Genomic DNA, 46,170 nt, shown 5'->3' with positions numbered 1-46,170 from the left:
CGGCCGGGTCGATCTCACCATGCAGCCGCCATGCACGCTTGCGACGGCTCCGCTGGTGACGGTCTCGCGTTCGGAGTCGGGATTCGAGAAGATCACGCAGGCGGCCACCGTGACGCTCTCGTGGGACGTATCGCTCGCAGCGGGCGAGCGGGCCGAGCGCGCGATCAGTCTTTGTTGTGCGACAGCCAGATCATCAGGCCGACCTCATGCGGATGCGCCAGCAGCTCGTGGAACGGGTACATCCTGATCCGGTAGGTGACCAGCCCGCAGTGCTCGGGGCGCAGATCCAACGTGAAGCGATGCTCGCCCGCATCGAGCGGTCCGGCCTCGACGAATTGATACGAGTGGTCGCCGAACAGGCACTCGATGCGCACGTCCTGCGGCGCGAGGCCGTTGAGGTTGACGGCCGTCTCGATGCGCGCATGGCTGCCGAACGAGACGCGGCGCGGCGGCTCGTCGAGCAAGCGCATCCCGACGCCATCCCACTTCGCACGCACGTTGGCCTTCCATGCGGCTAGCTGCACGGCCGCCGCCCCGCCGGCAGCGGTGAGCTTGCGCCCGTGCTCGGCCGCGCGCTGATAGAACTTCTCCGTGTACTCGGCGACCATGCGCGACGCGGAAAAGCGCGGCAGCAGCGTGCGCATCGAGCGCTTGGACTTCTCGACCCAGCGTTTGGAATAGCCGAGCGCGTGCCGCTCGTAGTACAGCGGCAGCACTTCGTGTTCGATGATGTCGTACAGATTGGCGGCCTCCTCGCGATCGCGCCGCTCTATGTCGGCATTGACCGGGTACGGCCGGATGCCCCAGCCGTTATGCCCGTCGTAGCCTTCGCCCCACCAGCCATCGAGCACGCTCAAGTTGAGCACCGCGTTGATGCCGGCCTTTTGTCCGGACGTGCCGCTGGCTTCCAGCGGATAGCGCGGCGTGTTGAGCCAGACGTCGACCCCTGACACCATGTGGCGCGCCAGACTGAGATCGTAGCCTTCGACCAAGAGAATGCGGCCGTCGAACTGCGGCTCGCGCGAGGCTTCGTACAGTTTGCGGATCATGTCTTGGCCGGGCATATCCGCGGGATGCGCCTTGCCGGCGAAGATGAAGACGACGGGCCGCTCCGGGTCGTTGACGATGCGCGCGAAGCGTTCGGGATCGGTGAGCAGCAGCGTCGCGCGCTTGTACGTCGCGAAGCGGCGTGCGAAACCGACGAGCAGCACGTTCGGGTCGTCAGGATTGAGCAGCCGCAGCGTGCGCTCGATCTGCGTCTCGAACACGCCGTTGCGGCGGAACTGCGTGGTCAAGCGGTTGCGCAGCTCGGTGATGAGGTTCGCCTTGATCTGCTGGCGCACGCTCCAGAAGAGCTGGTCGGGGATGGTGTCGAGGCGATACCAGAATTCGGGATCCTTTTGCGCCCCGCGCCATTCGGCGCCGAGCGTCGTGTCGAACAGATTGACCCACTCGCGCGCAAGGAACGTGCCGACGTGCACGCCGTTGGTGACGTACGATAACGGGCTCTCATCGGGTGGCAGCTGCGGCCACATCGAGGCGAGCAGCTGGGCGGACACGTCGCGATGGATCCGGCTCACGCCGTTGTCGTAGCGCGACCCGCGTATCGCCAGCGCGGTCTGGTTGAAACCGCCTGGATCGCCCGGCTTGAGGCCCAACGCCGAGATGTCCTTGAGGCCGAGACCCATCTCTTTTGCGATGTCACCCAGATAGTGGTCGATCATCTCGATGCTGAAGACGTCATGCCCGGCCGGGACCGGGGTGTGCGTCGTGAAGACCGTCGCAGATGCCACCGCCTCGAGCGCGCTCGGCAGGTCGAGGCCGGAGGTGACGAATTCGCGGCAGCGTTCGAGCACCGAGAACGCGGCGTGGCCTTCGTTGATGTGCCAGACGGTTGGCTCAAGCCCGAGCGCGCGCAATGCGCGCACGCCGCCGATGCCCAACACGATCTCCTGTTTGATGCGCGTGTCTATGTCGCCGCCGTACAATTGATACGTGATGCGCCGATCGGCCTCCGCGTTCTCGGGCACGTCGCTGTCGAGCAGGATGAGCCGCACGCGCCCTGCTTCCGCGAGCCACGGCCGCAGCACGACCTCGCGCTGGCCGATGTTGACGCGCACGCGGATCTCTTCGCCGTCCGCGTCGCGCGGCAGCGAGACCGGAAGATCGGCGACGTCGGACGGCATGTAGGTGGCGTGCTGATTGCCGTCGCCGTCGATCGTCTGCTGGAAGTAGCCCTGGCGATAGAGCAGGCCGACCGCGACGAACGGCAGCCCCATGTCGCTGGCGGCCTTGCACTGGTCGGCCGCGAGGATGCCCAGGCCGCCCGAGTATATCTGGAAGCTTTCGTGAAACCCGAACTCCGCCGAGAAATACGCCACGAGATCGCTAGCACCCAGCGTCGCACCGTCGGCGCGCGGCGTCTCGCGCAAGTACGTGTCGAAACGAGAGACCGCGCGGTCGTATGAGTCGAGGTAGACCGGATCCTCAGCCGCCTGCTGCAGGCGGCGCTCCTCGACGCGGCGCAGAAAGACTTTGGGATTATGACCGACCGCTTCCCACAGCTGCGTGTTCAGCCGTGCGAAGAGCGAGCGCGTCGTCCGGTCCCAGCTGAAACGCAGGTTGTGCGCCAGCTCGCCAAGGCGTTCCAGCCGCTCCGGGATCTTTGGCTGGATCTCGATCGTGAACTCAGTAGCGGCCATGACCGACCTTCGAAAGCGCATCGCCTCGGACGCGCGGGCGGGCGTGATGAGCACGTTCTTTTGAACGCGCGCGCGCGCGCCCTTCGCGCCGCGTCCTTAATGAAGGGGGGTCCATGGAGCGGCTTCACATCGCAAGCGGCTCGCCGTGGGAGGGTCGCGTCGGCTACGCCCGGGCCGTACGGGCGGGCGCCCACGTGTTTGTGTCCGGTACCACCGGCACCGATGAGACCGGGTCGGTGGTCGCGTCCGACCCATACGCGCAGGCGAAAGCGGCGCTTGCTCGCATCGCGCACGCGCTGCACGAGGCCGGCGTCCGGCCGGAGGACGTCGTGCGAACACGCATCTACGTCACAGATATCGCAGCGCAATGGGAAGCGGTCGGCCGGGCGCACGCGGAGATGTTCGCCGGCGTTCGGCCCGCGTGCACGATGGTCGAGGTGAGGCGGCTGATCGCACCCGATGTGCTCGTGGAGATAGAGGCCGACGCCATCGTCGGGGGGGCATGAATGTCCCGCCGGGCCGCTGAAGTAGCCGCCCGTGAGGACCGCGACTCTGTGGCTGACCGCCCTCTCTATCGTGCTGGGCTTCATCACCGCGTACGCAGCATTGCATGGCGCCGGTGATGTGCTGGTCTACGTCCTGCTGTTCATGTTCGGCGGGCTTCTGGGCTACATCGGCCCGGACGCGCCATGGCGCTGGGCGCTGGTGCTGGGTATCTGGGTGCCCATCGCGGAGATCGTGTACCGCATGTCGCTGCCCTTCGGCGCGCCGTCTGCCGGGCAACTGTTGCAGCCGTTGATCGCGCTTGTGCCGCCGTTTCTCGGCGTGTACTCCGGCGCGATCCTGCACCGCTGGCTGCCGCCGCCTCCGCCGCCGGAGCTCGAATGAACGCCGATCTATCGAGGTTCAAATTCGTCCGGCCGGTCACAGTCGTCTTCCGCGACATCGACGGCCTTCGGCACGTCAATCACGCCGCATATCTGACCTATTGCGAGACCGCGCGCAACGAGTATTGGATGCGGGTGTGCGAGCTCTCCGGCGTCGAGGATTTCGATTTCGTGCTCGCAGAGCTGACCGTGCGCTATCATGCCGCGGCCAAGCTCGGGGATGAGCTGCTCGTCGGCTGCCGCGTCACCGACCTGCGCCGCTCGTCATTCCTGATGGAGCTGCAGATCGTGGACGCGAACTCGCACGCGCTCGTGGCCGAGGTCAATTCCGTCCAGGTGATGTACGATTTCGCAGCCGAGCGCTCGATCCCGATCTCGGACCTGCGCCGAGCGCAGGTCGAGGCGTTCGAAGGCAAGACGCTGACGACCGCTCCCAAACGCGCCACCAAGACCTGATGTAATTTCGCACTGATGTAGTCGCGCGCTCTTGAGCGCGGGCGCGCCTACACCCGCAGATTGACGCCCTTCTTGACCATCAAGTACGCGACGACGAACGCGATCACCGCAAGCGTGGTGACGACCGCTGCGTCGATCCATGGCGCGATATCCGACTGCCCGATGTAGCCGAAGCGCAAGCCGTCGACCATGTAGAGCATCGGGTTGAACAACGACACATGCTGCACGAGGGGCGGCAAGACGTGAATGCTGGAGAACACGCCGCCGACGTACGTCAGCGGCGTGATGAAGAAGGTCGTGACGATGGCCAGATTGTCGAACGTCTTGGCCAGCAGCGCGCCGATCATGCCGACCGACGAGAAGAGGAGCGCGGTGAAGAACATGAAGTACGCGAGCGCGAGACCGTTGCGCGGCTCGAGGTGCACGACGAGCAGCCCGATCAGCATGATCAGCCCGCCGATGACCACGCCGCGCAAGATGCTGCCGGTCAGATAGCCGAGCAGCAGCTCGAGATCCGACAGCGGCGCGATGAGCAGCTCCTGGATCGAGAGCTGAAAACGCTGTTGGAACAGCGAGGATGCCGCCTCGTCATAGCTCGACGAGATGACGTTGAGCATGACCAGGCCGGGCAGCAAGAACTGGACGTACGGCACGCCGCCCATCTGGCGCATCGACGAACTTAAGCCCACGCCGAAGATGAACAAGAAGAGCAGCGTCGTGATGATCGGCGGCCAGACGACTTGGTTGATGGTCATCATCGTGCGCTTGAACTCGCGCCGCACCAGCGTCGCGAAGCCGATCCAATTGCTCATGCCTCGGCGCCCTTGCCCACCAGTTCCAAGAACACGTCTTGCAGCGACCCGCGGCCGTGTTTGGCGATCAACGTGTCCTTGTCGGCGAGCGCCGCCAGCTTTCCGCGGTTGATGATGCCGATGCGCGAGCACAGCATCTCGACCTCTTCGAGGTAGTGCGAGGTCAAGAAGATCGTCATGCCGCCCGCGTTGATGCGCCGCAAGAACTCCCACAGCTCGATGCGCAGTTCGACGTCGAGTCCGGCGGTGGGCTCGTCGAGGATCAGCAGGCGCGGCTCGTGCACCAGCGCCCGCGCCAGCGCGAGGCGCCGTTTGAATCCGCCCGAGAGCTGCAGGTACGTCGACGTGCGGCGGTCGCTCAGCTCGAACTGCGCCATGAGCTCCTCGGCGCGCGGTTTCGCCCGCGACGGCGGGATGCCGTAGTAGCCGGCTTGATAGATGAGGATCTCTTCGACCGTCAGATAACGGTCGAAGTTGAACTCCTGCGGCGAGAGGCCGATGTACGAGCGCGCCGCGCGGAACTGCTTGACGGCGTCGGCGCCGAAGACGCTGATCGATCCGGATTGGAACGTCGCCAATCCGACGATCGCGTTGATGGTCGTCGTCTTGCCGGCGCCGTTGGGCCCGAGGAACCCGAAGAACTCGCCCGGCGCGACGTCGAACGAAAGGTCGTCGACGGCGACGACCGCGCCATAGCGCTTGACCAGGTTGCGAACGCAAACGGCGCCGCTGGTGGCGCCGTCGGATGGAGCGGTCGAATTCATTCGACCGAACTCAATAATAGAACCCCATTTGGAGTTTGACTTCGTCGCTGGCCATGGTGCGCGGATCCCACGGCGGCGAGAACGTCAGATCGACGTCGCATTCGGAGACGCCTGGGATCGCCATCACCGCTTGGTGCACCGCATTGACGAACATCGGACCCACTGGGCAGGCGGGCGTGGTGAGCGTCATCGTGACTTTCACCTTCGATCCGTCGACCGCGACGCCGTAGAGCAATCCGAGGCTCACCATGTCGAGGCCGATCTCGGGATCGACGACGCTGCGCAGCGCCTCGCGCACGACCTCTTCGGTGACGGGGTATTCAGCGGTCTCAGTCGCCGGAGCGGCCGAATTCACGGCAGGCGTTGGAGCGGTCGAATTCATTCGACCGTCCGCCGCTGCCGCAGTGGTCTCTTCGTCAGTCATGGGCTTAGGTGTTTAGGGGCGGGGAAGGCATGGTCCTGCGCGAAGCGCACGCGCGATGATGACCAAGACCCTGACGCTGGGCCACTCGCCCGACTCTGACGACGCATTTATGTTCTACGCTCTGGCCGCCGGCAAAGTCGGCGACGGCGCGCTCGCGTACGAGCATATCCTCAAAGATATCCAGACGCTCAATGAGTGGGCGCGCGAGGGCAAGCTCGACACGACGGCGATCTCGGTCCACGCCTACGCGTATGTCGCCGACAAGTACGCGATCCTCAATCATGGAGCGTCGATGGGCGAGCGCGACTACGGCCCGATGGTCGTCGCACGCGAGCAGATCGGGCTCGACGAGTTGCGCGGCGCGACCATCGCTGTCCCCGGGCTCATGACCAGCGCCTACCTCGCGCTGCGGCTTTGTGTCGGCGACTTCACGCCTGTCGTCATGCCGTTCGACCAGATCATGGAAGCCGTCGCCGCCGGAGATGCGCGCTACGGCCTGCTCATCCACGAGGGCCAGCTCACCCACGAGCAGCACGGTTTGCGCTCGATCGTCAACCTCGGCACGTGGTGGTTCGAGCAGACCGGCTTGCCGCTGCCGCTCGGGGTCAACACGATCAAGCGCTCGCTGCCGGACGACGTGAAAAAGCGCGCGTCGCGCGAGCTCAAAGCGAGCATCGAATACGGGCTGGCGCATCGAGACGAAGCGCTGGCCTGGGCGCTGCGTTACGCGCGCGGCATGGAGGCCAAGACGGCCGACACGTTCGTCGGCATGTACGTCAACCGGCGCACGGTCGATCTGGGCGAGGACGGCCGGGCAAGCATCAGGCTGTTCTTGGAACGCGGCGCGCAGGCCGGCGTGATCCCGGCTGTTGCGGATGTCGACTTCGTCGCGTAGCGCCGTGCCTCCGTATGACGTGATCATCGTCGGAGGCGGGGCGGCCGGACTCAATGCGGGGCTCGTGCTCGGGCGCGCCCGCCGCGACGTGCTGATCCTCGACGCAGGCAAACCTCGCAATGCGGTCGCCGAGCGGATGCACGGCTTCTTGTCGCGCGATGGCACGCCGCCGGCAAAGCTGCTCGATCTCGCCCGCGCCGAACTCAAACACTATCCGAACGTGAAGCTCGTCACGGCGACGGTCAAGCGCGCGAAGCGCACGGCCCACGGATTCGTGGTCACGGCGGAATCCCGCGAGCAGTTCGCCGGCAGGCGCCTGCTGCTCGCCAACGGGCTTCGGGATAGACTGCCCAGCATCAAGAATCTCGACAAGCTGTGGGGTAAGAGCGTCTTCGTCTGCCCGTTCTGCGACGGCTGGGAATTCCGCGATCGCAAGATCGCGGTGTACGGCAATGCGAAGGCGGCGGTCGGCCTCGCACAAGAGCTCTACGGTTGGAGCAAACACCTCACCGTGTGCACCGAGGACGGATCGCTGACCGTGAGTCCGAAACAGCGCCGTTGGCTCGAGGCGACGCACTGCCGGCTCATCAAGGGGCCGATCAGGCGGCTCGTCGGCAACGACAAGGGCGCGCTCAAAGAGCTCGAATTCGAAGACCGCAGGCGCATCGAGTGCGACGCGCTGTTCCTCTCTGCTCCGCTGCGCCAGAGCTGCGGGATCGCGAAGTCGCTCGGATGCAAAGCCGGTTGGTGGGGTTCCATCGTCGTCGATGACAAGGGCCGGACCAATATCCGCGGCTGCTACGCGGCCGGCGACGCGGTCACAAACGTGCATCAGGTGATCCTCGCGGCGTCGAGCGGCGTGCGCGCCGCGATGGCGATCTGCAGCGAGCTGCTCAGCGAAGAAGCAGATGCCCTCGCACGGACCACGCGTCGTGCTTCGTAGTATGGTTCGCTATCTCATTATCGGGCTTTCGCTTCTCGCGCTCCTTGCGAGCGTTTCGGCGGCAGCGACGACGCCGGCTCCGTCCGCTTCACCTGCGGCAGCAGGGAGTCCATCGGCGCCAAGCGCCGAAGCGACCGACCCGTACATCTGGCTCGAAGACGTGCACGGCGCCAAGGCGATGGCGTGGGTGGAGGCCGAGAACGCGAAGACGCTCGGCGTGCTCGAGAAGGATCCGCGTTTCGCCGAGTTTTACGCAAACGCGCTGAAGATCGCAGAAGCGAAGGATCGCATCCCGGCGCCGGAATTCATCCAGAGCCAGATTTTCAATTATTGGCAGGATAATAATCACGTGCGCGGGATCTGGCGGCGCACGACGCTCGCCGACTATTCCAAGACCTCGCCCGCGTGGGATACGGTCCTCGATCTCGATGCACTGGCAAAGTCCGAGAACGCCAATTGGGTGTGGCACGGCGCCGATTGCTACTGGCCTCAGGAACGGCGTTGTCTCCTCCACCTGTCCGACGGCGGCGAAGACGCGGACACCATCCGCGAATTCGATCTGACGAACGAGCAGTTCCCAGCCGGCGGTTTCGTCCTGCCGCGCGGCAAGCAAGACGTCGCCTGGGAAGACGGCGACACGCTGCTGGCAGCACGCGAATGGAACCCGGGCGAGATGACGACCTCCGGTTATCCATACGTCGTCAAGCGCCTCAAGCGGGGGCAGCCGCTCGCCGGCGCGACCGAAGTCTTCCGCGGAATGCCAAGCGACGTCGGCGTCTCACCGTTCGCGCTGCACGACGGCCAGGGACACCGTGCGGTGATGATCGTCCGCAATACGACATTTTTCACCAGCGAGTACTATCTGGTCACATCTGCCGGCACTCGCAAGTTAGAGGTCCCGCCCAAAGCGGACGTCAGCGCGATGATCGCGGGGCGCCTGCTCTTGCGTCTGCGGCAGGACTGGGCCGTGAACGGCACCGCGTTCATACAAGGCTCTCTCGTTTCACTCGATCTGGCCGCGGTGACGGCCGACCCTGAACACCTCGTGCCCACGCTCGTCTATGCCCCCGGCCCTCGCGAATCGCTCGACGGCGTCGACGATACGCGCGCACATCTGATCATCACCACGCTGGACAACGTGAGAGGTCGCGCCTACGTGTACACGCCGCTCGCGAACGGCGGCTGGTCGAAGCGGCAGCTGGCGCTTGCCGACAACTCCGCGATCTCGCTGGCAGCCGCCGATCAGCACGACGAGAACGCCTTCTTGTACGTGACGAGCTTCCTCACGCCCACGTCGCTGTGGCTCACCGACGCCGGCAGCGGATCGCTTGCCATGACAAAAGCGTCGCCGGCGAGATTCGACGCATCCGGCGACGTCGTCGAGCAGCACGAAGCGACGTCCGAAGACGGCACGCAGATCCCCTACTTCATCGTCCATCCAAAGCAGATGAAGCTCGACGGCTCGAATCCGACGATCCTGTACGCGTACGGTGGATTCCAGATCTCCGAGACCCCGGCGTACTCGGGGCTTCTCGGCAAGCTGTGGCTGGAGCGCGGCGGCGTCTACGTGCTGGCCAACATCCGCGGGGGCGGCGAATTCGGTCCGGCGTGGCACGATGCAGGTCTGACGGTGCACCGCCAACGCATCTACGATGATTTTGCAGCGGTCGCGCAAGACCTGATCGCGAGAAAGATCACCAGTCCTCGCCGGCTCGGCATCCAGGGCGGTTCGAACGGCGGCTTGCTGATGGGCGTCGAATTCACGCAGCATCCGGAATTGTGGAATGCCGTCGACATCCAGGTGCCGCTGCTCGACATGCTGCGCTACGAGCAGATCGCAGCCGGCGCTTCGTGGGTCGCCGAGTACGGCAGCGTCTCAAACCCGGAGCAGCGCGCGTTCCTGGCCTCGATCTCCCCGTACAACAATATCAAGCCCGGAGTCGCCTACCCGCAGCCGCTGATCTGGACGACGACCAAAGATGATCGCGTGGGCCCGCAGCACGCGCGCAAATTTGCGGCCAAGCTCCAGGCGATGGGCATCCCGTATTACTTCTATGAAGTGACCGAAGGCGGCCACGGCGCCGGCGCCAACCTCAACGAGCGAGCCCACACGACCGCGCTGGAGATGATCTACTTCACGCGCAAGCTCATGGACGACTGACGCTCCGTCTGTAATACAGCGTGCGTTTGCTCTCCGCGCTCAGACGTTTCTCAAGCGCGCGCTGATGTTCGGCGGACATCGGCGCGAACGCGCGTGCCGCACGCGCTGCTGCATGCACCTGCGCAACGTCGTCGCAGCCGATGATGGCGACCGATATCGGCGCCGACAGCGCGTAGTCGATCAGCGCCTCCACCGGCGGATCCTCCTTCATCCCCAAAAGCAAGCCCCGGCCGAGCACCTTCATCCCGATGATGCCCATGCCGCGCGCCGCCGCCTCCGGGATCACGACCGATGCGAACGAATCCACCGTCGCCTCGCACGGGTTGACCGGTAGCATCACCGTGTCGAACGCGAAGCGTTGGATCGCCGCGAGCATGACCTGTGGGTCGTAATGCCCGGTGATGCCGATGAAACGCGCCTTGCCCTCGCGCTTGGCACGCGCGAACGCGGCATACGTGCCGCGCTCGCCATCGAGCAGGTCGAGGTCCTCCTCGGTGCGTACGTCGTGCAACTGCCACAGATCCAGATGATCGGTGCGCATGTTCGCCAGCGTCTGATCGAGCGATTCGAGCGCGCCGGCGAACGAACGGTCGTGGGCTTTCGAACATAAGAAGATGTGGTCGCGAGCAGCTCCCAGTGCCGCGCCATAGTACTGCTCGCTTCCGGCGTACGCGCGAGCGCAATCGAAATACGTGACGCCTTCGTCAAGCGCGGCTTCGATGACGTCGCGAGCCTGCTCGTCGCGCGCGAACGAGCGCAATACGCCCTCGCCGCCGAGCCCCAGCGCGGTCACGAATTCGCCGGTCCGGCCGAGCGGCCGAACGGGCAGCGTTTCGCCGTCCATGCCGGCGCGTTCGCGCCTGCGCCGGTCGCCGCCTCGGCGATGAGGATACGATAAAGGAAGCAACTGGATGCGCGTCCGACGCAACGCTCGGGTTGCACGGGGCGTTATACTGGCGTATGATGTTTGGGATGTCGAACAGGATCATCGTTCGTTTCGCGAGCGGCCTCGTGGCCTTTGGGCTGGCGGCTGCTGTCGTCGGGTTGGCCGGCACGGCGGGGCCCGCCTGGCAGGCCGCTTTGCGGCCCAGCGGGGCGCTGTCTGTCGCCCTCGCCGCAGATACGAACTTCAACATCACCGGCGTCGTCCAGGGCGTATCGTACGATCAGAACGTGATCGAAGTGCTGGCAGCAGGCGTCAAGCAATCGATCCACGTGACGCCGACCACCTCCATCGCCAAGCACGGCGAGACGGGCAGCATTTCCGACATCCGCCCCGGCGCACACGTCGTCGTCACCGGCGTGGTGCAAAACGGTCAGCACGTCGCGGTCACGATAGAGATCAAGTAGTCACGGCCAATCGCGCGGCGCGAACCGCGCCGCCGAATTCACGCCATCCTCGCCGATCTCCAGCAACACCGCGCCCAATGTCAGTGCGCCTCGAGCCAGCTCGAAATGATGCGGCTCCCTGAACTCGCGCATCTCGCGTACGAAGAACTCCGGGGCGATGCCCTGCACGCCGCCCAGCGGCCCCACCATCCCGACCTCGGCCACGAATATGCTACCGCGCGCAAGCGTGTGCAGCAGCGACGTCGGCTCGTGCGTGTGCGTGCCGAGGACCGCGGCGACCCTGCCGTCGACCGCGTGCGCGAAGGTCTGTTTCTCGGTCACCGAGTCTGAATGGAAGTCCACGAGCACGCGAGCGTGCCCAAGCGCGAGCCCTTCGAACGCGGCAAGCGGATTCGACACGGTGTAGCGCTCTCCGGCCGCGGATTCTCCTATGAGATTGATGATCGTCAGCGGTTGCGAGCCGGCTGTGAACTCCACCACGCCGTGCCCCGGCAACGCGCCGACGACGTTATGCGGACGCAGCACGCGCGCTGAATCGAGCACGCTTTCGCGATCCGGCGCATCCCACGAGTGATTGCCGCCGGTGATCACGTCGACGCCTGCCTCGAGCAAAGCTTCGACTGCCTGCGCGCTCATGCCGAAGCCGGTCCTGGGGTCGGAAGGGCGGCTGACGACGGCGTTTTCGGCGTTGGCGACGACGGCGTCGATCGCGTGCTCGCGCCGCCAGCCTGGGATGCGCTCGCTCAGCGCGGCGACCGCGCGTGGCCCCACGATATCGCCGAAGAACAGAAGTCGCATGCCCTGTCGTTCGGGAACGCGGCCGCCAAGGACTGCTCCGGCGCTCGGATTAAGACCATGGGCTCGGAGGGACATATGTCAGAGACGTTCGTGGCTGCGGCGGTACGCAGCCCAATCGGCAAGTTCGGCGGCGCGCTCAAGGACGTGTCGCCGGTGGATCTCGGCGCACACGCTATGAAGGCCGTGCTTGACAAAGCGGGCGTGCGCGGCGACGACCTCGATCTATTCATCTTCGGCAACGTGCTGCGCGCCGGCTTCGGCCAATTGGTCCCCCGCCAAGCCGCTATCAAAGCGGGCATTCCCGACACGATTGACGGCTACGCGGTGGACATGGTCTGCGCGTCCGGCATGCAAGCCGTCATGAACGCGAGCAACCTCATCAAGCTCGACGATGCCGATGTCGTCCTCGCCGGCGGTTTCGAGTCGATGTCGCAAGCTGCATTCACCATCTCGGCCCGCGCGCGTTGGGGCTACAAGACGCTGCTCGGCGCGCCCGAGCAGGTCGGCGACGTCATGGTCGTCGACGGTCTCACCGATCCGCTGACCGGCGAGGGCATGGGCATCCAGACCGAACGGCTCGCGCGCGAGTTCGAGGTCACGCGCGACCAGCTCGACCAAATCGCGTTATGGTCGCAGCAGCGGGCGCACGCGGCGACGCAAAACGGCGCCTTCGCGCGCGAGATCGCTCCCGTCACGCTCGAAGGGCGCAAGGGCCCGACGGTCGTGGATCAAGATGAAGGCATCCGAGCCGACACGACGGCGCAAGGGCTCGCTTCGCTGCGCCCTGCGTTTTCCAAAGACGGGGTGCTCACCGCCGGCAACTCGAGCCAGCTCTCCGACGGATCGTCGGCGCTCGTGCTGGCCAGCGCGGCAGGTGTGAAAAAGCACAGCCTTGAGCCGCAAGCGCGCATCCTAGGCGCGGCCTGGGCCGCCGGCCCCGGCTATCGGTTCCCAGAAGCGCCGGTGCCCGCGGTGAAGCGGCTGCTCGAGAAGCTGCACATGAAGATCGACGACTTCGACCTGTTCGAGAACAACGAAGCCTACGCGCTCAACAACGTGCTCTATCACGAGCTGCTCGACGTGCCCTACGAGAAGCTCAACGTGAATGGGGGCGCCATCGCGCTCGGCCATCCGCTCGGATCGTCCGGCTCGCGCATCATCGTGACGCTGCTCAACGCGTTGTCGCAGTCGGGCGGCAAGCGCGGTATCGCCTCTATCTGTCACGGGACCGGCGGGGCGACGGCGATCGCGCTCGAGCGCGTGTGAGGTGAAGGCGCCGGAGATCGGAGCCAGCGCCCAGATCAGCAAGACCATCGACGAGGCGGCCGTCGCCGCCTTTGCCGCCGTCTCGGGCGACACCAATCCGATGCACCTGTCCGCGGACTTCGCGCGCCACACCCGCTACAAACGTCCGATCGCGCACGGCATGCTCACCGCGACGCTCATCTCCGCGGTCATCGGCACCAAGCTTCCAGGTCCGGGCTGCATCTACGTTTCGCAAACGCTCTATTTCCGCAGGCCTGTCTTCGTCGGCGATCGCATCACCGCGACGGTGACCGTCACCGCGATCGCGGCCGACGAGCCGCTCCTCACCCTGCGCACGCAATGCGCGAATCAAGCCGCTCACATCGTGCTCGACGGCGAGGCGCGCGTGCTGTTGGACGATCTTGCTGACGCTTGACGAGGCACAGGTCGCCTCGCTGTTCACCATGCAGGACGCGATCGACACGGTCGAGCGGGCGCTGCACGCCCAAGCGGAGCGGCGCGCGATCTTCCCGCTGCGCGGCGTCGTCGCCAACTCAGATGGTCTGCTCGCCTCGATGCCGGGTACGATCGCATCCGATCCGGCAGCGCTCGGCTCGAAGCTGGTCAGCGTCTTCGCAGGCAACGCGCAACGCGGCGAGCACACGCACCAAGCGCTGATCGCGCTCTTCGATCCCAGCACAGGTCGGCCCGCCGCGCTCATGGATGGCCGGCTGATCACCGAGTTGCGCACCGCCGCGGTGTCCGCGGTCGCCACGCGCGCGCTGGCCGCCGAGACGGCGCGCACGCTTGCGATCATCGGGACCGGCGTACAGGCGCTCGCACATGCGCGCGCACTCGCTCTCGTGGCGAACCTGGACGACATCCGCGTGTGGGGGCACAACCGTCTGCGCGCGGAGACGCTCGTGCGCCAGCTGTGCGCGGAGGGCATGCAGGCGCGCGCGCCGGACACAAGCGACGAGGCGTGCCGCGATGCCCACATCGTCTGCACGGTGACGTCGTCCCCCGTGCCGGTCGTCAGCAGCGGCAGCATCGCTCCGGGCACCCACGTCAATGCGGTCGGCGCATGCACGCCGCACGCGCGCGAGATCCCGCCCGAGCTGATGGCGCTCGCATCGATCTTCGTCGACTCGATCGACGGCGCGCTGCACGAGGCGGGCGACATCGTCCTCGCGATGCGCGATGGCGCCCTACCCGCCGCGCCACGGCTGACGTTGCTGTGCGACGTCGTCGCGGGCAGGACGGTCGGGCGCACCGCGCCGGAGGAGATCACGCTGTTCGAATCGCTCGGCATCGCGATCGAGGACCTCGCGTGCGCGGCGCTGGTCTACGAGCGCGCCGTCGAGCGCGGCACCGGTACCACCGTCGACCTCTAGGTCCCCGAACCGCCCCCGATGTGAAGCACGTACTTCAGCACGAAGCGGTCGAGCTGCGACGTCGTCTGCGGTGTGCCCCACTCGACATACAGCTCGTTGCCGTTGATGAACTTGCGATGGTACGCGGCCGCGAAGTTGACGGCGGTCGGCGAATATCCCGTGCCTGAGATCGTCCGATATGCGAGCGAGACGTTGGAGTCCGGCCCGAGGCTATAACCGAGGTTCACGCGGCGCAGCGACTGCTGCACGTAGCAGCCGGTGAAGAAGCAGCGGGAGCTGTCTCCCGCATAGCCCGCGCCTAGATTCCAGCGCGCGTTCAACTGGTCCGCGACGTCGATCGTGACCTCATTGAAATAGAAGGAGGAGTACGTCGTCTGCTGGACTCCGCCCGGTGCGAGGAAACCGGCGTTCGGCCCGTAGGTCCAGCCGGCGTCGATCGACTGCGGCGTGCCGTCGCGGTAGTTGAGCCCGAAGAAGTTGGTGTGCGACGCGAACGTCTGTCCGTTGAGGTAGACGGGGTAGCCGATGTCGTATTGGCGGATCGAGCTGTCGAGCGGTCCGGCGCTGAACGACAGCAGATCGCGCAGTTGAGCCTGCACGAACCAGCTGTACTCGCTGTAGTGCACGTTGCCCGACTCGTCGAGATAGCGCTCCGCGTTGAAACTCGCGCTGTAGGACTTGAATGGGCTGCCCGGCTTGCCTTGGCCGACGGCGCTGGCAGTGAAGGCCGGTCCGCGGATGTCGTCGATCAGGGTAAAGCCGTCCACCGGCGCATAGTAGGGCTGGACGTCGCGGTATGCCGCAGCGACGCTGTAGTGGGCGCGGTTGACCGCCTCGAAGACGATGAAGTTATGGCCCTTAGCGGCGTCGGGCACGTACTGCCCGGTCTCGGTCGCGTAGTCGAACGCCTCCTCGACGCCGGTCTTCAGGCTCGAGATGCGCGTGCCGAACTCGAACAGCGAATCGGTGCATGACGTCAGTTCGACTGCGTTGACGAACGGGCACGGCGTCACGCTCGAGCCGTTGTCCGTGTGGTGCGCCTCGACGCCGTTGAACCAGTAGCGCGAGGCCTGATCGGCGGTGCGATGGTTGAAACCGTACGCCTCGTCGTTGAAGCCCGGGCCGACGGCGGCCAGCGCGCCGATCGCGTTGAGGCCCGCCGTGCCCTCCACCTTTGCGCCGCCGTTGAACTGTCCGATCGAGGGCGTGTAGAACGGTTCGTCGGACGGCCCGTTGATGCCGAACTGCACGTTGGGGGTGAGAAAGCTCTCGCCCTCGGAGAAGAACGGGCGGTATTCGGTCAGTGCGCGCTGGAACTGCTGCGGCGTGATCGTCTGTTGATCGGACTCGACGTTGGAGTAGTCCGGGTTGACGGTGCCGACCAGCGCAAGCGTGTCGGTGAATGGTATCGCGCCGTCGACGCCCAGGTGTGGGGCGTGCGATGGACCTGCCGTGCCGTTGAGCTGCGGGAAGACGTTGCGGTCGGCCCCCGCGCTTGCCAGCCCGAAGATGTTCGCATATGGCGACGGACGCGCGGAGAGCGCCTTGAAAGAAAGCCCGGTCCAATACGGCCAATACGTCGAATCCTCGATGGCGTCCATCTGCCGCTCGTAGGCCCACGTGAGATCCTCATCCGAGGACGACAGGTGGCGCGATAGATTGATGCGCCAGGAACCCGGCGACGCGCGCAGATCCTTGAGCGGGATGACCATGACCGCGTTCCACGAACTTCCGTCGATCTTCGCCGCCGTCTGCCAGGACGGGTTGTAGCGATTGGATTCGCTTGACGTCGCGTACTGGACGCCTTTGGGCGTAGTGCTGAATTCGTAGACGCGCGATCCGTTGCCGCTCGGGTCGATGCTGATCGTGACGTAGTCGTCGAGTCCTTCGCCGATGTTGTTGGTCGTCTGGCTTGCGACGATCGGCGCGCCGGGCTGCTCGCAATGAAAGGCGACGTACAGATCGGTGTCGTCATAGAGCACGTAGCCCACGGTCTTCATCGCCGCCGGCCGCTGCGTGGTGAAATTGTAGAAGTCGTCGGCCAGGCGGCCGCTTTGCCATTGCGGATCGGTGAGCGAAGCGTCGGGCGGGAGCGGGGCGGTCGCGCGCGCCGCGGGGACTTTGGTCAGCCGGTCAACGGTCGCGAACGCGCCGCTCGCGCCCGCGCCGAAGCAGAAAACGGCGAATGCAACTCCAGCCAAGACGGATCGGAACGACATGCCCCTGCGCGTGATCCTTCGCCGTGATCGTGCTACTGCATATACGGCGGCCTGCGCCGCGATGTTTCAGCCTCCCCGTTCATTTGGGCGGCGGCCCGGTGGTCACTTGGACCAGGTCGGGCACGCGCACCCACTTCGCGAAGGCATCGCGGATCTGTTCTGCAGACGTGGCCGCATAGCGGTTCGCAGCGCGCGTCGGCTCGTCCAACGGCAGATCCAACAGCGCCCGGCGCAACATCCCGCCCGCAACGCTTTGCTCGCTGGATTCGGAAAGGGTCAGATCCGCGAGCAGGCCAGCCTTGGAGCGCTGCAGTTCTTCAGGCGTCACCAGCGCGGTCTGCATGTCATGCACGTCGCTTTCGATGAGCGCCCGCGCCTTGGACACATTGGGCGGGTCGCAGCCGTAGCCGACCTCGAACGTGCTGCGCGTCTTGCCGATGTCAAAGCCTTGCTGGACGAAGTAGACCAGCGAGCCTTTGACCCGCAGATCGCTGTAGAGCCGCGACGAGAAAGACGCGCCGCCGAGGATCGATCCGCCTAGCTGCAGCGGGTAATAGTCTGGATCGCTGCGCAGCACGCCGATCGTCTCCTTGAGCGTGACCGTGTCTTGCACGCGTCCGGTCGCAGGCACGTCGGCGGCTGAGGCCACGTTGTTGGGAGCGGCCGGATAATCGGTAGCCGGCGTGGGTCCGGTCGCGCTCCAGGACCCAAACCATTTCTCGACCGACGCTTTGGCCTCGTCGGGCGTTATGTCTCCGATGACGACGATCGTGGTGAGATCGGGGCGGAAGACGACTCCATAGTACGCTTTGACGTCGTCGAGCGTCAGCGCTTTGACGCTGTCGACCGTCGGTTCGCGCTGCTGCGGGTCCGCCGGCGGATACAGCGCTTTGACGAGCGCCACGTCGGTGAGATAGTCGGGGCTCTTGAGCTGGCCGTCGACAAAACCGGCGGTCTGCTGCTGCACGATCGTGAACGCTTGCGCCGGCAGCGCCGGGTGGAGCTCACCATCGGCCAGCAGCTCCATGCCGCGATCGAACTTCGACGAGAGCACGGTCAGCGCGAAGTCGGTGCCGAGCGACGTATTGGCGGCGATGTCGTCGAGCGCTTTGCGATAGGCAAGGCGGTCTAGCGAGGTCGTGCCGTACTCGAACAGCCCGTCGAGCACGCCGTCGACGCCTTCTTGGCCAGTCGGCGCCTCAAGGTCTGGGTTGTTCTTCACCGCGCCGACCACCGTGACGGTCGGCGTGATCGTCTCGGTCTGCACGATGAGCCGCAGCCCGTTAGGCAGCGTGATCGCAGTCGGGTTGAGGGTGGATTGCGGCACGCTGACCGTCGCCAGCAGACCCTGGGCCCACGCAGGCAGCGTGGTCTTCACCGGGCTGGCCGGCGCGAAAGATTCCGCGCCGCCGAATCCTTTGGACGCGCTCGGTTGTCCGGCGGGTTTCGGATTGAGTATGCCGACGAGCGCGGTCGAGTTGTCGAAATACTTGCGCAGCACTCGGTTGACGTCATCGACGGTGACCTTTTGCAGCTTGTTCACGTCGTCGTCGGGCGACGACACGCCCTCGACCGCGACCGCGTCGACCCACGCGCTGGCTAGCCCGGAGATCGAGTTGCGATTGAATTCGACTTGCGCCACAGCCTGGCGCTTGGCCGCGTCGACCAGGTCGGGCGGCACGCCGTTTTTCTTGTACGCGTCGATCGAGCTCTTGAGGGTGGCGACGATCGCCGGCATATCGGCGCCCGGCGGCATGGCCGCGTACGTGAAGCCCGAGCTCGCTTTGGGCAGCGGATCGCCCGGGAAATACCCCGCCTGTAATGCCTTGCCTTGCATGCCCAGCGCGTAGAGATCGCCGCGCTGGCTTGCGAGCACGGCGCCCAGAATGCGCGTCGCAGCGCTATCCGGGCTGTCGAGCCCGGGCAGGCGATACCCGACGAAGGCGATGGCGAATGGTTGATCGCTGTCGAGTGTGATGGTCTGCGCTTTGAGCGGCTGCAGATGCACCGCGGGCCGCGCCGGCACCGCATGCGACGTGATCGGTGAGAAAAGCGTCTTGATCGAGGCCAGCGTCGCCTGCGGATCTATGTCGCCGGCGATGACCAGCACCGCGTTGTTCGGCTGGTACCAGGTTCCGTAGAACGTCTTGAGCATCGCGCCCGTCGTCTTGTCGAACGAGGATCGCGTGCCCAGCGCGTCGTGCTCGTAGGGCGTGCCGGCGAACATATGCGACTGCGCTTGCGAGAAAAAGCGATAGAAGGGATTGGAAAGATCCCGCGCGACCTCTTGTTCGATTGCGCCGCGCTCTTGCGCCCATTCGTCTTGCGCGTCGAGCACGCCGTGCGCTTGCAGCGCGAAGACCTTCAGCGCGTAGGGCAGATCTTTGGCCGGCACGGTGTAGTAGTATTGCGTGATCGTGTTCTGGGTCTCCGCATCGCTGTCCGATCCCATCAACGTGCCGATGTCCGCGAGCTGACTCGCGCTCAAGCCCTTGAAACTGCGCCCGAACGCCATGTGCTCTTGCGCGTGCGCCATGCCGGGGAAGCCGGCCGGCGCCTCATCCGAGCCCACGAGGTAGACCATGTCCGCCGTCACAGCCGGTGCGAGCGCGTCGCGCACGATGATGACGCGCAAGCCGTTCGACAGCGTCGCGCGCAGGGTGCTCGCGCTTGCATCGGCAGACGCGCGCTCAGGCAGGGTCTCGAGCACGCAGAGCGCCGCGCATGCGCAGGCAAGGGCTATCGAGAGTCGGTTCAAGCGATGGTTCTCCTCAAGAGGGAGCGGGACGAGCGCTCTTGTACGGGTCCGTGGAGGCGGGCGCGTGGAAGAGCTTTCGGGCCGGCTCAGCGGTCTGATCCTGGCGGGTTTCGACGGGACCACCGTTTCGGACGAAACGCTTTCGTTCATTGCGGGGACGGCAGGGGCCGTCCTCTTTCGCCGCAATATCGCGACGTCCGAGCAGACTCGCGCGCTCGCCGATGTGCTGCAAGCCGCCCGCCCGCCAGGACGGCCGCCGCTATTGATCGCGATCGACCAAGAAGGCGGCACGGTGCAGCGTCTCGATGCGCTCGGCGTGTCGGCGCCGTCGGCCATGGCGCTCGGGGCCGCGGGCGACACGGCGTTGACGCGCGACGTCTATCGCGCGATCGGCACGGACTTGCAGGCGCTCGGCATCACGCTCGACCTCGCGCCCGACGCCGACGTCAACACCGACCCCGACAATCCCGTGATCGGGTTGCGCTCGTTCGGCGGAGAGGCGGGCGCGGTGAGCACCCACGTCGTCGCTGCCGTGCTCGGGCTGCGAGACGCCGGTGTGGTCGCGACCGCCAAACATTTTCCCGGCCACGGCGGCACGAGCCTGGACTCGCACCTCGTGCCAGCCACCGCGTCCGGCGATGAGCAGCATCTGCGCGCGGTGGATCTCGCGCCGTTCCGCGCGGCCATCGATGCGGATGTCGACGTCGTCATGGCAGGTCACATCGCCGCACCGGCACTCGACCCTGCCGGCAGCCCCGCAACCCAGTCGCGCGCGCTGCTGCGCGGCCTGCTGCGCGACGAGCTCAAGTTCAAGGGCGTCATCTGCACCGATGATCTGGAGATGAAGGGGCTCGGTGATCGGACCATCGAGGAAGCTGCCGAGGCCGCACTTGCGGCGGGAGCCGATCTGCTCTTGTTCGCCCACGTCGAGACGGCGCGCCGGGCGCTGGCCGCGTTGCACGCGGCTGTCTCCGCCGGCCGGCTGAGCGCGCCAGAGATCGAGGCGAGTCTTGCGCGCGTGGAGGCGCTGCGCGCACGCGCGCAGATGCTGACGGCGGGCGCACGCGAGCGGCCGGTCGATCGCGCGGCGTTCGAGCGCGACCGCGCCGTGCTCGCGCGCGACGTCGCGCGCCGATCGGTGACGCTCGTGCGCGCGCGCGGCGGAGCGCCGCCGCTTGCGCTGCACGCGGGCGCGCGCGTGCTGGTCGTCAATTTCATCGAAGGCGGTCCTGCGAAGTCCACGGGAGCGCGCGTCGAAAGCGCGCTCGGCAAGGCGATCGCCGCCGCCGGGTATCGCGTCACCGAACAGCTGCGCGATCTCGATCCGGCCGGTCACGAATACAAGCAGCTGCTGCTGGCAGCCGGGACCGCCGATGCATTCGTCGCGCTCACGCGCCGCGCGTTCGCGCACCCGCTGCAGGCGCGAGCGGTGGCCGATCTCGCGCTGTTCGGCAAACCGGTCGTCGCGGTTGCGGCGCTCGAGCCGTACGACGCGTCGCATCTGCCGGACGAGGTCGCCGTCATCGCGTCATTCGGCGACGGCGACGTCGAGCTGGAAGCCGCCGCCGCGGTGCTGCTCGGCCGCGCGCCGGCGCAGGGACGGTTGCCGGTCGCGCTCGCGGCGGCTCCTCACGCGGTGCCGACGGTATGACCCGACCCGCAGGTACATTGGACCGCTCCCTGCCCGCTGCGCGCGCGCTCGTCGAGAGCTCGATCGGACGCGTGTGCTCCTGTGCGGTGCTGCACGTGCGGCTCTCCGGCGACATCGTGTGCGAAGCCGCGTTCGGCGAGGTCGCGCCCGGGGGCGCGGTGGCGGGCAACGATGCGATCTTCGATCTTGCGTCGCTGACCAAGATCGCCGTCGGGACGGCGCTGCTCGTGCTGCTCGACCAGCGCCGGTTCGCGCTCGACGATCCGATCGTGGCGACGTTCCCCGAGTTCGCCGGCCGCGACGCGCGACGCGCGATGGTCACGTTCAGGCATCTGCTCACCCACACGTCCGGTTTGCCGCCGAGCGTGAACGCGCGCGCGGAGAGCAGTGCAGCGCGCGTCATCGAACGCGTATGCGCGACGCCGCTGACCAATGCGCCCGGCGAGCGAGTCGTGTACAGCGATTGCGGGTTCATCCTCGCAGGCGAGGCGGTGGCGCGATTATCGGGCGTGCCGCTGCCGATCGCGCTGCAAAGCCTGGTGTTCGACCCGCTCGCGATCGCCAGCTGCGGCTACGTTCCGCAAGGCGCGATCCTCGATCGCACCGTCGTCACCGAACGCGACGAATGGCGCGGCAGACTCTTGCGGGGCGAGGTCCACGATGAGACGTGCTGGTCGATGGGCGGCGTGGCCGGGCACGCGGGCCTGTTCGGCGCGGCGGCGGACGTCGGCCGTCTCAGCGAGCTGTATCGGCAAGCGGGGCAGTATGCGGGGCGGCGCGTGCTGTCGCGAGCGACGTCGCAGAGCGCCGTCAAAGAGCACGCGCGCTCGCACGACGAGCGGCGCGGCCTGGCCTGGGCGCTCAAGTCCTCAAACGCACGGCCGTGGGGCCGATCGCTTTCGCCCAACACCTACGGACATACCGGGTATACAGGGACCTCGCTGATCGTGGATCCCAAACGCGCGCTCACCGTCGTGCTGTTGACCAATCGGGTGTACGTGACTCGCGAGCCCGGCCCGATCGCGGACCTGCGCGCCGCCGTGCACGACGCGGTGATCGCCGAGCTCGAACCTCTAAGACCCATGGAGCGGTCGAGTTTACTCGACCGTCACCCGTAGATGCGCGTCATCGGTCTGATGTCAGGCACCTCGCTGGACGGCATCGACGCAGCGGCGATCGACCTCGAGCGCCACGGCGACCGCCTCGACATCGCATTGCTCGGGCATGCGACCTCGCCGTACGACGCCGAACTTCGCGCTGCTTTGGAAGCCGCGCTCCCACCCAAGCAGGGCAGCACGCGCGACGTGTGCGCGCTCAACGCGCGCGTCGGGACCGCATTCGCCGAAGCCGCCACGCGCCTGTGCGCACGCGCCAGCATCGACCTGGCAAGCGTGGATGCGATCGGTTCGCACGGCCAGACGATGTATCATATGACGTCAGGACGTCCTGAGACCCGCGCCACCCTGCAGATCGGCTCGCCCGCCATCATCGCGCAGGCGACCGGCGTGACCACCGTGGGCGATTTCCGCGTGGCCGACGTCGCCGCCGGCGGCGAAGGCGCGCCGTTGGTCCCGTTCGTCGACTACCTCTTGCTGCGCAGCGACACCGAAAGCCGTCTGGCGCTCAACATCGGCGGCATCGCCAATGTCACCTGGCTGCCGGCGGGGCGTGGCCCCGAGCAGGTGCGCGCGTTCGACACCGGTCCGGGCAATATGCTGATCGACGCGTGCGTGCGATTCGAATCGCACGGCGTGCAGCGTTACGACCGGGGCGGCGCGCTCGCGCAAAGCGGCCGCGTCTCCGAGGCGCTGGTCGACGAATTGATGGAAGAGCCGTGGTTCCGCCGGCCAAGCCCGAAGTCGACCGGACGCGAAGAGTTCGGCGAAGCCTACGCGGGCGACGTGCTGCAGCGGGCTGCGAACCTGGGCGTCAGCGGCCCCAATCTCATCGCCAGCGTGACCGCCCTGACCGCGCGCACGATCGCGGCCGCGGTGCCGCGCGACTGCGCTCGCGTGATCGTCTCCGGCGGCGGCGTGCACAACCGCGCGCTCATGAAGATGTTCGAGGACGAGCTCGACCGCCGCTCGGTAAGCGCGGTGATCGAGCGCTCCGACGCGTTCGGCATGCCGGTCGACGCCAAGGAGGCGATGGTGTTCGCGGTGCTCGCGCACGAAGCGCTGTACGGACGACCGAACAATCTGCCGTCCGCGACCGGCGCGCGCAGCGGCGTCGTCATGGGCGTCATCGCCCCGGGCAAGAATTTCCCCAAACTCATGCGGGCGCTATGGTCGACCACCTAGACACGGTCATCGGCGTGGACGCGGGCGCGAGCGCGATGACGGGAGTCCTCGCCGCCGCCGACGGTTTGCCGATCGCGTGGGCGAAGGCCGGCGGCGCGAACGTCTCAAGCGCCGAGGAGTCCGTCATCGTCCGCAATTTCGCGCAGGTCTTGCGGCCGTTGCTGGCCCGCGGCGGTGCGCGCGCGCTCTGCGTCGGCGCCGCCGGTGCGGGCGACGCGCAGCGGGCCGGCCGGCTTGAAGAACTGCTGCGCCCGCTCGTGCCGGCACGGACCGTGCTGACCGTCGTGCACGACGGGCGCATCGCGCTGCGCGCCGCGACCGCCGCCCGGCCCGCGATGGCCGTCATCGCCGGGACCGGTTCGCTCGCATACGGTGAGCGCGCCGACGGCACGCCCGTGCGTGCGGGCGGCTACGGTCCGCAGATCGGCGACGACGGCAGCGCATACGAGATAGGTCGCGCGGTGCTTCGTCACGGCGCGCGCGTCTTGGACGGGATCGAACCAAGCGGTCTGCTCAGCGCTGCGCTCCTCCGCGAGCTCGGCGCGGCAAGCGTGACGGATCTCATCGCGCAGTTCGAGCGCGAGCGCGCGCCGGTGGCGCGGATCGCGCGTCTGGCGATGTTGGTGGGGCCGGCGCACGCGCAAGGCGATCCGATCGCCGCGCAGATCGTCGAACGGCAAGGGGCGCTCCTGGGCGCGCTCGCGGTCCGCGTCGCCGGCGCCGTTCGCGATGGGGATCGGCCGCTGCCGGTCACGCTGGCCGGCGGCGCCTTCGAAGCCGTGCCGCAGCTCGCGCACGTGGTGACTCGGACACTGGGCGCTCATCCGTGCGTCGTCACCCGTCTGCAGGTCGAGGCGGCGTTGGGAGCCGCCGCGCTGGCGCTCGAGGCGCTCCGGCATGGATGACACACCGCTTCCTTTGACTGAAGAGATCAATCCATCGACCGCGGATCTGGACGTCCTCGACACCCACGAACTGTTGCACCGCATCAATGACGAGGATCGGCGCGCCGCCTGGGCGGTCGAACGGGAGCTCGACGTCATCGGCGCCGCCGTAGACGCGATCGCGCAGCGCCTGGCACGGGGCGGCCGGCTGCACTACTTCGGCGCCGGCACGAGCGGCCGCATCGCGCTTGGCGACGCCGCCGAAATGCCGCCGACGTTCTCCGTGGCGCCGGATCTGGTGGTAGCGCACATCGCCGGCGGTCCCTCTGCGCTCGTGAGAGCGGTCGAAGGCGCCGAGGACGACGCTCAAGCAGGCGCCGACGAGGTCGCGGCTGCGCGCATCGTGGAGCGGGATGCGGTCGTCGGGCTTTCGGCGAGCGGGCAGGCGCCCTACGTGCTCGGCGCGATGCGCGCGGCGGCAGCGGTGCGCGCGTTGACCGTCGGCATAACCAACGATGCGAACGGACCGCTGGCGCGCAGCGTGCAGATCCCGATCGCGCTGCTGACCGGCGCCGAAGTGGTGGCAGGCTCCACGCGCATGAAGGCCGCATCGGCCCAGAAGATGGCGCTGGCGGCCATCAGCACTGCCGTGATGGTCAAGCTCGGCCGCGTGCACGGCAATCTGATGGTAGACGTCGCCGCGAGCAACGCGAAACTGCGCGCCCGGGCACTGCGCATCACGACGCTGCTGTCCGGCAAAGAAGAAGAAGAAGCGCGCGCGGCGCTCACGGCGTGCGACTACAGGGTCAAGCCGGCGGTGCTGATGCTGCGCCGCGGCGTCGCGCGCGACGAAGCGACGGCGCTGTTGGAGCGCAGCGGGGGCAGCCTGCGACGCGCCCTCGAAGCTATGTAGTCCCGCGCTCTTGAGCGCGGGCGAATAGCGCAGCGTCCGCAAGCCACGTCCAGCCGCCAAGGTACGCGGGCAGCTCGGCCGCAAGCGAAGGATGGATCGCGGCGGCGAATATCTCTGCGGAATCTAACAGACGCGGACCAGGGCGATTGACGTATGCGTTGCCGTCCACGACTGCGACCCGGCCCGAGCGCACGGCGCGCAGCTCGTCCCACACGGAAGTGGCGCTCAGGTCGCGCGCCGCTGCCGCGGCGGCGGTCAGATCGAAGCCGCACGACGCGATGATGATGACGTCGGGGTCAGCTGCCGCGATCGCGGCCCACTCCAAGCGCGCAGAATCCGCGCCGGGATTCGCAAGCACGGGAGTGCCGCCGGCGAGCTCGACCAGTCCCGGCGTCCAGTGGCCGCCGCTCATCGGCGGATCCGTCCACTCCAACACCAGCGTTGGCGGCCTGGCAAGACCTGACGTAAGAGCGCGCAAGTGCCGCTCGCGGGTCCGCAGCCCCTCGACCACAGCCTCGGACTCGCCCACATGTCCGGTGAGCTCGCCGATCGACCCGATGGTGGCATACACGTCATCCAGGCTCGACGGTTCGAGCGAGACCAGTCGCGGGTCGCCGCTCAAGCGCCGCGTCGCCGCGCAGACGGTATCGTACGACACCGCGCACACCGGACAGAGCTCTTGCGTGAGGATAAGATCCGGGCGCAGCCGTTCGAGCAATGCGGCGTCAAGCGCATAGATCGAGGAACCGGCGTGCAGCGACGCCCGCACGTGGCGATCGATGTCGCCCGCGCCGCCGCCCGGCGGCAGCGCGCTGCGCGTGAGGCGCGGTTTGGCGCGCGCCGCAGCGGGAAAATCGCACTCGTGGGTGACGCCCACGACATGGCCGCCTGCGCCGATCGCGTAGAGGATCTCGGTGGCGCTTGGCAAGAGGCTGACGATGCGCATGGCTATGCGCCTGCCTTTGAATTAAGGCGCGTCGATTCCCTTAACGGCCGCATAAACTAGGTTGCATTTGCACAACGCGCCGTTAACCGCCCGATAAGCTCGCCCTCGTACATTTATGCCACGCCGTCCGATGACAGGCGGTGGTCGACGCTTTGCGGGGAGGACTCGTGAGTAAAGCTATTCTTAGCGCGTGCGCAGCGGTGTGCGCGTCGGTCGAGTTGCTGGCGGCGCCGGCGATGTCAGCGCCCGCACCCGTGCCCGCCTCTTCAAGCGTCGGCGCCGTCGCCGGAACGGTGAGCGACAGTTCCGGCACGGCGCTGGCGGGCGTCGTCGTCTCAGCCAACGGCGCGTCCCAGGCGTCGACCACCACGGACAACAAGGGCGGCTTCGCGTTCTTGTCGCTTGCGCCCGGGATCTACACCCTCAGCGCTTCCAAAGGCGGCTACGTCTCGACCAGCGTGACCGACATCTTCGTCCTAGCAGGTTCAGCGGTCCAGGTGACCATCACGCTGGCCCAGTCGTCCTTCTCGTCGATCCGTTCGCTGGGCCGCACCGTCGTGACCGCTCATCGCGGCGGCTTCAACACGACGCCCGCGTCGGTCGCCGTGGTCACCCCGCAGATGTTCCGCGATCAGGGGCAGCTCCAGGTGGCGCGCCTCATGGATCAGACGCCCGGCATCGTCACCGGCCACCCGGGCACCAGCGCGAACGCAGCCGCACCGGGCGCCATCACGTTCCCCAACATCCGCGGCGGCCTTTCGTTCGAGACGGCGTCCCTGATCGACGGCCACCCGGTGTCGGTCGGCGCCTTCGGCGACTACGTGACCACGTTCTTGAACTCGTACCTGCTCAGCGACGTCGAGGTGATCAAAGGCCCAGGCGCATCGGAGCCGGAGATCAACTACGCCATCAACGGCACGGTCAATTTCCGTACCCGCGAGCCGACGCGCAAGCAGATCGAAGCGGTCGACTTCGGCGTCTACGGCTACGGCGGCACTTTTTCGAACTTCCTCGCCTCGGGGACGGTCGACCGCGGCAAACTGGGCTACGTGTTGGACTACGCGGTCAACGGCACGAACGGACCGCTGAACCAAGACGGCTACTTCACGACGCTCTCGACTGCGCCCATCATCAACGGCATGAAACAGGTCGGCTTCACGACGAGCGCGACCAACAACCCGATCTACCAGAACAATCCGTTCGCCGGCAATTCGACCCTCATCGCATGCTGCTTCCCGGTCAGCACGACGTTCGACAACAAGAACGAACTCGCGAAGTTCCGCTACAACTTCTCGAATTCGACGTCGGCGACGGTGAGCTACTTGGGCAGCCAGACCTGGACCGAACAGAACGGCAACCACCTCAGCCAGATCCTGACGAATTTCGCACCGGCGAGCGCCGGCAACTACAACGGCCCGGTGCCCGCCGGCCCCATGGAGGTGTGGCAGAACATCTTCTTCCCGCCCGGCGAGTGGGAGGTCAACAACGAGCCGATCTTCCAGGCCGAGGTCCGCACGGCGATCAAGAAAGACACGATGCTGGTCCGCTGGTACTCTGCGAGCATCAACCGCCTGCAATACAACGGCCTGACCACGCCGCAAGAGCTCACCGGCTCGACCATGAACCTGTACGGCACGGTCACGGTGCAGGCCACGCCGAATCCGGCGAACACCTCCACGCCGGCGCCGCCGCCCGTGCTCACCACGTTCCGCGGCCAGCCGGCCAACCTCGTCATCCCGCAGCAATACTTCCAGCAGACCGAAGAGGACAAGCTGCACGGCGGCTCGTTCGAGTACGATCATCCGATGGGCGAGGATGACGTCATCACCCTCGGCTACGATCAGACCAACTCGACGACCAACGCCTATAGCTACGGCGCGACGAACCCGAATCCGACGCCGTCGCCGCCGGCGATCCCGAATCCGACCGGCCTGACCGTGACCAACACGGTGCCGGCGGGCTCGTACCAGCATTTCGGCACCGTGCTGTTGCGCGGCATCTTCCAGGGCGGTTCGGACTGGCAGTACATCCTGTCCAACTACTACGAGATCTACACGACGCACTCGTCGCCGGACGCCGGCATGACGTTCAACACCGTCACGAACTACCATTACGACGTCCGGGCCGGCATCACGTACCATCCCAACCCGAACGATTCGTGGCGCTTGTCGGCCGGCACGTCGATCGCGCCGCCCTATCTCGCGCTGGTCTCGACGCCCAACTCGACGCCCGTGCCCAACAAGACCAACACGTTCGCCACCGACACGCTCAACAACCCGAACCTCAAGCCGGAGACGGCGTTCGGCGGCGACCTCGGCGAGGACATCCGCTACGGCGACGGCTTCAACATCATCTCGTGGGACGTCTACACCACCGGGCTGAAGAACCAGTTCCTGACCTCGCAATTCTCCAACGGCACGGCGTGCGTCGTGCCGTCAGGCGGCGGCGCTTGCATCGTCATGCCGGTCTTCACGACCCAGAACCAGAACTTGGGCACGGCGTACTACGGCGGCATCGAAGGCTCGCTGCGCCGCGCCCCGCCGATCGGGTTGGGCTGGACGGTCCAGGGCGCGCTGCTGCGCGCCTTCCCGTACGGCATGCAGCCGTCGTTCTACGCCACGACCGCGGGGCCGTACACCACGAACCTGGCGATTCTGCCCGGCCTGAACTACCTGAGCAGCGGCAACTCAGGATCGCCCGGCGGCTTTAACGCGATCTCGAACCAGAGCATCCCCTATGCGCAGGGATACGGCGAGCTCAACTACACCGGTTCTAATGGATACTACTATTCGCTCGGCACGACGTACTACGGCAACAACAACTCATACAACGTGCCGCCGTTCTTCGTCTGGAATGCGACCGCGCGCTTTCCGATCGTGCGCAACGCATATGCGCAGGTCTCGGTCGACAACCTCTTCGGCATCTGGTCGGGAGTGGCCATCAACCAGTTCGCGGGCAACGCGCAGCCGCTGGCCAACGGCAAGCTCGGCTTGACGAACGGCAACGTGGTCGGGCCCGGCGTGGTGCGGATGTTCATCCACTACCAAGTCGGCGGCTAAGAGCCCAGCCAAAAAAAGTGTAGCGGTCGAATTCATTCGACCGCTACGCGTTTTCCACCGACTCCGATCGTCTACGCCGTTTGGCGGTACTTGAACGATATGGTCAGCAGCTTCTGCGAGTTGCTGGCCGTGAGATTGGCCGGCACGAAGACGGTGCCATCGGCGCCACAGTTCGTGAAGGTCAGACCATCGCCGCCTTGTTTGACGTCGTTGCACAGATACGTGTCGCTTGATGCGACGTTTGAGCCCTTGTAGTGATCGACGACCTCAGCGACTTCGCACGAGTCGGTGTTGGTGCGCATCGTCTGGAAGGTCCGCGCGACGCCTGCATCGCCGCCGTGATAGGCGACCGAGATCACCGCGGCGTCGCAGTTCGTGAAGGCTTTGGAGAAGCAGTTCTCTGCGGCGAGCACCGCCGCGCTGTTGCTGTTGCCGATCTCCAGGCTGCCGCACACGCCGCCGCCGTCGGCGACCATTCGTGCGGGCGTAGGAGAAGCTGCGGCGGTCATGGGAGCGATCAACGCCGTGCACAAGGAAAGGGCCGCTGCGGCAGCCGCCACGCGATGAAAGCCGATTTTGGGACCTGCGAGCATGAGGATGAGTCTCCTTTCGCCGTGATGTGCTTACCCCGGGTATACTAACGCTTCGCGCATAAGGTTACATTATCGCGACGCCGATCGGCGGGTCTTGGGCGGTTCCCAGGCCGGCGGGCGTCCAGGCCCCAGGCCGCCCCACAGGAGACGGCAAAAAGCGGGCATAATACCGAGCAACCGTTACGCTCCGTTCTGCTCGCACGAAGAATGGCGCCGTCGTCGCACATGCTCATGTGACGGCGTCAAACGTGCGTAGAGCGAGCGGCCCACGTGAAAGGGGAGACCATGTCGAAATCCGAGCGCCCCGATAAGTCGCTTACCCGCAAAGATTTTCTCGGCGGCATCGGCGTCGCCGCCGCCGCCGCCGCGGGCGCGAGCACAGGCGTCGCGACCTCGCTCGGCTATGCGCCGGCGACCGTGGCCGACAACGCGCCCATCCTGATCGGCGACGTCGACGAGACCAGCGGCGTCTATGCGGTCAGCGGCGCGAGCCAGTCGCTCGGCAAGAAGGTCTGCGTCGACGAGTGGAACGCCAGGGGCGGCGTGCTGGGCCGCAAGATCCAGCTCATCCACGCCGACACCGCGGCCAAGCCCGACGTCGCCGTGCCCAACGCCACTAAGCTCATCGAGCAGGATCAGGTCGACGTCCTCGTCGGCGAGGTCTCGTCAGGCGTCGGCCTAGCCCTCTCGGCGCTGGCGCAGCGCCTCGGCATCGTCTACGTCGCCGCGGGAACGCACGATACGACGATCACCGGCAGCAACGCGCGCCTGTGCTGCTTCCGCACCACGGCCGCCAACTCGATGCTCGCCAACGCCACCGCCAAAGCGCTGCTGCCGTTCGGCAAGAAGTGGTTCTTCATCACCCCGGATTACGCGTACGGACATTCGGCGCAAGCCGGTTTCCAAACCGTCCTTGAAGCCAACGGCGGCCAGTCGCTCGGCAACGAGCTCACCGCGTTCCCCGTCAACTCCGGCGATTTCACCGCGCAGCTGACCAAGGCCAAGAACAGCGGCGCCGATGTGCTCGTGCTGAGCTGGTACGGCGGCGATCTCGTCAACGGATTGAAGCAGTACGTGCAGCTGGGCCTGGACAAGGTGTTCAAACAGGTCGGAGGGCCGCTCAACGGCGTCGAGGTCGGACTCGGGTATGGTCCGGAGAACAACCGCGGCATTTGGGGCGCACCGTGGTCGCCCGATTATCCGACCGAAGGCTCCCAGCAGCTCGTCGCCAAGCTCAAAGCGGCCGGTGCCACGTACGTCGACTGGCGCATGTACCTGGGCTGGCTGGCGACCGAGGCCGCGATCACCGGCATCCTGCGCGCCGGCACGACCGAGGCGACGCGCCTGGTGCACGCGATGGAAGACCTCACGTTCAACGGCCTGCAGAAGAAGTTCTGCCACATCCGCGCGTGCGACCACCAGAACGAGCTCGATGTGGTCGTCCAGCAAGCCATCCCCAAGTCGCAATGGAAATACACCAACCAGTTCTTCAAGATCACGCAGATCGTGCCGGCCAGCGAAACCCTCGAGCCGTGCAGCCAAAGCGATGCGCCGGCGAAGCTGGCGACCCAGACCATCCCAACGCGCGAAGGCTACACCCCGAAGACCAAGGCGTAAGCCGGCGCGCGATCGGTTGGACCATCAGGAGGCGCCGGCCGCCAAACCGGCGCCTCTCACGTAGCGGAGCCCGAAGACGACGCTGAACGCATTACCGCTGCTCACCATCGCGCTGAGTTACGTCGCGATCGTGCCGAACCAGATCGCTGAGACCGTCTTCGACGGGCTCACGCGCGGCATGCTCTACGTGCTGCTGGCCCTCGGTCTTAACATCATCCTCGGGCTGATGGGCGTTATCAACTTCTCGCACGGCGCGTTCTTCGCGCTGGGCGCGTACATCACGTTTACGCTCTCCACCAAGATCGGTCTGTTCCCGGCGATCATCGTCGCCGCGCTGTGCATGGCGGTGCTCGGCATGCTCATGGAGAGCGTGTTCATCCGCCGCCTCTACGGCCGGCCGCCGGAACACGTGCTGATGTTCACGTTCGGCGCGTTCTTGATCTTCGTCCAGATCATCCGCAAGGTGTGGGGCGACACGCCCGAACCGCTCTCGCCCAGCGGCTGGCTTGCGGGATCGATCAATCTCGGCTTCATGCAGTACCCGACCTTCCGTCTCATCGTCGTTCTCGTGACCATCGTCGTGGTCATCTTGGTTTACCTCATGCTCGAGCGCACCAATCTCGGGCTGACGATCCGCGCCGGCACGCGCGACAGCGAGATGGTGAGCATCTTGGGCATCAACATGCCGCTGACGTTCACCGTGGTGTTCGGCCTCGGGTCGCTGCTGGGCGGCCTGGCGGGCGGGCTTGAAGCGCCGCTCTATAACATCGATCCGAACATGGGCGCCACCTACATCATCATCGCGTTCCTGGTGGTGATCGTCGGCGGCATCGGCTCGTTCTGGGGCGCGGTGGTCGGCGGGCTCATCATCGGCTTGCTGCAGGAATTCACGGTCCAGCTGATCCCAGGCGGTTCGTCCGCCGAAGATATCGTGCCGTTCGCCTTCATGCTGCTCATCTTGTTGATCAGGCCGCGCGGCTTGTTCGGCACGGAAGGCCTGTTCGACTGATGGCGGCGACGATACCGGTCCAGCGACCGCGCAGCGGCTGGAACGGCCTGGTGCCGCTGATCGCCTGGGCGCTCGTATTGCTCGTCCTGCCGTGGGTGATGCAGCATCTGCTCAAGAGCAACGTCGCGCTGGCCACCAATATGGTGATCTTCGGCATGATCGCCCTCGGTTTCAATCTGCTGTACGGCCACACGGGCGAGCTGTCGTTCGGGCACGCGGCGTTTGTCGGCCTTGCCGGTTACTTCGCGGCATTTGTGATCCTCAATCACGGCTGGACGTTCTGGCCCTCGATGCTGCTTGCGCTCGCCGCCACGATGCTGCTGGCCTTTGTCCTCGCGCGAGCGATCGTGCCGCGCAGCACCGGTATCTATTTCTCGATGATCATGCTGGCCGTCGGCCAGGTGCTCAACTTCGTCGGCGAGCGTTGGAACGCGGTGACCGGCGGCGATGACGGCTTGCAGGGCATTCCGCGGCCGCAGCACGTGCTCGGCCACGCGCACCTCGACATGAACAACGAGCTCCATTTCTACGTGTTCTGCGCGATCGTCGCGTGGCTGCTCACCCTCTTCATGTGGCGCATCATCCACTCGCCCTTCGGCGCGGTGCTGCACGCGATCCGCGAGAACCGTCAGCGCGCGGAGTTCCTCGGTTTCGACGTCACGCGCTACAAGATCAACAGTTTCGTTCTGTCGGCGCTGCTGCCGGCGGTCGGCGGCGTGCTGCTCGGCTACTACAACGGTGCGGTGAACCCGGGCGAGCTGAACTGGACGGAGTCGGGCGACATCGTCATGATGACGCTGCTCGGCGGCGCGCCGACGTTTTGGGGGCCGATCCTCGGCGCCGGCCTGTTCAAGTTCATGCAGCAGTACATCTCGACGTACACGCAGTTCTGGGAAGGCTATATCGGCATCGTGTTCGTCGGCTTCGTGCTGTTCGCGCCCCAAGGCATCTGGGGTCTGGCTGAAACCGCGTGGCGCAGCCTGCGCGCGAGGCGCGCATGAGCACGATCTTCCGCACCGAGGGGCTTTCGAAGTACTTCGATTCGCTCAAGGCCGTCGACGGCGTGGATTTCGCGGTCGAAGAGGGCGAGATCCACGCGATCATCGGCCCCAACGGCGCGGGCAAGACGACGTTCTTCAACATGCTCACCGGTAATTTCGCGCCGACGGCCGGCAAGATATTCTTCCGCGATGAGGACATCACGGGTCTACCGCCGCACCTCATCACGCGCAAAGGCATCGGCCGCTCGTTCCAGATCAGCAACATCTTCGGCGGGCTGAGCGTGTTCGAGAACGTGCGCGTGGCCGTGCAGGCGACGTACGGCGACGCGCCGGGGATCCTGGTGCGGCCGAAGTGGTTGGGCGAGGTCGACGACAAAGCCGAGGCGATCATGGAGCGGGTCGGCTTGACGCGCTTCGCGTACGCCCAAGCCGCCACGCTCTCGCACGGCGACGAGAAGCGTCTGGAGATCGGCCTGGTCATCGCGGCCAATCCTAGCCTGCTGCTCTTCGACGAGCCGACCGCCGGCATGTCGCTTGACGAGTCGAAGCAGACGATGCAGATGCTGCAAGACCTGAGCAAGCAGCACACGATCGTGCTCATCGAACATGACATGGATCTCGTGATGTCGCTCTCGAACACGATCACCGTGTTGCAGAACGGGCGCAAGATCGCAGAGGGTTCGCCCGCCGAGATCAAGGGCAATGCGCAGGTGCAGCAAGCGTACCTGGGGACCGCCATCTGATGTTCCTCGAAGCGCGCGGGCTCAACACGTACTACGGCAAGAGCCACATCTTGCAAGACGTCTCGATCGACGTCGATCGCGGTGAGGTCGTCGCTCTGATCGGACGCAACGGATCGGGCCGCAGCACCACGCTCAAGACGATTGCCGGCGTCACGCCGCCACGCAGTGGAACCGTCACCCTCGACGGGCAGAACATCACCGGCCTCAAGCCGTACACCATCTCGCGCCGCGGCGTGGCGTACGTGCCCGAGGAACGGCGCATCTTCCCGAACTTGACGGTGCTGGAGAACCTCAAGCTTGCCACGCTTGCAGGCCGCAAAGGCCCGTGGGATTACAAGAAGGTGTTCGAGTTCTTTCCGCGGCTTGAAGAGCGCAAGACGAACGAAGGGAAGTCGCTGTCAGGCGGCGAGCAGCAGATGTTGACGATCGCGCGGGCGCTGATCCAGAACCCGGCGATCATCTTGCTCGACGAGCCGCTCGAGGGCCTCGCGCCGGTCATCGCGCAGGCGATCCAAAAAGCCATCATGGAGATGAAGACTGAGGGCCTGACGATGCTGCTGGTCGAGCAGAACGCCCGCGTTGCGCTCGCGGTGGCCGATCGCGCCCACGTCCTCTCCGACGGGCAGATCGTAGCCTCCGATACATCGGCGCAGCTGCGCGCGGATCAGGAGCTGATGCAACGCTACCTCTCGGTGTAGCGGTCGAATTCATTCGACCGCCCACACGGCGATATGGAGCGGTCGAATTCATTCGACCGCCGGCTCGCGCCGGGCGGACCACGCCTGCGCCGAGGACGCTCGGATCTTCGGGATATTTTGACTCCTTCGCTCGGTGGCTCCGGCTCTCGCCGTCGCCAACGCCTCGGCTATCGGCGTGGTCCGCCCGGGCGCTTCTCACGACTGCGATCTCTTGCGCCGCGATCGCAGGCGCGCTCGTCGCACCCGCGGCCGCGGCGACGCCGCCTAGCTCGATACGCATCGCGTTCATCCCGATGGACGATCGCCCCGCGACCGAGCTTTTCCCGCAGCGGACGGCGGCGATTTGCGGCGCGCAACTGATCCTGCCGCCGCCTGGCCTGCTCGGGCATTTCATTCAGGCCGGCGATGCCGACGGGCTCACGCGCTGGCTGCTCGGTCTCGACACGACGGGCCTGAGCGCGCTGGTGGTCTCCGCCGATATGCTCGCGTATGGGGGCCTCGTGGCCTCGCGCACCGCAGCAACGCCGCTCGCCGACGCACGCACCAGGATTGGCGCGCTGGCCCGCTTTCACGAGCTCCATCCTACGGTTCCGATCTACGTGTTCGGCACGATCATGCGCCTCACGCCGACCGAGACGCCGCAAAGCGAGGCATACCTCGACGCGCTTGCATCGTACGCTCGCCTCGCGGGGGCACCGCATCCGTCGCCCGACCAGGCCGTCCAGTTGGCGGATTACCGCAGGCAGATCCCCGACAGCGCGTATTGGGATTACATCGGCGCGCGTGCGCGTGATATCGACACGGACGAATCGCTTGTGACGATGGCCGCACAGGGCAGCGTCGCCTGGCTGGCGATCACGCAGGATGACGCCGGATCCCCCGACGGTCTCCAGATCAGCGAGCAAGGCCGTCTGCGCGCGCTGATCGGCCGGCTGCGGGTCGGCGACCGCGTGACCATCAGTTCCGGCGCGGATGAGATGGGCATGGTGGCGGTGACTCGCGCGATCGAGGACGCGGCGGCGTGGTATCCCCCGATCTCAATCGAGTACTCGACTCCGCGCGGCCCGCAGATGCAAGACCCGCTTGAGGATGCGCCGGTCGGACAGACGATCGACGGGCTGGTGCGGGCGTTGAACCTTCCCAGGACTGGCTATCTGGTGGATCTCAGGCTCTACGTCATCGTGCCATCGACGACGCCGGATTTGCGCAGCTATCTGGATTCGCTGACCGACGATGTGCGCCACGGATACCGCATCGCGATCGCGGACTTGACCTTTATTGCCGACGCCCCCGAACAGGAGCGCATGACCGTTGACGCTTTGCGCGCGGCGGGAGTGGCCGCCCGCCCGGTCGCCTACGCCTCATGGAACACGACCGCGAACTCGGCCGGCACGGCGCTCGCGGCCGGCACGTGTTTCTCGCTCGGCGAGCGTTTCGGTAGCTCGCCGGTGTCGGCACGGGCGAACTTCCTGTTCGACCGCTACGTCGATGACTACGCGTACCGCTTGCTCGTCCGGCCGCCGCTCAACGCCGACCTGCGCGCGCGAGGGTATGACACCTACGCGCTGGGTGTCGGCACGCAAAACGCCGAGTCGCAGATGCGCCGCATGCTGTGGCCGCTGGCCATCGATATCTTCGACGGCTCCTTCGCGCCCGACGGTTGGACGCAAAGCGAGCTAGGGCTGTACCTGCCGTGGCAGCGCACATTCGAAGTGCGCGTGGACTCTCGCTTGGCGCCGAAGACCGCCTCGCCCTAAGCGGCAGGTGTGGGTGGCTGGCAGATCTCGATGAGAGCATCTCCGGTCGCGCTCGGATGGATGAACGCGATCAGGTTGCCGTGCGCGCCGCGGCGCGGGCGTTCGTCGATGAGGCGAACGCCGTGCGATCGCAGCCGCGATAGTTCGGCATCGATGTCGGCGACTCGGTACGCGATATGGTGCAGGCGGGATTCCTTGTCGCCTAAGAAGCGCACCAACGGCGAATCTGCAGACAGCGGCCGCAAGAGCTCGATCGTAGAGTCGCCCGCGCGCATGCCGACGATCTCCACACCCTGATCGGCTACCGTCTCGCGGTAGCGCTGCTCGAAGCCGAGGGACGCGTACAGCGCCGCACTGCGCTCGAGATCGGCCACCACGAGCGCGATGTGGTCAAGGTGCGGCTCGTGCATCACACGACGGCCGCCGGATGATAGACTGAGAAGACTTCGCGCAGCGCATCGGCGACCTCGCCGAGCGTGCAGCCGGCGTCGACCGCCTCGACGAATTCGGGCATGAGCGGCGCACCCGATGAGGCCGCGCGTTTGACGGCGGCCAGCCGCGCTGCGGCCGCCGAGCCGTCGCGGTGCGCGCGAAACGCCGCCAGCCGCTCGCGCTGTTCGCGCTCGACCGACGGATCGATGCGCTGCAGCGCCGGCGCGGCAGAAGAAGACCCGGGTTCGACGAACTTGTTGACGCCCACGACCGTCGCCTCGCCGCGCTCAAGCCGCGCTTGCGCGCGGTACGCGCTGTCGGCGATCTGCTCTTGCATCCAACCGCTCTCGATCGTCGCGACCGCACCGCCCCGCTTGTCGACCTCGGCCATGATCTCTCGCGCCTTGTCCGCCAGCTCGCAGGTCAGGCGCTCCACGAAGTACGAGCCGGCCAACGGATCGGCGGTGTTGGGGACACCGCTCTCATAGGCGATGATCTGCTGCGTGCGCAGCGCGAGTTTCGCCGCGGCCTGCGTCGGCAGCGCGAGCGCCTCGTCCATGCTATTGGTGTGCAGTGATTGCGTGCCCCCCAGCACCGCGGCCAGCGCCTGCAGCGCGACGCGCACGACGTTATTCTCCGGCTCCTGGGCGGTAAGCGTCGAGCCGCCGGTCTGGGTGTGGAAGCGCATGAGCCACGCTTTGGAGGACTTCGAGCCAAAACCGTCGCGCACGATCTGCGCCCACAGCAGCCGCGCTGCGCGGAACTTGGCGATCTCCTCGAAAAAATCGTTGTGCGCGTTCCAGAAGAACGACATGCGCGCGGCGACGTCGTCCACCGGCAGCCCGGCGTCGGCGGCGGCGCGCAAATAGGCGCGCCCGTTGGAGAGCGTGAACGCGAGCTCTTGCGCGGCCGTCGAGCCGGCCTCGCGGATGTGATAACCGCTGACGCTGATGGTGTTCCACTTGGGCACTTCGCGCGCGCAATACGCCATCAGATCGGTGACCAGCCGCATCGACGGCTCCGGCGGATAGATGTACGTGCCGCGCGCGGCGTACTCTTTGAGGATATCGTTCTGCGACGTGCCGGACAATTTCGAGAACGGTATACCGCGCCGCCGTGCGAGCGCGAGATACAACGCCAGTAGGATGGCCGCCGGCGCATTGATCGTCATCGAGACGCTGACCTGATCCAACGGGATGTCGTCGAAGAGCGTCGACATATCCTCGATGGTGTCGATGGCGACGCCGGTGCGGCCCACCTCACCGGAAGCCAACGGCGCATCCGAATCCATGCCCATCTGCGTCGGGAGGTCGAACGCTACCGACAGTCCCATCTGCCCGTGTGCCAGCAGATAACGATAGCGCTCGTTCGACTCTTTGGCTGTGGCGAAGCCGGCGTACTGGCGCATCGTCCACAAGCGCGCGCGATACATCTCGCGCTGGATTCCGCGCGTGAACGGATACTCGCCCGGCAGCGGCTGGTGCGCCAGGTCGAGATCGGCGACATCCCCAGCCGTATAGACCGGCTTGATCGGGATGCCGCTGTCGGTCTCTCGTTCGTGCATCAGAAGAGCCGTTCGGCGCTCCCGATGCCGCAGCCTAGCGGACGGCGAGCCCGGTCGAGCAGCCCGTGCCGCCCGGGAATGGTAGCGTATATGCCGGCGCAGAGGTGGCGCTGAACGACGCCGTGGCGTAGACCTTGATCGTGCTCGAGCAGTCGGAGATGTACAGATTGCCCGCGTGGTCGAGCGCCATGTAGTAGGGATGGATAAGAGCGCTCGTCGCTTGCAGGTCCGTGATCGCCGGCGTCGCGCCGTCGCTGACCGGCGCGTTATAGCGATACAGATTGCCATTCGCGAAGTCGCCGACGTACAGATTGCCCGCGGTGTCGAGCAGCATCGCGATCGGTTGGGTCAGCGGCGAAAGATTCGCATTGATCGTGGTCGGCGGGGCGTTCAGCCGGACCACGTGGTCGTTCGCGGCCACATACAGGTCGCCGCTGCTGTCCGAGATGACGTTGGCTGGGGCGGTGATCGCGATGTCGGCGAACGCTGCGGGGGTCGATACACCCATGAACGGTCCATGGAAACCCAGCAGCGCGCCGTTCCCATCGTCCACCACCCACAGAGTGCCGGTCGGATCGAAGGTGAAACTGAGCGCGTTGTTCGTACCGGTCATGTTGACCGTCGCGGCCGGCACGCTCGCGGATGTCAAAGGCAGCATGTACCCGTAGATGATCGATGGATTCAAATCGTTGTCGACCCAAAGCATCCCGGACGAATCGAACTCCGCGTCGTAGAGCGCCGTGAAGCCGGTGGCGACGGTGACCGTCGGCATGGATGCGGCGGAGGCGGGCAGTGGGTAGACGTAAAGCTTGCCCGAGTTGAAGTCGACGGCGTACAGATTCTGCGCAAGCGGCGTTGGCGTCGGCGTGCTGGTGGAGCTGCTGCTGCATGCGGCAAGACCCATGACCAATGCGGATAAGACGAACGTGATGACCGGCTTCGAACTCATAGGGCCTCCCAGCACGAGCCACGCCGATGGCTTGGGGCTTTTCGGTCAGTCGATGCAGCACACCTCGAGCTTCAAGGCAACGGCACAATCGGTCACTCCCCGAGGGTCTCGAGTGCGAGGAGGGGCGAACCGGTCTCGATCGTATCGCCCGCCTTGGCGCTGATCGACGCGACGACGCCGGCTCGATGCGCGATCACTTCGTTCATCATCTTCATCGCCTCGATGACCGCCACGACCTGGCCATCTTGCACGTTATCGCCCGGTTTGACTCGGATCTCGGCGACGATGCCGTGCATGGGCGCGGCGACCGACGCGGAGTTCGTGCTCACGCGCTTGGCAGGTTTGAAACGCGGCGCGCGCCGCGACGCGGCCGTCCGGGCGCCGTTCAGGCCCAGCACGCGCACGTTGAAGCGTTTGTCGTCCACTTCGACTGCGAGCGTCGTCGGCTTGGGCTCCGCGGCGCCCTCTCCGCCCTCGCTCGACGCGCGCGGGTACGCCGCTTCGATAGCGCTTGCGTGCAGCCGCCTGAACTCGTCGACGCTCAGCGTGGTATAGTCGCCGCGTGCGAACGCCGGATCGGCGAGCAGCATGCGCAAGAACGGGATGGTCGTCTCCACGCCGGCGATGTCGAACTCGCCGAGCGCGCGCTGCATCCGCGCGCGCGCTTCGTCGCGGTCCTGGCCCCACACGACCAGTTTGCCGATGAGCGAATCGTACTCTTGAGGGATGACGGTGCCCGCGACCCCAGCGGCGTCCACGCGCACGCCCGGACCGCCGGGCTCCCTGTAACGCTCGATGCGCCCTGCGTGCGGCCGGAAATCGTCGGCTGGCGACTCGGCGTTGATCCGGCACTCGATGGCGTGCCCGCGCGGCGAGAGATCGGACTGTGAGAACCAGAGCCGCTCGCCCGCCGCGACGCGGATCTGCGCCTTGACCAAGTCCAAGCCCCACACCATCTCGGTCACCGTGTGCTCGACTTGGATGCGCGTGTTCATCTCGAGGAAGTAGAAGTCGTCATCATCGACAAGGCATTCGATCGTGCCCGCGCTGTCGTACTTGATCGAGCGCGCGAGCTTTGCTGCCGCAGCGAGCAGGCCATCGCGCACTTGCGCAGAGATGGAGGCCGGCGTCTCCTCGACGAGTTTTTGGTGGCGCCGCTGCATCGAGCAATCGCGCTCGCCAAAATGGACGACGTTGCCATACTTGTCGCCGAAGATCTGGACCTCGACATGCTTTGGCCGCGCGAGATATTTCTCGACATAGAGCGTGCCGTCGCCGAAATAGGCCGACGCCTCGCGCTGAGCCATCTCGATCGCGTGCGTGACTTCGCCGGCGTCGTGCGCGACCTTCAGACCCTTGCCGCCGCCGCCCGCTGCCGCCTTGATCGCGATCGGATAGCCGAATTGCTTGGCGAGTGTGCGCACGGCGTCGGCGTTGGTGACGGGCTCGATCGTTCCCGGCACGACTGGGATGCCCGCCGCCGTCGCCGCGCGCCGCGCCGCGATCTTGCCGCCCATCATCTCGATCAGGTCTGCTGACGGTCCGATGAACGTCAGGCCGTGCTCGGCGCAGGTGCGCGCGAACCGCGCGTTCTCAGCAAGGAAGCCATAGCCGGGATGGACGGCGTCGCAGCCCGACTGGGCCGCGACCTCCATCAGCCGCTCGACGTTGAGGTACGATTGTGCAGCCGGCGCGGGGCCCAGCCGATAGGCCTCGTCGGCGGCGCCCACGTGGACAGCTCCGCGGTCGGCGTCGGAGTAGACGGCCACTGTCGGGATCCCGAGCTCGCGACACGCGCGGATGACGCGCAACGCGATCTCGCCGCGATTGGCGACGAGGATCTTCTTAAACGCCGTCATCGAGCGCCTCGCGCCGCGCCGCCTCCAACCACGCCGTGCGCGATGGAGCGGTCGAATTTATTCGACCGTCGAATGTATTCGTCCGCGCATTCTCCTCGACGATTTTCAACGCTGCCTCGATCGCCGCGAGCTCTTCGGCCGTCGGCTGCGGCGTCACATCGAGGATCTTCAAAGCGGGATGTTGCCGTGTTTGCGCGCCGGGCGCGCCACGCGCTTGGTCCGCAGGGTCCGCAGGGCGTCGATCAGCACCGGGCGCGTGTTGGCTGGGTCGATCACGTCGTCCAGGTAGCCGCGTTCGGCCGCCACGTACGGGTTGGCGAAGCGCTCGACGTACTCGTTGACCAGCTCGTCGGTCTTGAGGGCCGGATCGGCCGCGCCAGCGATCTCATCGCGGAAGATGATCTTCACCGCCCCTGGCGGTCCCATGACGGCGATCTCCGCGGTCGGCCACGCGACGTTGAAATCGGCGCGGATGTGTTTGCTGTTCATGACATCGTACGCGCCGCCATACGCCTTGCGCGTGACCACCGTGACCTTGGGCACGGTGGCCTCGGCGAACGCGTAGAGCAGTTTGGCGCCGTGCTTGATGATGCCGCCGAACTCCTGGCTCGTGCCGGGCAGAAAGCCGGGCACATCGACGAACACGACCAGCGGGATGTTGAACGCGTCGCAGAAACGCACGAAGCGCGCGCCCTTGACGGACGACGCGATGTCGAGCACGCCCGCCAGCACTTTCGGCTGATTGGCGACGATGCCGACCGGCTGGCCGCCTAGACGCGCAAAGCCGACCACCAACGAACCGCCATACAGCGCCTGCACCTCGAAGAAGTCGCCGTCGTCGACCACCCGCGTGATCACGCTGACCATGTCATATGGCAGGTTCGGCGCCGCCGGGATGAGATCGATGAGACCCGGGTCGGTGCGCTTCGGGTCGTCCTCGGGCTCGACGGAGGGTGGATCGTCCAAATTGTTCTGAGGCAAGAACGAGAGCAAGTGCCTGATCTGCTCGAACGCTTCGTCTTCGTCTGCCGCCACGAATTGCGCGACGCCGCTCTTGGCGTTATGCGTGACCGCGCCGCCGAGCTCTTCGAACGAGACCTCCTCGCCGGTGACCGTCTTGATGACCTCGGGTCCGGTGATGAACATCTGTGAGATCTTGTCGACCATGATGATGAAGTCGGTGATGGCGGGGCTGTAGACGGCGCCGCCGGCGCACGGTCCGGCGATGAGCGAGATCTGCGGGATGACGCCCGACGCCTGCACGTTGCGCCAGAAGATCTCCGCGTAACCGCCCAGGCTGACCACGCCCTCTTGGATGCGCGCGCCGCCCGAATCGTTGATGCCGATCATCGGGCAGCCGATCTTGACCGCCAGGTCCATGACCTTGCAGATCTTCTCAGCGAAGACTTCGCCTAGCGACCCACCCAGCACGGTGAAGTCTTGAGAGAAGATGCAGACGCGCCGGCCGTCGATGGTGCCATGGCCCGTGATCACGCCGTCGCCGACGAAGCGGCGCTCTCCCAGCCCGAATGCGTCGGTGCGGTGCACCGCAAAGGCGTCAAGCTCGACGAAGCTGCCGCCATCGAGCAGGCGCTCGACGCGCTCGCGCGCGGTCAGCTTGCCTCGTTCGTGCTGCTTGGCGATGGCGGCTTCGCCCGCGGGCGCGAGCGACTGCGCCCGCTTCTTCGCAAGAAGATCGAGTTCGGACTCGTGCGACATGGACGCGGGTTTCCGTGTGCGGGCCGGGCGTCCCCGCTCAGGGGCTACTTGCGCTTATGCAAGGCGAAGGTGTTGCCTTCGCTATCCTCGCCGAACACCATGAAGCAGATCGGGGTCTCGGCGAGCTTCCCATCATCGTGGAACTTGACGCCGCGAGTTTTGGCCGCGGCGACGATCGCGTCGAGATCCTGGACCGCGAACATGACGCCCGAGCCGCCGCGCCAGTAGCGGCCGAATTCGGCCTCCATGCCTTCCGGAAGCTTCATGATGCCGAACGCCTCGCCGTTTGGCAGCGTCCACTCGGCGCCGAAGCCCGGCATGGGCATGGTGGGCTCCATGCCGAGCAGGTCCGTGTAGAATTTGGTCGCGCGGTCTAGGTCGCGGACGCTGTAGTAGATCGCGTCGACGCCCCAGACGCTTGTCGCTTCAGCTGTGGCCATCGTCTATTTGCGCCGGTGCAGGATGAACGTGTTGCCTTCGCTGTCCTCGCCGAAGGCCATGTGGCACACCGGCGTGTCTTCGATGTGACCGTCGCCGTCGAATTTCACGCCGCGCGCTTTGTGCTCCGCGACGGCCGCGCCGACGTCATCGACCGAGAACAAGATGCCGCCATGCGGCGTCCACTCTTCGGTCTGGTACAGGCCGAACGTTTCGCCGTTCGGGAACGTGTACTCGACAACGGTCTCGCCGACCGTTACCGTAGGCTCTTGGCCCAGGAGTGCGTTGTAGAACTTAGTTGCGCGCTTGATGTCCTTCACGGTGTAGTAGGACGCATCCATGCCTTTGACTTTGGTCGCTCCAGCGGTTGCCATCAGAATACTCCTCAAACTTTCCATAACGGGGCCGGCTTGTGACGCCGGGCACGGGGGATTCGGCGGCGGTTGCGCTTTCCTTGCCAAGGCTGCCCAGGCCGAAACTATGGAGCGGTCGAATTTATCCGACCGTGGCCAAGATACTATTGCTCCAGTTCGATAGCGACCCGGATTGCGCTGCGCGCCGCGAGGCGCTCACCGCATTGGGCGCGTCACTGGTCGAAGCCGAGCCGCGCTGGCCGACGTTCTTCGATGTCCTCAACCGCGAGCGGCCCGATGTCATCGTCATCTCGCTCGGGCGCATCCCCTCGCATGGCCGCGAAGCGGCGCGATATATCAAAGACGGCTTCAACTCGCGCAATGTGCCGGTGTTCCTGACTGACGTGCCCGCGAAGGACATCGACAAGTGCCGGCAGTCGGCGCCCACCGCAGTGATCGTCGAACGCCGAGACTTGCACGACGCGGTCTATAAGAAGCTGACGGAAAAACTCGCCGGCACTACCTAGGCTCTAGGCCCCAGCGATATTCCGCGAGATAGGCTTCCACAATCGGTGTGTCGCCTATCCGTGGTTCCGAATAAGTAGATGCGCGAGCAGCGTCGATTGCGGATTGATCGAGCACCTTGTTTCCCGAAGATCGATAAATTCTTGCGTCGATCAGATCGCCTCCCTTCTCGACGATCACGACGACTGTCGCGAAACCCTGTATACCTTGCTCTCTGATAAGCTCAGGATACTTGGGAGACACTTTCGTCAAGAAGTCCGCGTCGGTGACCTTCTGGGTAGTCATAATTTCGGGTCCCAAGCTGACTTGGCTATCGTCAAACGTCTGCGTTTCGGGGAAGCGCAAAGAGTCCTTATCGATCTCTATCGAATGACCAGGCGCCCCAAGACAACCCGTCATTTCCGCAATGCCATTGCCACCGACCTCGACGACCTCTAACCCGATTACGTCATCGCTTGGCCATGTAAAGTAGACCGTTTGCTTGCCGGTCAAGCCACGAGCTAATATCGAACTAGGCTCCGTGCCCTTGGCGCCCTGGGCGAGGAGCCGAGCTCGATCGATGCGACCGGTTGTCTCGATCTCCAACCGGTAAATCATGTAGCCATGGACCGACCCGATCGCTCTGCGCCACAGACCTTTCACACCGATCGGACAGCCGAACGCATCGGGGGCCGCCGTGGGAGCCGTCGTCGTCGTCTCATCGAGCAAGGCCAATGCCGCCGGGACCTGTCGCGTGGCGGCGCTCACGGTGAGGTCCGGAGATACGCCGTGACCCTCTAAACGCTGGCCGTCGGGCGCGTGCATGTCAAGCGTCGCGACTCTCAACAATCCGCCGTCGTCGAGCGCCATCTCGACGTCCACGCCCAACACCTTGCCTGCGGTCTGAGTGCCGACCAGTGTGGCACGGTGATAGTATTGCAGTGCGCGTGCGAGCGACTCGGCGCCGCTGCGGCTGTTCGTATCGACCAGCACCACCAAGCGTCCGCCGTACGTGACGCCCGCGTCGCTGGTCGCCGTGAAGCGTTGGGATCCAAAAAAGTGATAGCGTCGCGTGCCCGTCGAGATCAGCGTCCCCACCGGTAAGAACACACCCGCGACGGCATCGACCGAGTCGACCAAGCCGCCCGGATTGCCGCGCAGATCGAGCACGAGCGCGCGGTCGCGCCCGACGTCGCTCATGGCCCATCGCAGCACGCTCTGCATGGAATCAGGGAATGACGAGATGCGCAGGTAGCCGACACCCGGCGCCAGCGTCTTCCAGTCCACCGCCGGACCGTTCGTCGCGCCGTCGGGTGTCATGCCGAACACCGCGTGGCCTCGCCGGTCCCCCGGTGGTTGCAGATCTTGCGGTG

Annotated in this window: 42 protein-coding genes; 23 read left to right on the top strand and 19 right to left on the bottom strand. The window is 66.0% G+C overall.

The annotated features are described in order from the left end of the window. Nucleotides 1-164: 164 nt before the first annotated feature. Nucleotides 165-2,702: an alpha-glucan family phosphorylase gene (gene glgP / locus VKF82_05440; protein HME81500.1), complete on the bottom strand. Its 2,538-nt coding sequence runs from the start codon at nucleotides 2,700-2,702 to the stop codon at nucleotides 165-167. Nucleotides 2,703-2,815: 113 nt separating this feature from the next. Between glgP and VKF82_05435 the strand changes: the two genes are divergently transcribed. From VKF82_05435 to VKF82_05425, 3 genes are read left to right on the top strand one after another with little or no spacing between them, the layout of a single operon-like run. Continuing rightward, nucleotides 2,816-3,208: a RidA family protein gene (locus VKF82_05435; GenBank protein HME81499.1), complete on the top strand. Its 393-nt coding sequence runs from the start codon at nucleotides 2,816-2,818 to the stop codon at nucleotides 3,206-3,208. Nucleotides 3,209-3,239: 31 nt separating this feature from the next. After that, nucleotides 3,240-3,590, top strand: coding sequence for a hypothetical protein (locus VKF82_05430; GenBank protein HME81498.1), 351 nt, complete (start codon nucleotides 3,240-3,242; stop codon nucleotides 3,588-3,590). Beyond that, a complete protein-coding gene (locus tag VKF82_05425) occupies nucleotides 3,587-4,045 on the top strand; it encodes a thioesterase family protein (protein ID HME81497.1) in 459 nt (152 codons plus the stop codon). Before VKF82_05430 ends, VKF82_05425 begins: the two co-directional genes overlap by 4 nt. Before the next feature lie 47 nt (nucleotides 4,046-4,092). On the opposite strand, the gene VKF82_05420 is transcribed toward VKF82_05425, so the two are convergent. From VKF82_05420 to VKF82_05410, 3 genes are read right to left on the bottom strand one after another with little or no spacing between them, the layout of a single operon-like run. Further along, a complete protein-coding gene (locus tag VKF82_05420) occupies nucleotides 4,093-4,857 on the bottom strand; it encodes an ABC transporter permease (GenBank protein ID HME81496.1) in 765 nt (254 codons plus the stop codon). After that, nucleotides 4,854-5,621, bottom strand: coding sequence for an ABC transporter ATP-binding protein (locus VKF82_05415; protein HME81495.1), 768 nt, complete (start codon nucleotides 5,619-5,621; stop codon nucleotides 4,854-4,856). Before VKF82_05415 ends, VKF82_05420 begins: the two co-directional genes overlap by 4 nt. Nucleotides 5,622-5,631: 10 nt before the next feature. Further along, nucleotides 5,632-6,045 carry a metal-sulfur cluster assembly factor gene (locus VKF82_05410; GenBank protein ID HME81494.1) on the bottom strand — a complete coding sequence of 138 codons (414 nt, stop codon included), beginning with the start codon at nucleotides 6,043-6,045 and terminating at the stop codon, nucleotides 5,632-5,634. A gap of 55 nt (nucleotides 6,046-6,100) precedes the next feature. On the opposite strand from VKF82_05410, the gene VKF82_05405 reads away from it, so the two are divergent. Genes VKF82_05405 through VKF82_05395 form a run of 3 tightly spaced genes read left to right on the top strand, consistent with a single transcriptional unit; the run spans nucleotide 6,101 to nucleotide 10,044 of the window. Then, nucleotides 6,101-6,940, top strand: a complete 840-nt coding sequence (locus tag VKF82_05405; protein HME81493.1) for an MqnA/MqnD/SBP family protein — start codon at nucleotides 6,101-6,103, stop codon at nucleotides 6,938-6,940. Between the two features lie 19 nt (nucleotides 6,941-6,959). After that, nucleotides 6,960-7,883 carry an NAD(P)/FAD-dependent oxidoreductase gene (locus VKF82_05400; GenBank protein ID HME81492.1) on the top strand — a complete coding sequence of 308 codons (924 nt, stop codon included), beginning with the start codon at nucleotides 6,960-6,962 and terminating at the stop codon, nucleotides 7,881-7,883. Next, entirely contained in the window at nucleotides 7,873-10,044 is a 2,172-nt protein-coding gene (locus tag VKF82_05395; GenBank protein HME81491.1) for a prolyl oligopeptidase family serine peptidase, read from the top strand. The genes VKF82_05400 and VKF82_05395 overlap by 11 nt, the downstream gene beginning before the upstream one ends. On the opposite strand, the gene VKF82_05390 is transcribed toward VKF82_05395, so the two are convergent. Continuing rightward, complete coding sequence (locus VKF82_05390; GenBank protein HME81490.1) at nucleotides 10,031-10,888, bottom strand: aldo/keto reductase; 858 nt, start codon at nucleotides 10,886-10,888, stop codon at nucleotides 10,031-10,033. The genes VKF82_05395 and VKF82_05390 overlap by 14 nt on opposite strands. A gap of 128 nt (nucleotides 10,889-11,016) precedes the next feature. Between VKF82_05390 and VKF82_05385 the strand changes: the two genes are divergently transcribed. Further along, nucleotides 11,017-11,394 (top strand): hypothetical protein, encoded by a 378-nt coding sequence (locus tag VKF82_05385; protein HME81489.1) that lies wholly within the window; start codon nucleotides 11,017-11,019, stop codon nucleotides 11,392-11,394. Here the strand turns inward: VKF82_05385 and VKF82_05380 are convergent, their stop codons facing one another. Then, nucleotides 11,395-12,192 carry a YmdB family metallophosphoesterase gene (locus VKF82_05380; GenBank protein ID HME81488.1) on the bottom strand — a complete coding sequence of 266 codons (798 nt, stop codon included), beginning with the start codon at nucleotides 12,190-12,192 and terminating at the stop codon, nucleotides 11,395-11,397. Between the two features lie 75 nt (nucleotides 12,193-12,267). On the opposite strand from VKF82_05380, the gene VKF82_05375 reads away from it, so the two are divergent. Genes VKF82_05375 through VKF82_05365 form a run of 3 tightly spaced genes read left to right on the top strand, consistent with a single transcriptional unit; the run spans nucleotide 12,268 to nucleotide 14,831 of the window. Further along, on the top strand, nucleotides 12,268-13,458 hold the full coding sequence (locus VKF82_05375) for a thiolase family protein (GenBank protein HME81487.1): 1,191 nt from the start codon (nucleotides 12,268-12,270) through the stop codon (nucleotides 13,456-13,458). A 1-nt stretch (nucleotide 13,459) separates the two neighbouring features. Further along, the gene (locus tag VKF82_05370) at nucleotides 13,460-13,873 is read left to right on the top strand and encodes a MaoC family dehydratase (protein ID HME81486.1); all 414 of its coding nucleotides are present in this window, start codon (nucleotides 13,460-13,462) and stop codon (nucleotides 13,871-13,873) included. Then, complete coding sequence (locus VKF82_05365; GenBank protein HME81485.1) at nucleotides 13,860-14,831, top strand: ornithine cyclodeaminase family protein; 972 nt, start codon at nucleotides 13,860-13,862, stop codon at nucleotides 14,829-14,831. The genes VKF82_05370 and VKF82_05365 overlap by 14 nt, the downstream gene beginning before the upstream one ends. On the opposite strand, the gene VKF82_05360 is transcribed toward VKF82_05365, so the two are convergent. Together VKF82_05360 and VKF82_05355 are read right to left on the bottom strand one after the other, a co-directional pair. Beyond that, the gene (locus VKF82_05360) at nucleotides 14,828-17,050 is read right to left on the bottom strand and encodes a hypothetical protein (protein HME81484.1); all 2,223 of its coding nucleotides are present in this window, start codon (nucleotides 17,048-17,050) and stop codon (nucleotides 14,828-14,830) included. The genes VKF82_05365 and VKF82_05360 overlap by 4 nt on opposite strands. Before the next feature lie 79 nt (nucleotides 17,051-17,129). Next, entirely contained in the window at nucleotides 17,130-19,808 is a 2,679-nt protein-coding gene (locus tag VKF82_05355) for a pitrilysin family protein (protein ID HME81483.1), read from the bottom strand. A 64-nt stretch (nucleotides 19,809-19,872) separates the two neighbouring features. Between VKF82_05355 and VKF82_05350 the strand changes: the two genes are divergently transcribed. The 5 genes from VKF82_05350 to murQ are packed head-to-tail and all read left to right on the top strand — an operon-like array spanning nucleotide 19,873 to nucleotide 25,556. Beyond that, nucleotides 19,873-21,459 (top strand): glycoside hydrolase family 3 N-terminal domain-containing protein, encoded by a 1,587-nt coding sequence (locus VKF82_05350; protein ID HME81482.1) that lies wholly within the window; start codon nucleotides 19,873-19,875, stop codon nucleotides 21,457-21,459. Then, nucleotides 21,456-22,577, top strand: a complete 1,122-nt coding sequence (locus VKF82_05345; GenBank protein ID HME81481.1) for a serine hydrolase — start codon at nucleotides 21,456-21,458, stop codon at nucleotides 22,575-22,577. Before VKF82_05350 ends, VKF82_05345 begins: the two co-directional genes overlap by 4 nt. Then, entirely contained in the window at nucleotides 22,578-23,759 is a 1,182-nt protein-coding gene (locus VKF82_05340) for an anhydro-N-acetylmuramic acid kinase (protein ID HME81480.1), read from the top strand. Then, complete coding sequence (locus VKF82_05335; protein HME81479.1) at nucleotides 23,744-24,664, top strand: BadF/BadG/BcrA/BcrD ATPase family protein; 921 nt, start codon at nucleotides 23,744-23,746, stop codon at nucleotides 24,662-24,664. Before VKF82_05340 ends, VKF82_05335 begins: the two co-directional genes overlap by 16 nt. Further along, a complete protein-coding gene (murQ, locus tag VKF82_05330; GenBank protein ID HME81478.1) occupies nucleotides 24,657-25,556 on the top strand; it encodes an N-acetylmuramic acid 6-phosphate etherase in 900 nt (299 codons plus the stop codon). Before VKF82_05335 ends, murQ begins: the two co-directional genes overlap by 8 nt. Here the strand turns inward: murQ and VKF82_05325 are convergent. Then, nucleotides 25,549-26,502, bottom strand: coding sequence for a cobalamin-binding protein (locus VKF82_05325; GenBank protein ID HME81477.1), 954 nt, complete (start codon nucleotides 26,500-26,502; stop codon nucleotides 25,549-25,551). The two genes, murQ and VKF82_05325, sit on opposite strands and share 8 nt — an antisense overlap. A 167-nt stretch (nucleotides 26,503-26,669) precedes the next feature. Between VKF82_05325 and VKF82_05320 the strand changes: the two genes are divergently transcribed. Then, nucleotides 26,670-29,561 (top strand): TonB-dependent receptor, encoded by a 2,892-nt coding sequence (locus VKF82_05320; GenBank protein ID HME81476.1) that lies wholly within the window; start codon nucleotides 26,670-26,672, stop codon nucleotides 29,559-29,561. Between the two features lie 71 nt (nucleotides 29,562-29,632). Here the strand turns inward: VKF82_05320 and VKF82_05315 are convergent, their stop codons facing one another. Next, entirely contained in the window at nucleotides 29,633-30,154 is a 522-nt protein-coding gene (locus VKF82_05315; GenBank protein ID HME81475.1) for a hypothetical protein, read from the bottom strand. Between the two features lie 285 nt (nucleotides 30,155-30,439). Between VKF82_05315 and VKF82_05310 the strand changes: the two genes are divergently transcribed. The 6 genes from VKF82_05310 (at nucleotide 30,440) to VKF82_05285 (ending at nucleotide 36,979) form a co-directional block, all read left to right on the top strand. After that, nucleotides 30,440-31,771, top strand: a complete 1,332-nt coding sequence (locus tag VKF82_05310; protein HME81474.1) for an ABC transporter substrate-binding protein — start codon at nucleotides 30,440-30,442, stop codon at nucleotides 31,769-31,771. Between the two features lie 130 nt (nucleotides 31,772-31,901). Continuing rightward, nucleotides 31,902-32,780: a branched-chain amino acid ABC transporter permease gene (locus VKF82_05305; GenBank protein HME81473.1), complete on the top strand. Its 879-nt coding sequence runs from the start codon at nucleotides 31,902-31,904 to the stop codon at nucleotides 32,778-32,780. Continuing rightward, nucleotides 32,780-33,781, top strand: a complete 1,002-nt coding sequence (locus VKF82_05300; protein ID HME81472.1) for a branched-chain amino acid ABC transporter permease — start codon at nucleotides 32,780-32,782, stop codon at nucleotides 33,779-33,781. Before VKF82_05305 ends, VKF82_05300 begins: the two co-directional genes overlap by 1 nt. After that, nucleotides 33,778-34,524 (top strand): ABC transporter ATP-binding protein, encoded by a 747-nt coding sequence (locus VKF82_05295; GenBank protein ID HME81471.1) that lies wholly within the window; start codon nucleotides 33,778-33,780, stop codon nucleotides 34,522-34,524. Before VKF82_05300 ends, VKF82_05295 begins: the two co-directional genes overlap by 4 nt. Next, complete coding sequence (locus VKF82_05290; GenBank protein ID HME81470.1) at nucleotides 34,524-35,222, top strand: ABC transporter ATP-binding protein; 699 nt, start codon at nucleotides 34,524-34,526, stop codon at nucleotides 35,220-35,222. The genes VKF82_05295 and VKF82_05290 overlap by 1 nt, the downstream gene beginning before the upstream one ends. Continuing rightward, a complete protein-coding gene (locus VKF82_05285) occupies nucleotides 35,168-36,979 on the top strand; it encodes a DUF4127 family protein (protein HME81469.1) in 1,812 nt (603 codons plus the stop codon). Before VKF82_05290 ends, VKF82_05285 begins: the two co-directional genes overlap by 55 nt. Here the strand turns inward: VKF82_05285 and mce are convergent. The 8 genes from mce to VKF82_05245 form a co-directional block, all read right to left on the bottom strand. Beyond that, nucleotides 36,976-37,389 (bottom strand): methylmalonyl-CoA epimerase, encoded by a 414-nt coding sequence (gene mce / locus VKF82_05280; protein HME81468.1) that lies wholly within the window; start codon nucleotides 37,387-37,389, stop codon nucleotides 36,976-36,978. The two genes, VKF82_05285 and mce, sit on opposite strands and share 4 nt — an antisense overlap. Continuing rightward, nucleotides 37,389-38,975, bottom strand: coding sequence for a methylmalonyl-CoA mutase family protein (locus tag VKF82_05275; protein HME81467.1), 1,587 nt, complete (start codon nucleotides 38,973-38,975; stop codon nucleotides 37,389-37,391). Before VKF82_05275 ends, mce begins: the two co-directional genes overlap by 1 nt. A gap of 34 nt (nucleotides 38,976-39,009) precedes the next feature. Beyond that, complete coding sequence (locus VKF82_05270) at nucleotides 39,010-39,924, bottom strand: hypothetical protein (protein ID HME81466.1); 915 nt, start codon at nucleotides 39,922-39,924, stop codon at nucleotides 39,010-39,012. Nucleotides 39,925-40,016: 92 nt separating this feature from the next. Beyond that, nucleotides 40,017-41,783 carry an acetyl-CoA carboxylase biotin carboxylase subunit gene (locus VKF82_05265; GenBank protein HME81465.1) on the bottom strand — a complete coding sequence of 589 codons (1,767 nt, stop codon included), beginning with the start codon at nucleotides 41,781-41,783 and terminating at the stop codon, nucleotides 40,017-40,019. After that, nucleotides 41,770-41,955: a hypothetical protein gene (locus VKF82_05260; protein ID HME81464.1), complete on the bottom strand. Its 186-nt coding sequence runs from the start codon at nucleotides 41,953-41,955 to the stop codon at nucleotides 41,770-41,772. The genes VKF82_05265 and VKF82_05260 overlap by 14 nt, the downstream gene beginning before the upstream one ends. Continuing rightward, a complete protein-coding gene (locus VKF82_05255; GenBank protein ID HME81463.1) occupies nucleotides 41,952-43,502 on the bottom strand; it encodes an acyl-CoA carboxylase subunit beta in 1,551 nt (516 codons plus the stop codon). The genes VKF82_05260 and VKF82_05255 overlap by 4 nt, the downstream gene beginning before the upstream one ends. 44 nt (nucleotides 43,503-43,546) lie before the next feature. Next, nucleotides 43,547-43,942, bottom strand: coding sequence for a VOC family protein (locus tag VKF82_05250; GenBank protein HME81462.1), 396 nt, complete (start codon nucleotides 43,940-43,942; stop codon nucleotides 43,547-43,549). A 3-nt stretch (nucleotides 43,943-43,945) separates the two neighbouring features. Further along, complete coding sequence (locus VKF82_05245) at nucleotides 43,946-44,314, bottom strand: VOC family protein (GenBank protein ID HME81461.1); 369 nt, start codon at nucleotides 44,312-44,314, stop codon at nucleotides 43,946-43,948. Nucleotides 44,315-44,445: 131 nt separating this feature from the next. Here VKF82_05245 and VKF82_05240 point away from each other — a divergent pair, with 131 nt between their 5' ends. Next, nucleotides 44,446-44,820 (top strand): hypothetical protein, encoded by a 375-nt coding sequence (locus VKF82_05240; protein HME81460.1) that lies wholly within the window; start codon nucleotides 44,446-44,448, stop codon nucleotides 44,818-44,820. On the opposite strand, the gene VKF82_05235 is transcribed toward VKF82_05240, so the two are convergent. Beyond that, nucleotides 44,813-46,170 (bottom strand): TonB family protein (locus VKF82_05235; GenBank protein HME81459.1); only part of this gene is annotated, 1,358 nt, incomplete at its 5' end. The two genes, VKF82_05240 and VKF82_05235, sit on opposite strands and share 8 nt — an antisense overlap.

It is taken from the genome of Candidatus Eremiobacteraceae bacterium, from assembly GCA_035314825.1.
Classification (GTDB): Bacteria; Vulcanimicrobiota; Vulcanimicrobiia; order Eremiobacterales; family Eremiobacteraceae; genus JAFAHD01.
This window is presented reverse-complemented; position numbering and strand designations above follow the sequence as displayed.

Coding starts and splice junctions, on each gene's coding strand:
- glgP (HME81500.1), bottom strand. CDS start 2,702: ATGGCCGCTACTGAGTTCACGATCGAGATCCAGCCAAAGATCCCGGAG.
- VKF82_05435 (HME81499.1), top strand. CDS start 2,816: ATGGAGCGGCTTCACATCGCAAGCGGCTCGCCGTGGGAGGGTCGCGTC.
- VKF82_05425 (HME81497.1), top strand. CDS start 3,587: ATGAACGCCGATCTATCGAGGTTCAAATTCGTCCGGCCGGTCACAGTC.
- VKF82_05420 (HME81496.1), bottom strand. CDS start 4,857: ATGAGCAATTGGATCGGCTTCGCGACGCTGGTGCGGCGCGAGTTCAAG.
- VKF82_05415 (HME81495.1), bottom strand. CDS start 5,621: ATGAATTCGACCGCTCCATCCGACGGCGCCACCAGCGGCGCCGTTTGC.
- VKF82_05410 (HME81494.1), bottom strand. CDS start 6,045: ATGACTGACGAAGAGACCACTGCGGCAGCGGCGGACGGTCGAATGAAT.
- VKF82_05405 (HME81493.1), top strand. CDS start 6,101: ATGATGACCAAGACCCTGACGCTGGGCCACTCGCCCGACTCTGACGAC.
- VKF82_05390 (HME81490.1), bottom strand. CDS start 10,888: ATGGACGGCGAAACGCTGCCCGTTCGGCCGCTCGGCCGGACCGGCGAA.
- VKF82_05385 (HME81489.1), top strand. CDS start 11,017: ATGTCGAACAGGATCATCGTTCGTTTCGCGAGCGGCCTCGTGGCCTTT.
- VKF82_05380 (HME81488.1), bottom strand. CDS start 12,192: ATGCGACTTCTGTTCTTCGGCGATATCGTGGGGCCACGCGCGGTCGCC.
- VKF82_05375 (HME81487.1), top strand. CDS start 12,268: ATGTCAGAGACGTTCGTGGCTGCGGCGGTACGCAGCCCAATCGGCAAG.
- VKF82_05360 (HME81484.1), bottom strand. CDS start 17,050: ATGTCGTTCCGATCCGTCTTGGCTGGAGTTGCATTCGCCGTTTTCTGC.
- VKF82_05345 (HME81481.1), top strand. CDS start 21,456: ATGACCCGACCCGCAGGTACATTGGACCGCTCCCTGCCCGCTGCGCGC.
- VKF82_05340 (HME81480.1), top strand. CDS start 22,578: ATGCGCGTCATCGGTCTGATGTCAGGCACCTCGCTGGACGGCATCGAC.
- VKF82_05335 (HME81479.1), top strand. CDS start 23,744: ATGGTCGACCACCTAGACACGGTCATCGGCGTGGACGCGGGCGCGAGC.
- murQ (HME81478.1), top strand. CDS start 24,657: ATGGATGACACACCGCTTCCTTTGACTGAAGAGATCAATCCATCGACC.
- VKF82_05325 (HME81477.1), bottom strand. CDS start 26,502: ATGCGCATCGTCAGCCTCTTGCCAAGCGCCACCGAGATCCTCTACGCG.
- VKF82_05315 (HME81475.1), bottom strand. CDS start 30,154: ATGCTCGCAGGTCCCAAAATCGGCTTTCATCGCGTGGCGGCTGCCGCA.
- VKF82_05310 (HME81474.1), top strand. CDS start 30,440: ATGTCGAAATCCGAGCGCCCCGATAAGTCGCTTACCCGCAAAGATTTT.
- VKF82_05300 (HME81472.1), top strand. CDS start 32,780: ATGGCGGCGACGATACCGGTCCAGCGACCGCGCAGCGGCTGGAACGGC.
- VKF82_05295 (HME81471.1), top strand. CDS start 33,778: ATGAGCACGATCTTCCGCACCGAGGGGCTTTCGAAGTACTTCGATTCG.
- VKF82_05290 (HME81470.1), top strand. CDS start 34,524: ATGTTCCTCGAAGCGCGCGGGCTCAACACGTACTACGGCAAGAGCCAC.
- mce (HME81468.1), bottom strand. CDS start 37,389: ATGCACGAGCCGCACCTTGACCACATCGCGCTCGTGGTGGCCGATCTC.
- VKF82_05275 (HME81467.1), bottom strand. CDS start 38,975: ATGCACGAACGAGAGACCGACAGCGGCATCCCGATCAAGCCGGTCTAT.
- VKF82_05270 (HME81466.1), bottom strand. CDS start 39,924: ATGAGTTCGAAGCCGGTCATCACGTTCGTCTTATCCGCATTGGTCATG.
- VKF82_05265 (HME81465.1), bottom strand. CDS start 41,783: ATGACGGCGTTTAAGAAGATCCTCGTCGCCAATCGCGGCGAGATCGCG.
- VKF82_05255 (HME81463.1), bottom strand. CDS start 43,502: ATGTCGCACGAGTCCGAACTCGATCTTCTTGCGAAGAAGCGGGCGCAG.
- VKF82_05250 (HME81462.1), bottom strand. CDS start 43,942: ATGGCCACAGCTGAAGCGACAAGCGTCTGGGGCGTCGACGCGATCTAC.
- VKF82_05245 (HME81461.1), bottom strand. CDS start 44,314: ATGGCAACCGCTGGAGCGACCAAAGTCAAAGGCATGGATGCGTCCTAC.